Origin of the sequence: Lepagella muris, from assembly GCF_004793975.1 — a bacterium.
Lineage (GTDB): Bacteria > Bacteroidota > Bacteroidia > Bacteroidales > Muribaculaceae > Lepagella > Lepagella muris.
In genome coordinates this window covers 1-57,671 of the sequence record NZ_SRYB01000020.1, presented here as the reverse complement: position 1 = coordinate 57,671, position 57,671 = coordinate 1, and the positions used below count along the sequence as shown (strand labels likewise).

Genomic DNA, 57,671 nt, shown 5'->3' with positions numbered 1-57,671 from the left:
GTTATTGAAAGATTCTAATACGTCTTCGGATAGTTGAAATGATTTTTTTAATTTCTTTTTCTCGTTAATATCTTGTCTTGCTTTTAATGTGAGAGCGTATGTCGTAGCCAAAATTCCATAAATAGAATCATTTTTTTGCCGGTAGCTTAATCCATGGGCATAGCGGTATATCCCATTGGGATCCTCCTCTTTAGGAGCTGAGAATAGAGCATAGATATACTCTCCTCCATAGGTAAGTATGTTCACTGATCTCTGCCCGTCTCCCACAGCTAAACTCCACGGTGAACTTGGTTGACGATCATTCCCACTGAAAAGTCCGAAGCATAAATGTTTGTCTTTGTCAAACGCGCCGACGGCATTCTTTATAATTCCGAATTTATCAGCAGGCATTTTAAATTCATAATAATCCATTTGACTGACTTTTTCCCCGGTGGAGGGATCCATTTCAAGGGAATGATTTTCGGTCACGATAGAATTATCGATGATGGCATCAAATGCCTTTTTGATGTTGGTCTGGGCAGTGGCTGTGCATGTCACGAATGCCATCCACGCGCAGATGAGTTTCAATAAAGGTAGTTTCATATAGGTAGTGTTATAGGTTTGTTATGATATTTATTGCAGAGGATGGAGAGGGGTTTTCCGTAAAATTATCGATATTGTCGGGATTCGCGGAGGTTGGGTTCATCATCATATATTCATTCAGATATATCTCAGCCATGATCATCGCGATTTCATTGTCAATGCGGGCCTGTTGCAATTTGAGATATTCTTCAATCTCAGCATCGGAAACTATCTCCGAAGAAGTATCCGGGTTCTCTTCCTGAGTAGAGGCAGCCTTCCTTTTCTTGGGATTATTCCTCTTTGGCACTTCTGTCGCATCTTGCTTTCTGATGGATTCTGTCGGTATCTCATTCTGAAAAACTGGCACTGCCGTTTCAGAAGATTGTGAGTTGGCTTGGTCATGACTTGGAATGGTTGTCATGGCAATAGTGTCTGTCATTGTCGCATCGCGGGTCAAAAGCCAGTCTATTGAATAACCAACAATCTTGCCTATCAGTACGACAGCGAAAAATACTGCTGCAATCCGTGCTATCCATCCGAACATATTAGGTCTGCGTGCGATACGCGGACGATATAGTTCCCATTCTTTGCGAGGGTCGGTTTCCGGTGGCTTTGCAAGAGAAGTCTTGAGTATCCTTGAAGTCTCATAGATATCCTTGAGCTCCTCATCAGATAGAATGAGCATAAGTTCCTCATCTGTCAGATCGGTCGGACAGTTTATCATCTTCTCAATGAGTATCTCTTTCTGTATATCTGTCATGATTCCCTGTTTTTGAAATGGTTGCGAAGCTTTCGTAAAGCGTTGACTGTATATTTGTTTATGGCGGACACCGATAAGTCGAGACTCTTTGCCGCATCCTTATAGCTCATTCCTTCGGAATAGATCCTGTCGATCACTTGCCGCTCTCTGTCGGTAAGTATTGAAGGGAGCGTCTGATGCACATCGGCATATATCTCGTCGGTGCTTTCATCCTCATCATCCGGTTCGAGCGGGAAGGAATTGACGATTCGTTCCCGTATATCGGTGGCTTTTATACGGTTTAGACATGCGTTTCTTGTCGCGCGTATTATGAAAGCCTGATGAGATGAGACAATGCTATTTGATTCCCAGAGTTTGGTAAACACTTCCTGAACTACGTCGCGGGCATCATCCTCATCATGAAGGAAAGAGAATGCCAGTCTTATGGCCTCCGGGAAATGCCTGATGTAGATATGTTCAAACTCTTTTATGGAATATTGCATTGTTGTCTTAATGTTACGATGACGGAAATGTCATCCTCCGTCATTATATTAGACATACAAAATTACCATTTCATCACCCTACCTCCCAATTTTTTTTTGAAAAAATTTTTGCTATCACCATATCCTGACAAATTTCAACCGCAGAACGCACTGACAAATTTTAACCGCAGAGCGCACGGAGAGCGCGGAGTATTTAAATTTTCTCCGAGCCCTTGGTGGACTCCGTAGTTTTTAACCGTAGGGAGCACAAAAGAAAGACCGTCCTCCGATTTGGTTCGGGGGACGGTCGTAAGGAGTGGAATGAGTCAGTGGGTTATTCCGGTATTACAATTTTGTAGGATTTGTTGCCTTGGCGTTTGATGTATATTCCTGGAGTAAGAGATTTGGGATTCACACGAATTCCGTTCATGTTGTAATATTCTGCCGGAGCATTGTTTTCATCGGAGCCGATGCTGTCTACACCGGCTTCATTTGTGACCGTGATATCAAATCCACCATAGTATTCTCCTCCGTATTCATCAATGAGCATATATTCGCCTATTGCCCGACCTTCGTTTTTGGCGGTTACAACCCCATTATCTTCAATAGTGATCACCTCAGTATTCTCAGGTAGGGTGTCAAAATACCATTCTTTTACTTCAGTAGTCAATCCATGCAAAAATGGGAATTCTGGATTTATTACTATGTCAGGTTCAATTAAGAAGGTTTCTCCAACGTGTAGTTCTTTAGATATGATTTGTGGAATTTCTAATGTTGGTATTCCACGTATTGAGCCGACTCTATAATCCCAGTCGCTATTATCATACTTATCCTCCATTCCGAATGGTACATAGAGTGTCATATTGTCAGAACAACCTTTGAACTCAGGACATGTAGGCACATCAAACGGGAAGGCATAAATCTCCTCCAAGGAGGAGCAGTTGTTGAAAGTACTCAGTCTGATTTCCTTTACATGAGGCGTTAATGTCAACTTTTTGAGATTTTTGCAACCGAAGAATGCATATTCGGAGATCTCAGCAACATGGATCGGCACTTCGTAAGTCTCATTCTTTTTCCCGGCAGGATATTGGATTAGTAATGCTCCATTCAAAAATAAAACACCATCTATGGAAATATATCCCGAACCTTCCACGTTTATTGTCTCAAGAGTGTAACATCCGATGAAAGCCCCATCGAAAATGTCTTTTGGATTTTTCATGGAAATCTCGGTCACGGAAGATCCAGCCAATGCACTCCCACGAAGTGAACTGCCTTCCGGGAAATCTAATTTCTTTAAATTGGTGCATTTGTTAAATGGATCATCATGCATCACTACGGGTCCCTCCATTATAAAATCGGTAAGGGATTCACATGAAGCGAATGCTTCATCATCAATCGTTGCTCCACTCTTCCCAATCCTTACTTCTGTTAGGGATGTGCAATCTTCAAAAGCAGCTTGTAGAATATTGGTGAAATTATCTCCAAAATCAATCTTAGTTAGCGAACTGCATCCGATAAAAGCAGCAACGTCAATAAGATTTAGGTTTTCTCCGAAGTCTATTTCTTTTAGGGAGTTGCAACCACTAAATCCCATCTTCCCTATTGTCTCAACAGAATTAGGGATAGAGATTTTGGTTAAATTTTTACATCCTTCAAAGGCTGAATCCCCTATAAATTCAACAGATTCTCCAATAATTACATTTGTTATTGGTGTGCCTGTGAAAGCCATCTTTCCAATGATTCTGACAGAATAAGGAATTGTCACATCAGTTAATGATGGACAATACATAAAAGCCTGTGAATGGATTTCGACTACAGTGTATTCTTGATCCTGGAAGGTGACTGCTTCCGGGATATTGACGGTTGTGGGTTCTCCGGTGTAACCGGTAACAGATACGGTAGCGGGATTTCCCTCGGAAGTGACGGCATATTTGAGACCGTCAATTTCAAATTCATCGCCTACCGCTGCATGCGTGGGAATGCTTGCGATTAGCATCGTCATGATGAAAAGTAATAGTTTTTTCATGTTGAGTTGTTTTATATAAGCCTCGGTCATCCCCTCGTCGGCAAGTTATTTTATGAAAAAAGCGTAGGAGTCTGTATCGGTTGCCATCCTACCACTTGAGGCTTCTCGCATTGCCTTACCAAAGTCGGACAGCAACGCAGAAGCCCACGCTTATATATGTAATGTATGCCACCGGCATATCTCTCACGAGATGTTTGCCGGAAGCTAAATATTACATACCACGGGCATCTATCGTTGCTATATCCTTGGCTTTGGTAAGAAATTTTGCGAGAATTTCAAGTGGCCGGGATAAGCGTGGATAAACGCTTTCTTAAAATGTCTGTCACATCCCGTCCCTCGTTACCCCGGACCGAGGCTTCTGCGAGGCGGTCTGTGACTGCAAATTTAGAGGTTTTCTTTCAAATCCCAAAGTTTTTCCCAAAAAGATTGCGAAAAATACGATTTTTAAGGTAACGTGATACTCAATGGTAAGGTTCAACCGCAGTGAACACGGAGAACTCCGTATATTTGATTCCTTCCGAGCTCTTTGTGTACTCCGTGATAGTTTTAGATGCTAAATAATCGCATTTTATTTTTTACTAAAGGTCAGTAATATTTTTTTATGCTGAAAACAATTAGTATCTTCGCAACATTAACAGATATTTGCGTTCTTGAAAGCAAAACTTCTTATTTTCAATTAATGTAATTGAAAATAATATGGGACTGCTGTAAGGAGAATGCGAATAATATCCCACAAAAAAATCGTATGAATAGATATATATCAGGAATACATGTTAATAAACTGTATCATCTACAGGACATATCAATTCAGATTGCAGATGAGAATTCCCCACATCTGATTCTGACAGGTAAGAATGGTAGCGGAAAGACCGTGCTTCTTAATGCGATTGCGGAATTTCTGGGAAAAATAAAAAATGATATTGATCTCACTTTCCTTAATTATCATGAATGGATAAAGTCAAAAGAAGATGCTATAAAAGAGAGTGAAAAGGGTAGTCCTGAATATATTCATGCAAAGGCAGCATTGACAGACTATCAGAAGAAGTATGATGGTCTTTATGATAAGGTGAACGTGTCATTTGCCGATGGATATGGCTTTATTAATGATTATCAGGATGGGAATTTTATAATAGCTTTTTATAAAGCAGCCCGTAAAACGGATATTTTGGAACCTAAAAATCCGACTAAACCTGTATTGTCAGCAAATGGGGATATGGGTTTTAATCTTACGTCCCAATTACTTAACTTTCTTTCTGATTTAAAAATACAAGAGGCATTGGCTCGGAATGAAAATATGAATGGCGATGCCGATGATATTAAGAAATGGATTGATAATTTTGAGGATATATTGTGTAAGTTTTTTGAAGATGAGAATCTGAAACTTAAGTTTAATTATAAGGATTATTCATTTAAAATACTTACAAATGGCAAGAGTTTTAAATTCACAGAACTTTCCGATGGCTTTGTCGCGATTCTGGATATAGTTGCAGATCTAATCTTAAGGATGCAGTCTGACGGCAGTTTGTCGATGGAATTCAGTAAACCGGGAATTGTTATGATTGATGAGATAGAGACTCACTTGCATCTGAAACTTCAGAAGATGATTTTGCCAATGTTGACGACTCTTTTCCCTAACATTCAGTTTATAGTGACGTCTCATTCTCCATTTGTGTTGAGTTCATTGCCAAACGCCACTGCTTATGATCTTGAACATCAAGAACCTATAACTAATCTTACGGATTATTCATATCAAGCTCTCACAGAAGGATATTTTGGCGTATCAACAGATTCTGATTATGCCCGTCAGAGATATAGGGAACTGGAAATGCTTCTTAATAAAGAATCTTTGTCAGATATGGAAAGAATGACAGCAAGACAATTGGTGGTTGACTTCAAGAAAATACCGGAGGCAACTTCTCCTGAATTGGTTGGTGCATATCGTCAACTTGAAATCAAGTATAACAGTAAGATAAAGCAGTTGTTCTGAGATATGATAAAGATTTATAAGCATTCAGAAGTGCCGATTTCTTTATCCAAACGTTTGGCTTGGACGGGGGAGGATGTTGTCAGGCAACTTAGGGCAGATCAAAACGGGAAATGCTATTTATGTGAGAGAATCCGTATTACAGATTTTCAGGTAGAGCATCATAAAAGTAGAGATAAGTATCCTGAATTGAAATTTGAATGGTCTAATTTATATTTGAGTTGCAGTTATTGCAATGGGAAGAAATCGTCATTGTTTAATGATTTGGTTACTCCTACGGAGGATAATATTGAGGAGGAGATTCGGCAATATTTGGATTTTCCTAATGCGCAGGCTGTTTTTTCAAGTGAAGGCTTATCGTCAGAGAGTATTGATATGACAATTAGTCTTTTAAAACGGATTTTTAATGGAACAAAACAGATAAGAAACATTAGAGAACAATTATTTTATGAGTATGCTGTTTCAAAAATTACAAATTTTCAGTCAATTGTAATATCTTGGCTTGATAATCCAACAGATGAGAATAAAAATGCGATTATAGAAGAATTGGATTCCAAGGCTGAATTTTTAGGCTTTAAGTATTGGATTATAAAATCTAATGAAACGCTTTATGAAACTTTTGTGGAATATATCAAATGGAATAAATAATCGGTTATTCTCAATAGTCGAGGAGTGCAAATACGGTATATTTATTGTCAATTAGGACGTACATATCAATATTATTCCCCCATAAAAGTGTGGGGATGTCGTGATTATTCCCCCATAAAAGTGTGGGGATGTCGTGATTATTCCCCCATAAAAATGTAGGGATATCTTGGATATTCTCCCATAAAAGTGTGGGGATGCCAGGAATATTCCATTGTTTGCAGTGCATTCATTTATGGGAAATATGGGAGTTTGCAGACCTTAGTAATGGACTAAAAATTGAATATCGGCTTGGTTATCGTTATTGGGTTGTTTTACTTGTCCGATTTTTTGTATAAATTTGCAGTCTGAAAGGAAAATTTAATAAAAATACATGGAATCAAAGAAATTTATTCTTCAAGAGAAAGATATACCGACTGCATGGTATAACGTGCTGGCGGAAATGCCGGAGAAACCGAACCCTTTGCTTAATCCTGCCACAAAGGAGCCTCTTAAAGCGGAGGATCTGTTCCCTGTCTTCACAGAGGAGGCTGCCCGACAGGAACTGAATGATACTGACAAATGGATTGAGATCCCGGAGGAGGTGCGCGATATGTATCGTATATGGCGTCCGACACCACTCGTGCGTGCTCGTGGTCTGGAGAAGGCTCTCGGTACTAAGGCACATATCTATTTCAAGAATGAGAGCGTCAGTCCGGTAGGTTCACATAAACTGAACTCCGCTATACCGCAGGCGTATTATGCCAAGAAACAGGGCATCACTAATATCACGACAGAGACGGGCGCCGGACAGTGGGGCGCGGCTCTTTCGCTTGCCGCTCGTCATTTCGGTCTTGAGCTTGCTGTATATATGGTGAAGGTGAGCTATCATCAGAAACCTTACCGCCGTTCCATCATGGAGACTTACGGTGCGGAGGTGGTGGCATCCCCCAGTATGTCGACAAAAGCCGGACGCAAGATTATCACTGAGCATCCGAATTATCAAGGGTCGCTCGGTACGGCGATCTCCGAGGCTGTGGAACTTGCCACGACTACCCCCAACTGTAAGTATACGCTCGGTTCTGTACTCAACCATGTAGCACTTCATCAGACAGTGATTGGTCTGGAAGCCGAGAAACAGATGGAGATGGCAGGTGAATACCCCGACATCGTGATCGGTTGCTTCGGCGGAGGCAGCAACTTCTCCGGCATAACTTTCCCGTTCTTGCGTCATAATTTCTCCGGAGAACGCAACACCCGTTTCGTGGCTGCTGAGCCGCAGTCTTGCCCGAAACTTACGAAGGGTGTGTTCCAATATGATTTCGGAGATGAGGCAGGCTACACTCCGCTGATACCGATGTATACCCTCGGACATGACTTTGCTCCCGCCAATATCCATGCCGGCGGATTGCGTTACCATGGTGCGGGCGCAGTGGTCAGCAAGTTGCGTTCACAAGGCTTCATAGATGCAGTAGACATACCGCAGACAGAGACGTTTGCCGCCGCACATCTCTTTGCCCGCAGCGAGGGTATCATCCCCGCGCCTGAGAGCAGCCATGCCATAGCCGCTGCCATACGCGAGGCACGTCGTGCCAACGAGGAGGGAACGGCTCCGGTCATCCTGTTCAACCTGTCGGGTCACGGACTCATCGATATGGCTGCCTACGACCAGTATCACAGCGGAGACCTTGCCGATTATGAGGTGCCTGACGCCGAGATAAAGGCAAACACCGATAAGCTGGATAAAATCCTCTGATATCCGACCGAGCTTGTCAATAATGTCAATAATGTCAATAATGTCAATAATGACAGTAATGACGATATTGACAGAATTGACAATAAGGACCGTAAAAACGAAAATGTCGTTGATGACAATATTGTCATCAACGGCATTTTTTTATTTCTTCTATTCCGGCTTATCTGTCAGATTTTCACTGATTTCTTGTTGCCGTCGTAATCCACGGCGACTGGTGTTGCGCCCTTCTCACTGATGCGAACCACATTGAAACGGCGGTTCTTAAGCATGCCGGGGAAATCTCCTTTGCGGTCATCGATTGTCAGGGTGCCGGTCTTGTCGTTCCAGATGAAATCGATGGTGGAATATTTCCCTTTCTCATAATTATAGTTATCAAATTCATCCTCATAGAGGGTAAATTTCCCATCGGCACCGGGATATACATTTATTGTCAGGTTGTCCCACGGCTTTTCTGTAGCGTATTGCACGTCCGGTCCGATCGGAAGAATTGCTCCGGCTTTTATAAATACCGGAAGAGTCTTTATAGTAGCCTCTTTCTCAATATTCATGCCACCTTTATACAATCTGTTGGTCTCGAAATCCCACCATTTCCCTTTGGGGAGGTATACAGAAGTGGTATACGGAGCCATGAAATCAGGGTCGGATGAAGCCGACACGTTGAAACTTTCCTTACGGTCCCAGCCGGTGTTCTCGTCAGTCTTTGCAATCAGTTCGGGAGTATAATTCGCTTTCATGATCGGAGCCACAAGGATATTTTCGCCAAACATATATTCATCCTTACAGTTCCATGTCTTCTTATCTTCGGGATAGAATGCCGAGAGAGGCATCATGAAGCTGCCGTTGTTTTTCGTCACGTTCCATGAGGTGGAATAGATATACGGTAGCATTGCATACCGTAGGCGTATGGCATCCTCTATCGCATCATATACGTTATCCCCCTTTTCTCCGAAATAATATATCTCTCGTTTGATGTCGGCACCATGACTTCTCATCATCGGAAGGAATACGCCAAGTTGCATCCAACGCACGTATAGCTCGCGGAACAACGGATTCTTTACTGCCGAGTTGGGTCCATTGTTGTTATAGGCATTACAGAAGAACCCACCAAGGTCGCAGTTGGAGTTCGGGTTGCCGGTCATGGTGAAATTAAGCAGGGCAGGCACCTGATTACGTAGATTCTGCCAGCTTGTCGACACATCGCCGGTCCATACGTTGCATCCATATCTTTGTTGTCCGGCATATCCGGAGCGGGTGAGGATGAACACGCGTTTGTCGTCGGAAGCCTTTCTCTGATGGTCGTAGACGCCGCCGACAGTGAGAAGGGGATATGCATTCCTCACCTTGCGGAAAGAGCCTTCTGCCGTCTGATGGTTGAAATCCTCCTCCTTATAGTCGAAATGGTCAGGTTCTGTGGAGTCCATCCACCATCCGTCCATGCCGAAATTGTGCAGGCGAGTGAGATTGTTCCAATAAATATCACGTGCCTCAGGGCTATATGCGTCATACACTTTCACTCCTGACGGATAATCCATACGCGGAGGCCACTGTTCGGCTATGCCCGACTGGGGCCATGTCGAAAGATTGAAAAGAAGTCCTTTCTCAGCAAGTTCACGGTATGGTTTTGTCTGCGGACCGAAAGATGACCATATAGAGATTATCGCATGGGCGTTCATGCCGTGTATATCGTCCATCATCTTCTGAGGATTGGAGAAATCAGGATTCATGAATTCCATGGCATTCCATAGGTAATTGTTGCCCCAATATTGCCAGTCTTGTATTATGCCGTCGATAGGTACACCAAGCTCACGGTGTTTCTTCACCACGCCGACTGTCTCATCCTGTGTCTTATATCTCTCGCGGCTTTGCCAGAAACCGTAGGTCCAGAGAGGGAACATCGGCACTTCACCGGTGAGATTACGCATCTCGCTGATGACGCCCTCCATATTATCGGCAGCCATGAAATAATAGTCGATCATGTCGCCCACTTCCGATTCAAAATAGGTTTCGTTGGCATTGTCACCGAAGGTGGTGGGTGAATAATTGTCCCAGAATATACCGTAACCCTTCACCGACACCATGACGGGTATGCCATCCTCAATATTTCCGGGCATAAGACGACGGTTTTGTCCTCGCTGGTTGAGTTCTCCGTTCTCAAGATTACCGAGTCCGTAGATAGCCTCCCCCTTTTCGAGAGAGAATGCCTGTCTGACTGTATAGGCTGGGGTGCCGGCATCATTAAAAGGCTTGAAACTTCCGGAGCCTTTCTCGCTCAGCAGTCTCTTTCCTGCTTTTGAGAAAGAGAGCGAACCGTCGGATTTGCTGACCGCTACAGAAAGGATGTTTGAGGATACAACAGTCGCGCCACCTTTCTCCGTTACTTTGAAGTCAACATTTTCCGGAGTTGCAACCACACTGTAGCTCGTTTTCATCTTCTCAGTCTCACCGGCAGGCGACTTCACGACCCTTACCGTTTTAGGAGTGATGAAGCTGATGCTGATGTTCTCTTGTCCGACGGTGGTCTTTATCCCGTCGGGAGTTTTCTCGTATGCAAAAGATGTTGCGACGCACAACCAGCATAACAAGATAGCAGATTTGAATCTCTTCATGATCTTATAGTTTTACATTTAGGTTTTCTGTCAGTTAGATAATTTTGTCGCAAAATTAGGTGCAAAACGATAAAATACAACAACACTGATGTTGAAAAAAAGGCGAATAATGTTGAAATCCGCAATATTATAAATAAAAATAAGGATGTTATAGTTGTGAATTACAGTGAAAAACATTATTTGTTGAGACTATTCCGCATACGAAGGTCACATAGTGACATATTTGATCATAAATTAAAAAAGTGTAATTTTATGGTATTAATTTTCTGGGAAAAGTGTAATTTTATAATGCCTGTTTTTGGAAAAAGTGTAATTTTATAGTGTTTATTTTTTGTGAAAAGTGTAATTTTATAGTGTTCGTTTTCTGGGAAAAGTGTAATTTTGTAAATGTGAATTTAAATAAAAGAGTAGATCAATTATGCTGTACAGAAAAATATCTTCTGAAATAGAAACTCATCTGACGTCCGGAAATGATAAGATATTGATTATTGAGGGCGCCCGACAAATTGGCAAATCATACATAATACGTGAGATTGGAAAACGACTATATAAGAACTTCGTTGAGATAAATTTTGCGCAAGATGACGAAACAGATGGCTTATTCCGTGATATTAGAGGGTTAGACCAGTTCTATATGACATTAAGTATGGTCGCTGGAGGTAAATTGGGAAATAAGTCGGATACACTTATATTTTTGGATGAAATACAACATTATCCCCAGTATCTCACAATGCTTAAATTTATACGTGAAGAGGGCAAGTTTACTTACATCGCCAGTGGAAGTTTACTTGGTATAGCCTTACAGAATACCGTCTCCATACCAATAGGCAGTATCATTCGCAAGAAAATGTTTCAACTTGATTTTGAAGAATGGCTTATAGCAGAAGGTTGGGGGAAAGAGTCTCTTGACTATATCCGTAATTGTTATATAAACAGATTGTCAGTGACAGAGGCTCAACATGAAAAACTATTAGGGGAGTTTAAGAAATACTTGTTGGTCGGAGGATTGCCTGATGCTGTCAATACTTATCTGGACACCCACAATATAGTCAGGGTGCGAGAAGTGCAAAATGCAATACAAGATCTTTATAAAGAGGATGCTGCAAAATATGAGAAAGAGGCAAGTAAGAAACTTTTAATCCGCAGAATTTATGATATGATAGTGTCACAAATGGAAAATAAGAAGAAACGTATCGTTGCTAAGGATATTCGGGGTAAAAAGGGTGATCGCTTCGATTGGTTTGCCGAAGAGTTTGAATATCTCGTCTCTTCCGGCATAGCATTGGATGTACACGCTATTTCCAACCCCAAATACCCATTATCGGAATCTGTTCATAAGAATCTTTTAAAACTTTATCTCAACGATGTCGGTTTACTCACATGGCGATTGTATGGAAACAACATTGCACCTGTATTGAAAGATGAATTAAGTATCAATCTTGGCGCAGTCTACGAGAATATTGTAGCACAAGAACTGAAAGCCCATGGTCACGATCTTTTCTATTATGACAACAACAAAAATGGGGAAGTTGATTATTTGATCAACGATACTGCAAATATGACAGTGCTGCCAATTGAAGTGAAATCCGGTAAAGATTATACGACTCATAGGGCACTTGACAAATTTCTTGAAAATAAAGACTATAATGTCTCTAATGCAATTGTTTTGGATAATGACAGAGAAGTGTATACAGATGGTAAAATAACATACATGCCGATATATTACATAATGTGTATTGAACAAACTGACATTTCAGAAGAAAATTGTTATTTTTGATAAAAATTTTTTGAAATAATGTAAAGATCTATCCCTTTACATATCCGTGTTGAATGATATGTCGAAGGGAGGAGTTATTTGTTGTGATATTCCGATGGCTTGCAGCCGTAATGCTCCTGGAAGCATTTGCTCATGTAGCTTGTGGAGCTGAAGCCTGTGGCGTCGGCAATCTCCGTGATGCTCATCTTCCCTTCGGAGATAAGGGCAGCCGCCTTTCTCAGACGGATATCGCGTATGAAGATGCTTGGCGATTTGTCGAGGAGCGACGTCAGTTTACGGTAAAGTCCGGTGCGATCCATGCAGAGATCCGCACTGAGACGCGCCACGGAATAACCGGGCGTGTCAAGATTCCGTTCCACCGTCTCAATCGCCCGCGTCACGAAATCACGGTCTTCGTCTGATAGCTCTGACTCGCCTGTGACGGATTGATTGTCTCCGTCACTATCGGTAGGAGAAGCCGGTGCTTCCGACTTATATCTGTCGGTCTCCTCTATAAGCTGCCTTATCCTCTCCAGAAGAAACTTCTCCTTCTGTTCCGCCTCTATGCGCCTTTTTTCACGTGCCACATATATGCGTATCCCGGTGATGACAATAATGATTGCAATAAGTACATATATCGCGAACGCTATGGGCGACGCCCACCACGGATGCCGAATCACCACGTCGATTGATGCCTCAGGAGAATCGGGCAGGTCACTCTTCTTCACCCTGAACCGGTATTTGCCGGGAGCAAGGGCAGTGTAGGTCGTGGTCAGCATACGGTTGCGGATATCGGAGGGAGTTGCATACCGCCAATCCTTATCCGCACCCTCCAGCATGAATACGAACTTTGGATTGGCAGAGGATATGTCGGGATCAGAGACTTCAAATGTGATGAAATTACCGTAATGGGGTAGGGAGATTGCCTCCGAACGTGCCGCAATCTTAGTCGTCACCACTTCGCCGTCATAGCTACGAAGCGGTTCTATCCTCCTCGCATTGACAAGTATTCCTGATATGAACGGAGTCCGGCTATTAGTTATGGAAGCCGAATCATTAGGAACGAAAATAGAAAGGCGGTCGGTCTCATTGAAGAATATTGCCCCGTTTCCCGACACGAAAGAGGCTCCTGACCCATATTCTCCCGACATCGTGATTGGCGTTGAATCGGTATATGCGATTTCTATACCGTATCTGAGGGAATCGGGAAAAGTCACGTTTGCAAATTTCCCGTTGAGGTTTATGTTGACTGATCCGTCGATATTTTCTGAGAATACAGATGATGCAGCAGGGGTGGAGAGCGGGGAGGGTGTGCCTTTCGGGATGGAATGATATCGGTAGAGCAAGGGATTATGATAGAATATGCCCCTGTTGAGCGTGCCGACAAGTATACCGTTATTATTGTCAACAGCAATAGTGCTCAGTTCTGATGCCAGCAGATTGCCGTTTTTAGTGCGCAGATAAGGGATATGCTCAAAAGAGAGGTCAGAAGGATTATAGAGTATAAGACCGTTAGGAGTGCTGATGAAGATGCCGGAATCGGATACGGCAATAGTATTCAGACGTATGTCAGATTCAAGAAGTTTCTCCCAAGATGCGGATTTGACGTTGAAATGGAATAGTGCGCCCACCGCTCCATTCCTGATCTGATAGAATCCGTCGGACGACTCTGCGAGAAGCGATGTGAACTCATATTTGAAGTGTTTACTTTCAGGATAGGCGGCAACGGAGTAGACAATCTTACCGGATTTGATGTCAAGACGGCTTACGATGCCGTTGCGGTAGAACAGATAGGCGGAATCTTCATCGGCAGCCAAGTCTATTAGTCCTCCGTAGTGATTGTCTATACTGAAATTCTTTTTGCATTGCGGGAGCAGAAGGTCATCCCCCGCTACAATCCAAATTCTTCCCAGTTTATCGGCAAAGAAATCATCCGCCGGGGCATCTACTCCAAGTCCATGCAGCACTCCCTTCACATCCGTCGCGAATATCTCGGTGTCGAGATCCACGCATTGGAGAGAATGCATATTTTTAAGCCATAGATATTTACCGCCGTGCGAGAGATAAAGATGATGGTAGCCGTCATATCCACGGAGCGGATATTTATCGGATGTGACATTGAAAAGATGGGAGAATCTTGACCCGTCGAATATGTCGATACCGTCAACAGTGGCAAACGCCGTGCGTCCGTCATCCAATCGTATGATGCTTCTTATCCTCGTGTCGCCGTGGTTATCGATTTTTGAGAAAAGGAAATTACGTGACACGTCATCCGATGCCGCTACTCCGCACTGTATCACGGCATATATGCACACCATAATTATGGATATACAGAATCTCACCGCTTCGTAAGAAACGGTGGATGATACTGATTTGAGACACTGCGGATGTCTCCTCATAGTGGGATTATAGGATGATTATGAGTGATTCGGTATCTGTTATTCAGTGAATACGTAATCGGCAGCCATCTCCTCAATGGCATCCATATCAGGCACCCATTGTCCCGGATTCTCCACGCTCATCTTCACAAGATCCATCATGGGATAATAGTCGCAGTCAGGAAGATCGTTCTCCGGATCAGCAATCTCCATGTCCCAGGTGAGAGTGTTGATCTGTAGCTGCACGTTGTCGGTGTATGCTTCCTCCTCCGCGATATATTCCTTCACGAGATCGGCGGCACGGTTAATGAAAAGTTTTGTATCCATTTTATAGGTTTATGGTTTATGGTTTATAGGTTTATGGTATTATATCATAAACCTGCTGATGTATATTCAGTATATAATGATATCGTAGGCGCGTCAGAAGTCAAACAGGATTGTTGCGGAGATGTTCCAGCAATCCGTTCTCAGAGAGGCGTCGGGATGAGATGGATAGCTGCTGACGGCATTACCGAGACCGAACCGGTAGGCGCCTGCAATCTGGATAAAGTTGACAATATCGAATCCGATCCCCACGTCCCATCCGGTCTGCACTACCTTTGAAGAGAGGGGAGCCTTGTTGTCGTTGCCAACACGGAAAGCAAACGACGGACCGGTATATATCATCGGACCAAACAGCTCATGGAATGATTTCATCCAGAACTTATATTTGAAATGCACCGGCACCTCGATGAAGTTACGCCCGAAACTCACCGGATCTTTCCCTGTTTCGGAAAGACGGGTGTTATAGCGTGTGTAGAGTATCGCGATGTCGGGGGCGAAACCGCATTTCGGCATCTGGTATTCAAATACGAAGCCGCCGCTGAAACCTCCGCCATTACGCAGAGTGGCGTCGCCGGCATTTTTCAGTCGGGCAGAGGCTATGTCGCCTCCGAACCGGAACCCATACCGTAGCTGTGCGGAGACCGATGTAGATGTCATGAATAGAAACATGACTAAGAGTGAGACAATATGCAGGAATCTTTTCATATCATGATAACGCTTATTAGCATCCCATATTACACGGATGGTATTATTTGTTTTCAGGGGAGGGTGGTGCCATTCTCTTTGCAGAAGCGGGAGTCGGCAAGAGGTCGGCGGGGAGGTCGCGGCTCATGTGGGTGAAGAGAAGGGTGATTGCAGAGAGCGATATTATCGCTATGCCAGTGGAATGGACTATATCTCCAAGACCCACGAGAGGACTGACTACTGCCCCGAACAGATAGCCTGCCAACCCGATCAGAGCCGAGGCATCGCCGGCACAGTCCCTGCCTTCATTCATGGCAAGCGTATTCCCTACTGTGAAGAGCATTCCGAGGCACAACAGCATCGGGAGGTTCATAGCCTCATACACCCACACGTTATCAATTAGGAAGAAGCATGCGAATTGCGCAATCGCCACGAGCGTAAGCGTGCGTCCGGCTATTACAGCGGCTCTCTTCAGGGGCTTGAACCGTAGGGCGATCATGGAGCCTGTGGCAACGAACAGGGCGTTGAAACCCATGAAGAAACCGAATTGCATCTGTGAGTAGCCGTAATGGTCCTGTATGATGAATGGGGCTGAGGATATGTATGCGAAGAGGATGCCGAGGGCCGCCCCCTTGAGCATGACGTGTATGACGAAATGACGGTTGCGACAAAGCACTGCATAATTCTTGAATGCCACCCCGAAGTGACCTGTAATCCTTCTTGAGACGGGGAGTGATTCCTTGAATACCGGAGATATGAGAAGCAGGAATGCACAGAATCCGAAGAGTATCCAGAATATCCCTTGCCATCCGATGGAACGAGCCACAAGTCCGCCGATCACCGGCGCACTTGCCGGCGCGAAACCGTTGATTGCCCCGACAAGAGCCATTACTTTTGCCAATGCGCGTCCCTGATAGAGATCGGCGGGAATGGTGCGGGCGAGGAAATAACCGCCGGATGCGCCCAGTCCCTGCACAAGTCGCCACCAGATGAAGACGTGTATGGTTTTTGACCATACGCAGCATACGGCACCTATGCAGAACACTATGAGTGCCCCGATAAGTATCGGCTTCCTTCCGAACCTGTCGCTTAACGGACCGAGTATCATTTCTCCTACTCCGAGTCCGATCATTCCGAATGTCAGACCAAGTTGCACGGTGGACGTGGTGGTATGGAACGACCTTACCATTTCCGGAAGTGTCGGAAGATACATGTCGTTGACAAACGATCCGAACGCGCTCAACATTACCAGATAGAATATGAGGAAGACGTAGTAGCGTCGGGATGATGTGCCGCTTGCAGGGGTAGTGGCGGCAGCCGGTGTTTTAGTGGATGAAGACATAAAAAAGAGCGTTTAGACATAGACTAAACGCTTTAATTCCAGAGATGGTTTATCCCGGTCACTTGATGTTGTTGCGCAGTTTGGTGAGGAATTTCTTCATTGCGGAGCTGTCGTGGTGCTCCACGATTTCCTGAAGTTCTGCGAGCTGGGTGCGTATCTTCTCAAGTTGCTTCGGGGTGTGAGGGTTAAACATGATCTCACTCAATAGATGGTCATCCTCGCTAAGCACGCCACGCGCGATGTCGAAATGGCGTTTGAACGTTGTGCCCGGAGCATCCTGATGCTTCATTATTCCGGCGAATACGAAAGTGGATGCGAACGGTATTCCGAGGGAATAAGCCATAGTCTCGTCGTGCTCGTCGAAAGTGTATTCCACCACGTTTAGTTTCAGTTCATTGTAGATATCCTTGAAGAAAACCCTTCCGAGATGGTCCCCCTCCTTGATAATTACGGCATTCTCATTCCGAAGATTAGAGAGAGATGCGAATGTGGGCCCGAACATAGGATGGGTGCTGACAAAAGGATGTCCGGCCTTCTCATAGAACTCCGGCAATCCGGTCTTTACGGAAGCGATATCGCTGAGTATTGCATTCTGCCGGATATATGGTAGAATAGCCTCAAACGCTTGGATGGTATATTTGACGGTGGCGGCATTCAGCACCATGTCGGGATCAAACTCCTTCACTTCCTCCGGCGAAGAGAACCGCTGCACATTAAACGTGAAACGCAGCCGCTGCGGGTCGGTGTCAAGAATCGCCACATCATGACGGAAAGAGAGAAGGTCGCAGAAAAAGGAGCCCATTTTGCCGGCTCCAAGAATCAATATTTTCATTATTGTATCGTTATTGAAGATTGCAAAGTTAATAATTAATATTGTAAGTAACCAACCATATTAAAACAAGGGAGTTGTCTAAACATGTTCCGAAAGGTTAAATATCCTAAAAGTATGTGAAATAGAAGAGGGATGATGTTCTGAATATCATCCCTCTTCTATTTCAATAGATTATCGGTTACCACCAGGTAAATCCGCACGATTTGCAAGTTTGTTATAATTGAATTCGACAGTTGGAACGGTTATAACCCAGCCGTAGAAATCATCCGGATCAAATCTTTGAGTGAATGAGACGCCTCTGTTTCCGGATTCCATATTCCCGGCTTCCCAACCGACACGGACTATTGGATCGTGCCAACGTTTCATATCAAACCAGTTGAAACCTTCACCCCAAAGTTCAAACGTTCTGTAATCTTTGATTTCCTGAAGAAGAGCTTCACCGGAAGAGGTGCAATCATAATTTGGATCTCGCTTATCCTTATTAATTTCTATGAGAATTTTACGTGCCGTGGCTTCGTCACCGTTGCGGTAAGCTGCCTCAGCTTCGGTATATGCCATTTCAGATGCACGCATAAACGGCCATTGATTCATACCATATACCTGGTTGCCCCAGAATTTGTATTGTGTTCCAAATAATACTTCGGTGCTTTTCCCTTGATATGGAGCAATGGTGCCGCTTAAGAATCCGTTGATTTTATCTTGACGGGCATATTCTTGTTTTCCATATTCAATTATGAAATCTCTCATGGCTGTATTCTGACTGTTGATCTGAATCCTCATACCATTAGTGTAAATTTTGGATGCATCCCAAAAATCTTCAGCTTTAAGACCATACTTATCTGCAAGTTCTTTGTTGAGTTCAAGGAATTCGGGCGTTATATACAACCGCTTTCTGATGTCGGTGATGGGGAATTTTTTATACAGCATATAATCAATTGAGTTAACTGCATAGCCCCACGAACTCTGATAGCGTCCGTTGCATGCATTGTAGGCACCGGTGGCATAGTAATATATAGACTGTGCGGGTGCTTCATACATCGTAGCCCACATATACTCGTCATTTGCAGTCACAAAGCCAGAAGTATATTCATCGGCAGACATTATGGGATATCCTTTCCGAGCTTCCGCTGCCATTTGTTGCGCTTTCTGATAGTCATGTGTGATCATGGCTATGCGGGCATATATTCCACGGGCAACAGAGGCGTCAGGTTCCCAAATGAAGTCTCTTTTCCAGCCGCAATTATCAAAGAGGTTGATGGCTTCGTCAAGGTCAGCATAAATCAGATCTATAGCTTCCTTCATGGTGCTGAATGGTAAATCTTCAGTTGTGCTGTTTTTACGTATGATCAAACATTTGACATCGCCATTGTTTGCATTTTCCCAGTTTGGCGCATAACATTGTACAAGCCGCGTGTACAAATGTGCACGCATTGTCAAGGCAACCGCCTTGATGAAATCCCTCTCTCCGTCGTATGAGTCCAGATTGTCGATGTTTTCGATTATGAGGTTTGCCCAATTAATGAGATTATATGCATAATACCACATCTGTTGTGCTCCCCAATAAGTCTCTTGGCGAAGCTGACTCCAGTTTGCATAAGTGTCGCTTGTCCCATGTCCGCAATATAGATTGCTGAGCATTGAATTACCAAAAACCTCACCATAGTAAATCATCATCCAAGCCTCTCCATTTGTGCCGTTGAGCTTATGTTCTGTGAATTGACGGTACATTCCCTGACACAAACCTGTCTTTGCTGCTCTTGCGCCTTCTATTGTGCCCGAGATATCAGCGGAACTTGTTGATGTGATTGGCTCTTTATCAAGATAATCAGATGAGCAAGAGGTCAATGCCGGAGTTAGCATGGTAGAGACCATGAGAGCGGCAATCCCTTTTGTTATTATATTTTTTTTCATGTCGTTTTTTTCGTTTATAAGATTTAGAAACGAGCTGTCAGTTGGAAAGAAAATACTCTTGAGACAACGAAATAGTTACCTTGTCCGCCTGAATAGTTGTATGCGGGGTTGATGCCTTTCCGTTTTGTAACGGTGAATAGGTTTTCAACATTGAATCCGAGGTTCAAAGCCTGAAGTTTTATAGGATCGGTCACTACCTTCGGGAAATCATAACCTACGGAGAGGTTTTTGAATTGGAGATAGCTTGCATCCGTCAACCAGCGCGAAGATGTGGCGTTGTCGTAGCTGGAGTATTGTGCGTTGATTTGTGGATTTATTTTTTTGCTGATTCGTTGTGAGGGGTCGTCCATGTTTAGACCTGCAGGAGCTTCGGTCCATGAATTCAACACATCCTTGTGGTAACTGTTGGTTTTGCCATCGCCATAAGACATAAGGCTGTTATAGGTGCTGTCAAGGACTTTACCCCCGAGGCTGTAGGTGAACAGTGCTCCCAGGGTTATACCTTTCCATTCGAGTGTTGTTCCAAACGAACCGAATACGGTGGGAAGGGATGAGCCCTGGAATTCTTTTGATGAATATGTCGTTTGTGTGGTGTAGGGCTTACCGTCGATTTCTACATAGGCATTGTTTTTCTTCGCTCCCTCAATGTTGGAATCCCAAGCGGATTGGCTGAATTCCCAATTGCCGGTCTCTTCGTTGAGCTCCATGAATTCATGGCTGTCTTTGTTGATCTCATAAAGAGCCCGACCTGTGGCCATATCCACGCCCGCATAGGTGGGTATGTAGAATTCATAACGGCTTTTCCCTTCGATAAGGGCGATGTTCGAGGTCCACTGGTTGCCGCTTGCCGGCAATTTTGTCAGTTTGTTCTTTATAAATGATGCATCCAGATTCAAACCCCAGCGGAAATCTCTTGTCCTGATGACGTCGCCTTTGAACATAAGTTCCCATCCGACATTTTGCATTGTGCCGATATTTGTAAGAATAGTCCATTGTGCGCCGTCCCATTTTCCACCGGCTGATGCAGGCTGTTTTACGTTATATAAAAGATCCACATTCTTTTTCAAGAAGTATCCGATAGAGAAATTTAATCTGTCGTTGAAAAGAGTGCCTTCAAGGGCAACGTCAAGAGTCCTGACGCTTTCCCATTTCGCTTTGTCGTTGCCCATCTGAGAGGGTGACATTACCAGCTGGCTGTCGACTCTGGCAGCACGTTGTGCGTAAAGAGACCAATATGCATAGGAATTTGCTGCCGCATCCGAACCGGCTGTACCATAAGATGCGCGAAGCTTGAGATAATTTATCCAGTCAATATTGCGGAGGAATTTCTCCTTGGAGATAATCCAGCTTGCGCCGACGCTCCAGAATGTGCCCCAGCGTGAGTCTTTTGCAAAGCGTGATGTGCCGTCTCTGCGAAGTGAGGCCTCTGCGAAATATTGCTGGTTGTAGTTGTATCTGGCTCTTCCAAGATAAGATTCTGTGGTGCGCTGGATATGATATGCCGAATAGCTCTCGTTCTTTGCAAAATTAGTAAGTTCCAAAGCGCCGGCTGTGAATATCATGTCAGAAGCCTGTTGGTAGTTGTAGCCATAATCGTAAGAATAATTTTCATGATCAAGCAGCACATCGACATGATGGTCTCCATATTGATGTTCCCACGTAAGGGTCTGCATGAAATTGTAGGTCTTGGTGTTATAGTTGGTGACTCTCAGACGTCCGAAACCGAGAGCCGATCCGACCCACGGATTGCCAAAACTCTTGTATTCTTGTTTTGATCTGAACATATCCCCTCTCACGGTGAATTCGAATCCATAGGGAAGGATTGCTGTCGCATTTACTGACAGGTCTGCGGTCAGTTTGTTGAAACTATTGCTGTTTGAACGCAATAGATATGCGATGTTGCTCTCATAGGGAGTGTAGCCCGGATTCGTGTTCCATTCTTTCTCTCCATTTTCATCATAAATGATCGCGCCTGTTTTCATATCGTGATTGTAATACGGGAATACCGGGGCACGATAAACGTAGTTGAAAGGATTGGATGTAACCCCAAGATCATCGACATCAAGGTCATCATCCTGCGATTTCTGGTAACTCATGTTGGTGTTCACTCCAAATCTGAAATAATTCACGGGAGTGGCTGAGAGGTTGATACGGTTTGAGAAACGCTCGAAATCAGTGTTGATCATATAGCCCTGCGATTTCAGGTAGCCGGTTGATGCAAATACGTTGAACTTATCTTGTGCCGCAGCAACAGAGACATTATATTCTTGACGATAACCATTCTGCGACATGGCATCCCACCAGTTAAGGTCATCATACGCCGCTAACGGATTAAGCACCACATTTCCGTTTTCATTGAATATATCTTCAGCTTTCTTATCACCATATATATTCCAAACGTGGACATTATCAAAGAAATGTTCTATCTGGTCTTTTCGGATTTGGTCAAGAGTAAGCTCATTATTCTCCAAAGAATTCTGACTGTTGACTATTGAGGTAAGCGTGGTTTCCATCCATTGGTTGGAATTTAAAGTCTCATAGAAAGGAAGCCCTCTCTGATATATGCCTTGATTTATTTTCAAGGTCACATCAACTTTACCTTTGGACTTGGCCTTTCGTGTCGTGATGAGAATCACGCCATTTGCACCCTTCGCACCATAAAGTGCGCATGATGCGGCATCTTTCAACACAGACATTGATTCAACATCCTCCGGATTTATATCAGCAATTGAGCCATTGAATATCACGCCATCGACAACATATATCGGAGCATTCGTGCCATTTACGGTATTGATGCCACGGATAAGAATAGAGGGAGCTCCGCCGGGACCTGCAGTGGTGCTGCTCGATACTTGCACACCCGGTGCGATTCCTTCCAGTGCGGAAGTGACCGTATTGACAGGCCTTTTTTCAATCTCAGCGGAATTTACTACAGCGACTGATCCTGTAAGGGACTCCTTTGTGGCAGTACCATAAGCAACTACCACAACATCATCAAGCTCCGCAGATTCTGATTGAAGAAAAACCTTCATGCCATCTTTTAGTTCTACAGTTGTCGGAGTGTAACCGACATAGGTTATTTTTGCTTTTTTGACACCTTGTGGCACTCGTAGCACGAAATTTCCATCAATGTCAGTAGCGACGCCTTGCCCTCCTCCGATAGGTGCGACTGTTGCCCCTACCAATGGCTCATTATTGGTAGCATCAAAGATTGTGCCTTTAACCGTATGGATCTGGGCAGAAATCTCAAGCGAGCATACCAACATTGCCAACATAAAGAAAAATAGTTTTCTCATCGGATCAATGTAGTTTAGTTAATAATGGTTTTTATTGAAATCATCGGCTCAGTTAAACCGATTGTCTATTTTTTGGTACAATGGATACAAATGCGAACAAATTTGATTGATGTAGTAATTATCAAAACCAAATATGAACCGCTTGCAAATTCTTTTTCGATGGCAAATATATAATAATATTTAATTTAAAATATATGGCAATGTGTTAAAAAAAGTTAATGAATATCTTTTTTAAAACATCTTCCTATTAAGACATATTAGTATTATTAGAATAATTATATTTGTGTCAAGTGGTTGAATGTTAATTAAAGAATTAGTTGTCTTATGAAGGCGCGACATGTATTTTTTTCAATATACATGTCGCGCCTATTGTTAAAATTTGTTTTCTGTGTTATTCGAGGCAAGCGTCGAGTGCTTCGGTGATTGCGTGGCGGTCGAGGTGTTGCCCGATGAAGACTATTTTCTGCATACGGTCGCCATACTTGGGATCCCAGTCACGCATGAGTCCGGGGTCGGTTGCCAGCATACGCTGGAGTTCATCCTCCGGGGCGGTGGCATACCATTGTCCGGCTTCGGTCAGCTTCTTCTGCACGCCAGCCTGTTCGAAGAGATACGACATGTCGGTGTTGTCGGAGAAGTAGCAGATACCTTTTGCGCGTATCACGCTCTTTGGCCAGTGTTTGGCAACGAACCAGTCAAACTTGTTAATGTCGAAAGCCTTCCGGCGGTAGTATACGAAGGTGCCGATACCATATTCCTCTGCCTCACCCTCTCCGTGATGATGGTGATGACAATGGCATACGCCATGCTCGTGATCACAGTGGGAGTGGTCATGATCGTCATGATCGTCATGATCGTCATGATTGTTATGATTGTCAGGATCGTCAATATTGTCAGTATTGTCAATATTGTCAGTATTGTCAGTATTGACATGATGGTGGTGATGATGATGCTCCTCCTCTTCGATCTCATCGAGGGGTTTTTCGATTTCCTGAATCCAGGTGGCGGCTGTGACGGTCTTCTCGAAATTGAAGAGACGGGTGTCGAGGAGTTTGTCAAGATCCACGTCGCAATAGTCGCACTCTATGATTTCGGCTTTTGGCTGCAGGGCGCGTATTACCCCTTTAATATGTTCTGCCTCTTCCTTCGTCACTTCCGAGATTTTATTAAGGAGGATTATATTGCAGAACTCGATCTGCTGAATGACGAGGCTCTCTATATCCTCTTCACCGAGATCCTTTGTGGTAAGGGAGTCGCCGGCATTAAACTCGCTTTTGAGTCGAAGGGCGTCGACCACCGTGACGATACAGTCGAGAATAGGGAGACCCTCCCTGACGAGATTCGGAGCCATGGCAGGCATCGAACAGATGGTCTGAGCGATGGGTTCGGGTTCGCAAATGCCGCTTGCCTCGATCACTATATAGTCAAATCCACCGCTGACGAGATCCGAGAGCTGCTGCATAAGATCCATCTTGAGTGTGCAGCAGATACACCCGTTCTGAAGAGCCACGAGGCTATCGTCGTCACCACCGACCACCCCGCCTTTTGCGATGAGATCGGCATCAATGTTGACTTCACCGATATCATTCACGATAACGGCGAAGCGGATTCCTTTACGATTGTTGAGTATCCTGTTGAGAAGAGTGGTCTTACCGCTTCCGAGGTATCCGGTCAGCAGCAAGACAGGGGTTGTTTTTGATGTCATCAGATATTATTTTTGAAAACTTCATTGCAAAATTAATACATTTCCCTGATATGGAAGTTTACTTCCAAATGAAAACTTTGTCAGAAACTTACTTGTAGGAGTGTCTGTATGCGGTTGTCGTGCGCCTGACGGTTGTCGAAGTCCACACGTCTGCCATATAGATATTCCAGCCCCACCTCCACGATGGAGTTGACTTTCCAGAAGACGTTGCCTACCACGTATTGCGCATACTTATATCCATTCTTCCATGGAGTTGATGAGTCGGCATATTGGTTTGCATAAGTGCGGACGTGGCTATACATGGCTGTGCAGAACACGTTGGGGGAGAAATTGTATTGCAGTGCGCCGTATGCGCCCCAAGCCTCCACGCGGTTGAGTGCACCAGGATTCTCCGGGTCGGGCATAAGATCCATGCCGGTGCCTCCGAGATCCTGTATGTAGCTTGTGACACCTTTACCGTACACTCCTTGATAGTAGGCGGATAATCCTCCGGCTATTGGGGTCTTGCCACTTGCCTTTATTCCCCATCCCACCTTGTCGATATTACGGGAAGCTGAGTTGTCGCGGTAATACAGGTTGCGTATTATTCCTGAGAGCCTTAGCCAGCCGTTGCCGTTAGCCCATGACCGTTGTAGGTAGAAGGGGATATCGGGTACGCGCTGTGTTACTGTTGCAGTCTGTGATGCGTTGGTTGCGGAATAAGAGGGCATATCTATTCCGATTCCGGCTTTCCATTCCTTATTTTTGCCGAATGGGTGCTCGTAATATATGTTGCCGTGTATCATGCAGGCAAAGGCATTTGGACCCTCATAATCAATAGTGGTCGGGACAGCACCCACATCAGTAAATAGGGAATAATTATATCCGGCTGTTATGCCACGATATTTCAGGTAAGCCACCTGTAGTTGCGGGGTATATCCGTTGCCTAGAAAATTAATCGAGATGTATGCGCCGAGCTGATTCTTCGTGCCGGGAAGAGCCACGACGTTCAGATATATGTTGCTTTGCTGCGCACTGAACCGGAACTGGGCACCGTTGCCCGGTTGCTGCTCAATCGGTATGGCGGAAGTGGTGAACATATTGTCGTCGTGTATCGGATGTCCGAAATCAAATAGAGCTACACTCTTTATGTTTGCGCCGAGACCCATATAGAATTTCCCCTCCTTACCGTGAAGCGTGAAGCGAGGCACGTCGGGGGTGCCCTGCAACTTGGGGGCATTCTCATGGAGGGTTATGTAGGTGTCGGTGGAATCGCGATATTCTACTATCTTGATTGATACTGTTTCTTCCGTCGGGTCTTGACCGGCAGACTGTGCGTTGGCGCATATCGGCAATATTGATAGAGCTGAAGCGAGCGACAGGGTAAGGGATGATTTTATTGACATGGATGATATGGTGTTGAAGTTTAATTTTATATAATTAAATAACACCTTATCTTATGAATGGTTGAAAAAAACTCTCTCCGGAAGTCCGGAAAGAGTTCTTTCAGTCTTAGACACTTTCGATATGTCTGTATTCCCTGACCGGGTCAGGGTTATTGTCAATAAGATTCTTCGGGAGTGGGGAAATCGCCGCTTTTGACATCGGAGATGTAGTTCTTTACTGCATCGGTCATTATCGTCGCGAGGTCGGCATATCTGCGGAGGAAGCGAGGGGAGAACCCTTTGTTGATTCCGAGCATATCGTGCATGACGAGCACTTGACCATCAACACCCCCGCCTGCACCGATGCCGATCACCGGGATACTGATCTCTTTTGCCACACGGGTAGCTAGTTCAGCGGGGATCTTTTCGAGCACGAGAGCGAAGCAACCGATCTCTTCAAGGAGTTTGGCATCCTCAATCAGTTTTTTTGCCTCCTCCTCTTCACGGGCACGGACGTTGTAGGTGCCGAATTTGTTGATGCTCTGGGGGGTGAGACCGAGATGCCCCATCACGGGAATTCCGGCGCAAAGGATCCGTTCGATCGACTCTCTGATTTCCGAACCACCCTCCATCTTGACAGCTTCGGCATGGCTCTCTTTCATGATTCTGATGGCAGACGCGAGAGCCTCCTTGGAGTTGCCTTGATAAGAACCGAATGGTAGGTCAACGACAACGAGGGCACGGCGGGTGCCTTTGATTACTGATTTTGCGTGATAGATCATCTGGTCGAGAGTGATCGGGAGGGTTGTGACGTTTCCTGCCATTACGTTTGAAGCGGAGTCACCGACGAGAAGCACGTCAATACCTGCTTCATCAAGGATTTTTGCAGAAGAGAAGTCGTATGCAGTGAGCATAGAGATCTTTTCGCCTCTCTGTTTCATCTCGACAAGGCGTCGGGTAGTCACCTTGCGAGCGTTATCTGTAGTATTTGTCGACATAATAAATGCGCCGTAGCGCGAATTACTGATTAAAGGCGTAAGCCTGTTTAAATTCGCTGCAAAGTTACCCTTTTTTACTGAAAAGACCAACAATCCCAAATAAATTCGCATCTTGTATTAGCAGCATTAGCACTGTTTGTGTCAATTGTTGTGGTGCGATCTTTTTCTCTTTGGGTAGTGTTGATATGTCTCGCCGGGTAGTGTGGTTGTTTGTTCTCTCAAGACGAATGGACTTTTATGCGATTTTTTAGTTATGGCTATTGTTGTGATGCGATTATTTTGCACTGCGGATGGAATTTATTAACTTTGCAGTCAGATAATAATAACGACACAATGGAATACAACCACCGCGAAATAGAACAACGCTGGCAGCAGTATTGGCGCGACAATAAGATATATCGCGCAGAAGAGAAACCGGGTAAGAAGAAGTTTTATGTGCTCGACATGTTCCCGTATCCGTCGGGGGCGGGTCTTCACGTGGGTCATCCCCTCGGATATATAGCGAGCGATATCTACTCCCGTTTCAAGCGTCAGCAAGGATTCAATGTGCTTCATCCGATGGGTTACGATGCCTACGGACTCCCCGCAGAACAGTATGCAATCCAAACCGGTCAGCATCCGGAGAAAACCACAGTGGCAAACATCGCCCGCTATCGCGAGCAGCTTGACAAGATCGGTTTCTCATTTGACTGGAGCCGTGAGATACGCACCTGTGATCCGGAATATTACAAGTGGACACAGTGGGCATTCATCAAGATGTTCAACTCATATTATGATCTTGATGCCGACAAGGCAATGCCGATAGAGAATCTTGTGGCACGCTTCAAGGAGTCGGGCACAGAGGGTATCCATGCCGCATGTTCGAAAGAACTGAAATTCACAGCCGATGAATGGAACGCCTATACAGAGAAGGAGAAGTCTGACGTGTTGATGAACTATCGTATCGCCTATCAGGGGGAGACGATGGTCAACTGGTGTGAGGCTCTCGGCACAGTCCTCGCCAACGATGAGGTGACGGAGGGTGTCAGCGTGCGCGGCGGCTATCCTGTAGAGCAGAAGGTGATGAACCAGTGGTGTCTGCGTGTGTCGGCTTACGCTCCGCGTCTGCTTGACGGTCTCGACACACTTCAGTGGAGCGATTCTCTCAAGGAGACACAGCGCAACTGGATAGGACGCAGCGAGGGTGCAGAGATGCGTTTCCCCGTAGTTGGAAAGGATTTTGACCTTGAGATCTTCACCACACGTGCCGATACAAGTTTCGGAGTCACTTTCATGGTGCTTGCTCCCGAATCAAAATATGTGGAGATGCTTGTCACTCCCGAACAGAAGGATGCCGTTGATGCATATCTCGCAGAGGTGAGCCATAAGACAGAGCGTGAGCGTCAGATCGATAAGAAAGTATCGGGTGTCTTCACAGGCAGCTATGCACTGAATCCTATTTCCGGTAAGGAGATACCTATCTGGGTGAGCGACTATGTGCTTGCCGGCTACGGCACAGGCGCAATCATGGCTGTTCCGGCGCACGACTCCCGTGACTATGCCTTCGCACGTCATTTCAATCTTCCTGTAATCCCGTTGATTGAGGGTGCCGATGTCAGCGAGGAGAGTTTCGATGCCAAGGAGGGTAAGATGATCAATTCCGCCAATGAGAAGCTTGATCTCAACGGTCTTGAAGTGAAAGAGGCTATTGCCAAGACAAAACGATATATAGAGGAGGCAGGAATCGGCAGAGTGAAGGTTAACTATCGTCTGCGCGATGCCATATTCTCACGCCAGCGTTACTGGGGCGAACCGTTCCCGGTGTATTATAAGGATGGCGTGGCTCACGTGATGGATGAGAGCGTGTTGCCCCTCATGCTTCCCGAAGTAGACGCCTATCTGCCCACTTCTACCGGCGAACCGCCGCTCGGACGTGCTAAGAACTGGAAGACTCCGGAGGGTTATCCTATCGAACTCTGCACGATGCCCGGTTTCGCAGGCTCCAGCGCATACTATCTGCGCTATATGGATCCCCACAACTCGGAGGCGCTTGTAGGCAAGGAGGCTGATGAATATTGGCGCAACGTCGATCTCTATGTCGGCGGTGCGGAACATGCTACCGGACACCTGATCTATTCGCGTTTCTGGAACAAGTTCCTCTATGACCTCGGTGTTGTGGTTGAGCCGGAGCCGTTCAAGAAACTTGTCAACCAGGGGATGATCCAGGGCAGAAGTAATTTCGTATATCGCATAAAGGACACCAACACGTTTGTCAGCAAGGGACTTAAAGACCAGTATGATGTGGCTCCGATACGCGTGGATATAAGCATGGTTAGCAACGACGTGCTCGACATAGAGCGGTTCCGCGCATGGCGTCCGGAGTTTGCCGATGCCGAGTTTATCCTTGAAGATGGGAAATACAATTGCGGCTATGCTGTGGAGAAGATGTCGAAGTCGATGTATAACGTGGTGAATCCGGATGATATCGTGGAGCGATATGGTGCGGATACTCTCCGCCTTTACGAGATGTTCCTCGGTCCGGTAGAGCAGTCGAAACCGTGGGATACGAACGGCATCGACGGAGCAAACCGCTTCCTGAAGAAACTTTGGGGTCATTATGGGAAGCTCGACCATTCCTGCACCGCACCGATGACGAAGGAGGAACTGAAGACCATGCACAAGCTCATCAAGAAGGTGACGTCTGATATAGAGAACTTCTCGTTTAACACTTCGGTGTCGGCATTCATGGTTGCATTGAATGAACTCACAGCACAGAAATCGGTCAATCCGGCTGCTATGGAGATCTTCACTCGTCTGATCGCGCCGTTTGCGCCGCATATCGCCGAAGAGTTCTGGCACGGACTCGGCAAGGAGGGTTCGGTGGTGGATGCCGAATGGCCCGAATATGATGAGGCTAATCTGAAGGAGGACAGCGTGAAATATCCTGTCAGCTTCAACGGTAAGACCCGTTTCATGCTCGACGTTCCTGCCGATGCCACAAAAGGAGAGGTGGAGGCAGCCGCACTCGCCGCTCCCGATGCGGAGAAATGGCTCGGTGGCAAGACTCCGAAGCGCGTCATTGTCGTGCCGGGAAAGATTGTCAACATAGTTATATGATGATATTGTTGTCTTACAGGAGAAACAGACCTATGGGTTGGTCTGCAAATGACCGGTAGACGACTCTACAATAAAACGCACCGTCGGTGCGTTTTTTTTTTATGAAACAAGAGATGAAAGAACAAGAGATAAAGGAAATAGTGTTTGCCACCAATAATGCCCACAAGCTTGAGGAGGCACGTGCATTGGCGGACGGAAAGATTAAGATAATGTCGCTGTCGGAGATAGGATGTCATGATGATATTCCGGAAACAGCCGACACCCTTGAAGGGAACGCCCTGATAAAGGCGCGATGGGTAAAGGAGAGATATGGCTATGACTGTTTTGCCGACGACACGGGTCTCATGGTGGATGCTCTCGGAGGTGAGCCCGGGGTCTACAGCGCACGTTTTGCGGGTCCGCAATGCAATGCGGCAGACAATATGGCACTTCTGCTTGAAAAGATGGATGGTGAGACCGACCGTAAGGCCCGTTTCATGACGGTCATAGCCCTTTGTAAAGGTGATGAGCACAGGATATTCACCGGCACAGTGACCGGCACTATAGCCGAGCAACCACACGGCACGGAGGGATTCGGATATGATCCTATATTCGTGGCTGACGAATCGGGGTTGCCTTTTGCCGAGATGTCGCAGGAGGCTAAGAATGCCATATCCCACCGTGGACGTGCGATGAGAAAATTGATAGAATATCTGGCATAGCCACCTCTTTATATTCATAAAATGAAATTAAGACTTACTCTTTCCATCACCGCCGCACTCACTCTATGCAGTATCCAGGCATCGGATTGGAGGATTCACCCCACATTCGACGGAGAGATAAATTACATGGTGGATACGCCTTCGTTTACGTATTTCACAGGGAAGGTGCTTCCCGACAATAATTTCTTTCCGACAAGCCATTCCCTTTTCCGTTATGACAAGGAGGGGGAGGAGCTTCAGTCGTTGTCTACGATCAATCTCCTGTCGGACAATACTGTCAGTCTTATCGGCTATTGTTCCGGGGGTGGTTATCTCGCGGTGGTATATTCCAACTATGATATTGACCTTATCTACGACAATGGGGATGTGGTCAATATCCCGGCTTACCGTCTTGCCTCATTGTCATATTCAAAGATGGTCAACTCAATATCATTCTCCTCAACAGGCGATATGATATATCTTGCTACGGATTTCGGCTATGTTGCGATTAATGCTGTGAAGCATGAGGTGGCGGAGAGCGGCATATATGGAGAGGCATTGACATCAGTTGCTCGCATAGGCGACAGGCTTCTTGCCATAAGGGGCAACAGTCTGCTGGCTGCCGACGCTGCGGGCAACCGATTCTCGATAGATGATTTTGAAGAGGTCGGCGTATTTGACCGTCCGTATTTGCTGCAAACACTCGGCGACTCCAAGGGATTGCTGCTGACGTATGGCGGCTCGCCACAGGCAGTCAGGGTCATAACCGTCACGCCGTCGGGTGTGGAGGTTGGTAATGCCGATAACGCCCGCGTCTACAACGTGAGTGGCAATAAGGATGGGATAATGGTTGCCACGTCTTCATCTTTATGGCAGTATCAGGCTGATGGGAGCCGCACTACGCTGACACTTCCGGACAATTACCGGAATGTAATCGCCTCTTCCTACGATTATTCTGAAATATGGCTTGGCAATGGCAGGAAAGGGGTGAGTAGCATGGAGAGAAACGGGGATGATTTCGTGGTCACGCGTGATTATATGATTCCGGATGCCCCTGCACCGTATATCTCCACTCATATCGCGGAGCATCCGTCGCGAGGGTTACTGGTCATAAATTTCGGATACGATTATAATTTCTGGACAATCAATATCCAATTACCGCTTCTTCTTAGTGGCTATAAGGATGGGGGATGGTCAAACTATTCTCCGATATATACGAATCCGGCACAGGGGAGTGTTATCAAGACTCCGAATGGTATTGCAGTAGATCCCGATAATCCGGATTATGTCTATGTATCCTCTGTATCTAATGGCGTAATACGCATGAATCTGAAGGATAGTTCCGACATAATCCACATGTCGAAACCTTCCGATCCGGGAAAGAATCTTCCGGGGTTCATAGCGATAGTGGCAGATCCGATGGATAAGGATAGGAAATGGGCATGCCGTTTTTCAGAGCCGCATTTTGACACGGCGGGAAATCTGTGGATGTCGTATGCCGACATGGATAATCAGACGGAGCCGACGATTCATCTGATGTGCTGGGAAGCCGAAGACCGTCGGTCTACAACTTCCGTGTCGGATTTCCGTGCCCCTAAGTGGTTGCGCGTGAAAGGTGTGAAGTGTACGAATGTTGATGAGGTGGTGCCGCTGACCTATCGCACCCACCGCAATTGGCTACTTTATTCAAATAAGGTGTATGAGAATGCTTTTGCTGTCATCGACACAAACGGCACCCCGACAGAGCCGTCGGATGATAACGTTGTTATCATAAATACGCTTTATGATCAGGATGGCAATGCGGTGAGTGCGCACAACGTCCGTTGCATGTGGGAAGATCCGTCTACGGGGCGTGTATGGGTAGGGCATGATGAGGGTCTCTTCTATTTCAATCCGGATGATTTCATGGCAGGCGACGGCAAGGTGACGCGTATCAAGGTGGCACGTAATGACGGCACTAATCTTGCGGATTATCTGCTGAATCTGGTGCCGGTCAATCATATCACGTCGGATGGTGCCGGACGGAAATGGTTCTCCACCAAGGGTGGGGGCATGGTGTGTCTCTCTGCCGATGGACGAAGCGTGGAGGAGGAACTGACATCCGGATCAAGTCTGCTCCCCGATGATGTGGTCTATTGCGCTTTCTATATCCCTTCCACAAATTCAATGATGATTTCCACCTCCGGCGGACTCGTGGAATACTATTTATCCCATTCCGCGTCATCATCGGAAGATGCTGTCAAGGCATACCCTAATCCGGTGCGTCCGGATTATACCGGGTTCGTCATCATTGACGGATTGCCGGACGATGCTGTAGTGAAGATTGTGGATGCATCTGGAAATCTTGTCAAGGAATTGCGTGCGGAAGGTGGAGAAGCGAGATGGGACGTGACAAATCATGGCTTCAAGCGCGTCAGCAGCGGGGTCTATTTCGTCATGTCGTCAGGGATTGATTCCGATGAGGCGTTTACCAACGTCACCAAAATACTCGTGGTGAACTGATTTTAGAAAATAAAATTACAGATAATAATACATGGGAAAGAATAAACTAAAGAAATTTGCCGATATGTCTACTTTCAGATGTGCCCTTCAGTATCCGCGAGAGGTGCTTCTGAAAGAGGGCTTTCCCTACGTCGGGAAGTGGCATGAGGACTTCTTCGGCAATGAGGGGGGGATCACTCTTGAACTGGGATGTGGAAAAGGTGAATACACCGTCGCGCTTGCAAAGTCGAACCCCGCACGCAATTATATAGGTGTCGACATAAAGGGTGCACGTATGTGGAGCGGAGCCAAGGAGGTGGAGGAGACAGGCATCGGTAATGCCGCATTCCTGCGTGCCGAGATTGAGAATATCGATAAGTTCTTCGCACCCGGAGAAGTAGATGAGATATGGATCACTTTCCCTGATCCGCAGATGCAGAAGACGCGCAAACGTCTCACGTCGGTAAGGTTTCTACAGATGTATGGAAAGTTCCTGAAACCGGGAGGCGTCATAAACCTAAAGACCGATTCCCCGTTCTTATATGAGTACACTCGCCGTCTTGCCGAGTTGAATGGCTTTGAGATGCTTGTCAACACTGACGACCTTTACGGGAGTGGCATGGCGGATCCGGTAAGTTCGATAAAGACGTATTATGAGAGCCAGTGGTTGTCGCGAGGGAAGAAGATAAAGTTGCTTTCGATGCGTGTGCCTGATTTCAGCAATCTTCAGGAGCCTGATTCATCCGATATAGAGAAGGATGATTATCGGGCGTATCCGCGTCATACCGTTCAACCTCAAAATGTCAGCTCTCCAGACCTCTAAAGGGGGAGTGATAATTACCATCAACCATAAACTATAAACCATCAACCATCAACCATGACATTATATCCCAATCTGATAATTGATGCCCTGAGAAACGTGAAGTATCCGGGCAATGGCAAGAGTCTCGTTGACAACGAGATGATAGAGGATGATATCCGTATCGACGGAAATAAGGTGTCGTTCTCTATAATATTCGACAAACCGACAGATCCGTTTGTCAAAAGTGTTGTGCGCTCTGCCGAGGCAGCAATCAAGGCCTATATCTCACCGGATGTTGACATCAAGGATAATATAGCGGTCAAATTCCGTCGTCCTGTGGTGGAGAAACCTGTCAATCCGCTTCCGGGGGTGAAGAATATAATCGGAATCTCATCCGGGAAGGGTGGGGTAGGTAAATCCACTGTTGCAGCAAATGTGGCGATAGCGTTGGCGGCAAAGGGCTATAAGGTGGGTCTTCTTGATGCCGATATATTTGGTCCGTCTGTCCCGAAGATGTTTGGCGTGGAGGGAGAGCAGCTCTATATGGTCAATAAGGAGGGTCGTGATTGGATAGAACCGGTGGAGAAGTATGGCGTTAAGATGCTGAGCATCGGTTTTGTCGTTGACAAGGACAGCGCGGTGCTTTGGCGCGGCGGTATGGCAAGCAATGCGCTCAAGCAGTTGATTACGGATGCCTGGTGGGGAGATCTGGATTATTTCCTTATCGATATGCCCCCGGGCACGAGCGACATTCATCTTACGCTTGTGCAGACATTACCGATTACCGGCGTTGTAGTTGTGTCAACGCCTCAGCAGGTGGCATTGGCTGATGCCCGTAAAGGTATTGCGATGTTCCGAGGTGACAAGGTAAATGTGCCTATCCTCGGTATTGTTGAGAATATGGCATGGTTCACGCCTGCGCCACATCCGGAAGAGCGTTATTACATCTTCGGCAATGGTGGTGCCGTGAAATTGGCAGAGGAATTGGGTGTCAATCTGCTTGCACAGATACCGTTGGTAGCGGACATCTGCAACGATGCGGATTGCGGTGCGCCGACATCCACGTTGCTCGCTACGTCGGAAGCCGACTCCACTAATCCGGAAGTCAAGGCATTCTCCGGTCTTGCCGATGCCATCGTGGAAGCCATAGAGGTGCGCAATATCACACTCCCTCCCACCCACAAAGTCGAAACGCACTAATTAGATTCCATCGTATATTAGATTCCATCGTATAAAAATACGGTCGCTGTGGAGGTTGCACTAAGCAAACGATTCCAGCGACCGTTATTTTTATGATATGGGGTCTTACTCTATTGATGGATGGGGGGTAGGCGTTTAGTGAGAGCTTTGATGGAGTAGGCTATTTTGTTGAGTATGGGATATTGGGTCAGAGTGAGGTAGAGTCGTGTTTTTTTTGTCGGGGTGAGCGACCATTCTCTTAGCTCTTTTTTTAACTCTTGGAGAAAGCCGTTGTCGTTGGTATCAAAGGCTGTGGCGGAGAGGTAGAGTGTCTTTGCCTCAAACATCTCTTTTAGTCGCGATTGGGGAAGATGATAGTATGCTGAGAGGATGCGTGATGTGCGAAGCGATTTTAGATAGAACCGTGCAGACTTTATAGGATTTGATGAGTTGGATATGGAACCGTCAACAATGTTATATAGAAATCTTACTTCCGGATTGAATACGGCAGACCCACAAGAGGCAAGTGCCGCCATGATCGGCACATCCTCACATCCGAATGAGGGATTGCATATCATGTCGGGGGATTCATTAAGGATTTTTTCCACGCACTCTTTACGGTAGACTGCAGCCGAAAGCACATAGGGGAGTGCGTTTACGTGATTGAGTACATCGGGAAGCAATTCTTCACCTTTTATCTCCGACCTATTCCATCTCAGATATGGTAGGCGAGAATAAGCATTATATCGGATGTTTTTTTCTATATCATTAATTATGAAGTCCGAATATACCACGTTGGCTTCCGGATACTCAGCAAAAAGTCTTGCCGCATCGGAGAGTCTTGAATCCCCTATCCATTCATCATCACCTGCACAATCGGTTATATACTCCCCTCTGCATGCTTTTAGACATCTGAAATAATTCCTTACTAATCCAAGATTGCACTCTTCGGGTAAAAGCGTGATTATATCCGGATATTGTTCGGCATATTGTTCGCATATTTTACGTGTGGAATCGGATGAGGAATCATCACCGATAATTATTTCAAAGAGATGGTCACATTTTTGTCTTAATACAGAGTCAAGAGCTTTCGCGATGGTCAGTTCCTGATTATAGCATATAACGATAACGGAGAATAGAGAAGTAATCTTATCCGGAAGTTTTTCGGAGTGCGTCATATCCGTCTGTTTAAGTGAACGTGAAATTCTTCTTCCGTTGGTTGCGGTAGCGGTATTTGAAGATGAGATTTCCAATAGGATGCCAGAGCAGGAAGAGGGGCAATGCCCACCATAGGCATACTGAACCGAGTGCCCTTGCCGCTTTACGGTATAGAAGGATCTCACACGTGTTGAGTATTGCAAGCAACGAGCACGCCACAATAAGAGGGAGGATATTTGGAAGAGCCAGGACTGCGGCTGCTATGCCGCAAACAGTGGCGGTAATCTGCATGGCAGATCCCAATCCGGCTCTCAGGAAAGGGAGTCGGGGTAGCATCTGTGCTGTGAACTGGTATCTTTCCTTTAGGTCAGACATGATTCTGTTGGCAGCCTCTCCATAGTCGTATGTGAGGATAGCGTCGGGAGCAATCATCACGTCGGTATTGGTGCGCGTGGCTATATCATGGATGAAGAGGTCATCGTCGCCATTCATGAGGTGTAGCGTCTTGGAATAGCCCTTCTGCTCGAAGAAGAGATGACGGCGGTAGGCAAGATTGAAGCCGTCGCCGCGATAGGGGTAATGATTTATAGCCGCACCGAGCCACTGACATGCTGTGAGCGTCGCATCAAATTCCTTATACCATTTGGAAGGTCCACGCAGGTTGGCGAAATTTATATGGGCATATCCGAGCACAACATCCGTGCGGTCGGAGCCGATGAACGGCTGCATCATCAGGCTGAGCCAATGAGGGGATGTGATTATGCAATTTGATGCAGTCGTGACCACTATCTCCCCTTTTGCCGCTTTAAGACCTATGGTCAGAGCGAGCTTACGCCTGCTGACATTGTGAGATTCCGGCGGAATGAAAGTGACGTACAGCCGTTCGGGATATTTCTGTTGCAGCCGTTCGGCGAGAGAGAAGGAAACGTCGTAGCTCCCTTCGTTGATAAGAATTACCTCATAGTTGGGATAGTCTTGATTCATGAGGACATCAAGGTATTCCATCAGGGAGTCTTCGTTGATGAAGCAATATACAATTACTGAAGCCTTAGGCACCTCCTCACCCTCATGAAATTCCACAAGTTCTGCCTCCCCTTTCTGGGCATTGGCAGTGCGTGCGGTCCTGATGATAGGAATGAATCTTGCGAGAATGGCGATTACGGAGCTTACGCATAGAGCAATCAAGCATATCCAGGAAGCGATGTTTATTTCGGAATCAAACATAATAATTAGATTATAAGTATCCTGCCATATTAAAACGCAAGAGACTATACTATATTTTTAAAATTCGGAAAAGAAATGAGGCTTAAACACGATACCGACACGGAGTCTTGAATGGAATTGGTTGTAATCAAGCAGACTTTCCCCATAGCCATTATAATATTGTGCGAAAAGATTCAGGTTGGATTTTTCATGCACTTTCCAGCTGGCTTCGAGTATGGTGTTGAAATTCAAGTTCCATCCGCTTCTCTTCACCATTGTCAGTCCAAAACTGAATTTCTTGTTGGGTGTTGTCACGACGACACCGCTCTGATATATTCCGCAATATTTAAGGATGTCGCGATTATTTTCGCCATCAATTATTGGAATCCAGAATTTGGCGTGTACCATCAGCCAGTCGTCAATTATGGTAGATCCATAGAACGACACCCTGTTCCAGCTTCTGGAGTCCAGACCATCACGTCCGTTGCTCTCATGCTCAACGAGCATGGTAAGTTTGCCCGCGTATCTCCCCTTATTGAAGAATGGCTTGCTCCATCCGATACCCGGGTTGAAATTGAGATCGTGCATGGGCATGGAGTTCTGGAATACATTCCAGAAAGTCTTCTGCGTATAGAATAAGAAGAGGAAAGAGTTCCAAGGGAGTACTGCATTTGTAAGACGAATCGAGAGTGAGATCTGAAACTTCACGTCTGAATTCGTTGATGTCGGTTTCCGGAACGGGGTTGTGCCGACAGTGAAATAATTATCCTTATAAAGACCGAAGTATGGTCCGAACTGAAGGTCATGTTTCAGAGAATCCGTGAATTCCTTTTGTTCGTCTACAGGAATGAGCTGTGCCAGCATGTCATCCGGCAGCAGGGATGTGATTATCGCTATAAAAAAAGCAAGAAGTCCGCGATTCATAGTGGAATAGATGGATATGTTAATAAAAAAAGAGGAGATTACGAATGACGCATCCCGGAATACCCCGGTATAACAGAGGTGGGAATTATTCAGAGTGCAAAATTAATAAAACTTCTTCTAACCTAATAACACATGAATGGTCAATAAGTAGGAATGATTGATAAGAAAATGTTATTGAAATCGTCTAAACTTATTCCGGAAGGTTAAAAGTGTCGTGTTCTTTTGATATGGGGTCTAAGTTCATGTGGTTCCATTATGAGAAGAAAATATATGTGGCGAAAACTTGTGTCGGTGTATAAACGTACTATATATATCCACGTGTGTGAAATGAAAGCGAGGATTTGTGATGATGAGTTTTCCTATTTGGCAGACGGATTAAAATTAGTAACTTTGCATTCCATATCTACCGTGAGATAAATCTTTCCACGAAATGAGTCGTATCCCATTCCAACTATAAATCTTTCGGTGACACACTAAAAATAGGAAATAAAACATGTCAGCAGTCACAACATCCAATTCCGACCGTCTACAAGAATTAGGAAATGCCAAGGTGTGGCGTCTTCTGTTGAAATACAGTCTTCCGGCTGTAGTAGGCACTGTAGTCATGGCGGTATACAATATTATTGATTCCATAGTGATCGGTCATGCCATAGATGATCCCAACGTGGTGAGCGGTATTGCAGTCACATTCCCGGTCATGAACCTTGCCACGGCACTCGGTATGCTGATAGGGGCGGGAGCCTCCACTCGTATCAGTATCGTCATGGGTCAGGATAACAAGAGGATGGCTGAGGTGATACTCGGGAACTCGGTGCAGCTAACTGTAATCATTGGCATAACCTACATGACATTGTTTGCGTTATTTCTGACTCCAATCCTGAAAATGTTCGGTGCGTCGGAAAATTCGTTGCCATACGCAAGGGAATTTCTAATGTGGGTTTTGCCAGGAATGGTTCTTATGAATCTGACATTCTCCTATAATAACGTCATGCGAGCCACTGGCTATCCGGAGAAGGCAATGTATACCAATCTGATAGGTGCTGGATTAAATGCGATACTCGCTCCGTTATTTCTTTTTGGATTTCATTGGGGAATTAAAGGAGCTGCGATAGCCACCGATATATCAATGATCGTGACCTCCTTCTTTGTTATGTCGCATTTCTTTCAGAAAAAGAGTGTGCTGCATTTCAAGCGGGGCACGTTTGCCCTTAATTGGCATGTGATAAAGTCAATCCTATATATCGGTATGGCTCCATTTATGATTAACGTTGCCGGGTCTGCCATAAATGCCATAGTCAACAATTCATTGTTGCAATATGGTGGCGACAATGCGATTGCTTCGGTCGTGGTGTTCAACAGGTTTGTCACGATATTTGTCATGATAGTCATCGGTATATGCCAGGGCATGCAGCCGATTTTAGGCTATAACTATGGATCGGGACGCATAGACCGTCTGTTCCGCACATTATGGCTTGCGGCAGGCTCCGGCCTATGCATAACGACGATAGGAAGTCTGCTTGGAGCATTCAATCCGCAGGCAATAGCATCAATGTTCATGCAAGATAGCGAACAGATAGAGTGTGCGGTGAATTGCCTGAGGATAACTACGATAGGCTTCTGGATGGTAGGATTCCAGATAGTCGGCACCAATTTCTTCCAGTCGCTTGGAATGGCTGGTAAGGCAGTTTTCCTATCGTTGACGCGTCAGATAATATTCATGATACCGATGCTGCTGATACTTCCTCCGCATTTCGGACTTGACGGAGTGTGGGGGTGTTATCCGGTGTGTGACATGGTTGCCACTACGGTGACGTGCATCATGCTTGCTGTCCAATTGAAGAAGATAAAAAAAGAGAAACTGAATCCATCTGTATGAGAATAGATTTCACGCCACTTGTAAGAGGCAGTTTTATAAAACTTGCCGAACGCACTGACTCCTGGGCGACTGAATCGTCGCGTATGCAGATAGAGGTATTGCGTGGCCTTTTGTCGCGAGGGGGAGGGTGTGAGTATCTCCGTAAATATGTGGTCACAGACTTGAAAAGGGCATCTGACTCGTTGTATGAGCGTTTCGTCGCACGCGTCCCCTTGGTTGAGTATGAGACAATCCGTCCATACGTAATGCGTATGATAAAAGGCGATAAGGACGTGTTGTGGCGCGGTGTGTGCCACGATTACGCGCAGTCGTCGGGCACGTCGGGAGGCAGATCAAAATTTATCCCAGTCACATCCGACTCATTGAAAGGAAATCATTATCGTGGAGGAGCCGATGTCGTTGCGCATTATCTGAGGCTCGTGCCAGAAAGTAAGATATTTGCCGGAAAGGGATTTATCTTGGGAGGGTCATTTGCCAACACACTTGGCATCAACGACAGTAAGGTGCGTATAGGTGATCTCAGTGCCACTCTGATTAATAAGATCAATCCGCTGGCAAACTTGGTGAGAGTGCCGGATAAAAAGACAGCATTGCTGGCAGACTGGGAGGAGAAACTTCCGGCACTTGTGGCAAAGGCATCCGTGGCAGATGTCACCAATATATCCGGAGTCCCATCGTGGTTTATGACGGTTATACGTCGGATTATGGAGGATAGGGGAGTAGACTCAATTTCTGAGGTGTGGCCCAATCTTGAGGTGTTTTTCCATGGCGGCATATCCTTTGAACCTTATAGGGAGGAATATATGCGGATAACCGACCCTGTGAAGATGCATTTCCAGGAGACGTATAATGCATCGGAGGGATTTTTTGCGGTGCAGAATGATTTTTCCGATAAGTCGATGCTGCTTCTGATTGACAGTGATGTGTTTTATGAATTTATACCGATAGATGAGCCGGACACTACGCCACGTCCTATATGGGGGGTGGAGGCAGGTAAGGTGTATGAACTTGTCATAACATCATCCAACGGATTATGGCGTTACCGTCTTGGGGATACGGTGCGAGTGGTGTCAACATCCCCGGTTAAGATAAGGATAGCCGGACGCACGCATGGTTTCATCAATGCTTTCGGAGAGGAGTTGATGGAGGATAATGCGGAGCGAGCCATAGCATCGGCGTGTGCTATCTGTGGAGCCTCGATAATGAATTACACTGCGGCACCATTGTTTGCCACAGAGGGGAGACGCGGACGTCATCAGTGGCTTATAGAGTGGGAGAGGGTTCCGGCTGACATGTCACTCTTTTCCCGCACTCTTGATGAGGAGCTGCGTAAATTGAACTCAGATTATGATGCAAAACGTAGCCACACCATATTTCTGGATGCGCCGGAAGTGATAAGTGCGCCGTCGGGATTGTTTGACCGTTGGTTGAAGGAGGCGGGTTCGCATAAGCTTGGAGGACAAAGAAAAGTGGCGCGCCTGAATAATAACCGCGACATGATAGTGCGTTTGCTGGAGATGGTGCGCTTCGCGCAAGGTAACAAGTGACAAGTGACAAGTAATATGTGGCATGTGACGGGCAACATGTGGAGGGTAATAATAAAGGATAAAATGGGTGATGTGTAGGGGGTTTTATTTGTTTTTTGGAGGGAAAATAGTTGTGAAAGAGGGAAAATTGGCAATGTTAACAAAAATTAACATTATTTCTATTGAAAAATATATAAGTAATTGTAAATTTGACCAGAATTTATAATATAGAGATACAGATTTTGTCATAATGCCCATATCTTGCATACTGCAGATTGACACTTATAAGGAATTATCACAAAAAGAAGTATTACGAAAAAAGGAAGTTTAACCAATTTAACCTAACGGAAAATGAAGAAATTATTTACCTTACTCCTGGCGTTCGTTCTGTTTTTGCCGGCATACGCCGATGACGTTCAGAAATCAATAGACAAAGCTCTTGCTAAGGCTCAGAAGAAAGAGATGAAGCAGAAGATGAAAGACTATAAGAAGGGTGGTTATGAGATACTCGGCAGCCGTACGATGGAAGTTGCGTTGCTGAAGCATTATAGCAAACTCACAGAGCTTGGTGACAATGGCACAGTGTTTGAAGGATATGCCTCCAACACGAAATCAAAAAACGTGGCAGAACAGATGGCACTCAATAACGCTACGGTAAAATATGCCCAGAAGGCAGGAAGCACTGTCAAGGGTAGGGTTGTCAGCGATATATATGCTAACGGCACAGGTGATGATACCGAATTTGAGAAGTTTTACGCTGCCTATGAGCGTCTTGTGGAGCAGAAGGTGAAGAACGTTCTGACCCCGAGCTACAGCGTCATCAAGCAGAATCCTGATGGCACTTACGAGGTGCAGGCATTCTTCATCGTGGATGAGTCCAAGGCCCGCAACGTGAGAAAGGCAGCGATAGAGAATGCAATCGAAGAGAGCAAACTGGGGCAGAAATATGCCGACACGGTTAAGTCGTTTGTCGACGATAAGGTTGAGGAGTAATCCGACGACTGTAATGCCAATTCTGTTATTTTTATAAATCTGACTAATGGATATCAAGACGATAGCCGCACTCCTTGTATTGCCCTCTTTATTCTGCGCACATAAGGTGTCTGCACAGGAAAGCAGTGGCGCCGAGCCGCAGAAAAAGATTGACTACGTATTTAAACTCAAGGATACGCCGGTGCAGCTTTCCCCTTATAATACTGTGGTCTACTCCAGGTCGCCTCAGCATGTCATGACAATGAGGGGACATAGACTTTACGACACGAAGAAGAATCTGGTGACATTATGCGTCAACCCTTCCGGAGTGAATTTCGGTATAATAGAGGCGGATAAGAAAGGGAAGAAATCAGCAGGATTTTATTCCACTTATAAGCAGAATGACAAGACCGGGGATTTTGACGTTAAGAAATACGGACAGCCCTCGGCAATAGTGTATACTCCAGATGCCCGCAAGGTGCTGGTGGCAACTGATAAGGGGCTTTTCATCTTCGAGCCGCGCAAGATGAAACTCATTGACCAGATGGAACTTGACTTTGTGCCCGATGCGATGTGCATCAGCGACAACTCTTATTATCTCACACTCTCCGGAGGCGATCGTGTGGTGGTCTATAATTTTGAGAAGAAGACCGTACGCCGCGACTGGACATTTGGCGTCAAAGTGACCGACATGACGTTCTCCAACGGAAGTGGGGAGTTTGCCGTGCTGACGGATGATGGCATACTTAGCGTGTATGATACCCGCACGTTCAACATAAAGAATACAATCGAAGATCTCGGGTCGGGCATAGCCTGTGCGTTTAATGCCGATGGCAAGTATATTGTCGTCGCCACCTCTCCGGAGACTCTCGAGGTGATCAACCTTGTGCGTCCTACAGACCGCAACACACTGCCTGTGGAGAATGGAGGGGTCAACGATATCTGCTTCATCAAGGATGCCGATGGCAACTCGGTGTTAGCATATACCGGCGACCTGATGCTTCATGCGAAACGAATGCAGAATCTGGAACCGCATTTTGCCAAACTTATCTCGGATGAGGTTGACCAGATGATGGCTGAATGGGAAAAGATGATGCCGGGCGAGAGCATGGAAGATTATCGTCTTCGTGTGAACGACGAGACACGCTCACGCCAACGTCGCCTCTTTGAGGATGAGATTTCAACTCAGCTTGCCGGCGACCTTCTTGCGGATGCTACTATGTCGCTCGGAAATTATGACCGCACCAATCAGGTGCTTGCCATAGATTTCTCGACGATGCCTACGATTTATCTCCCTGTGCCGGAGTCGGACGTCACCTCTTTCCATAGTGCGGGCGACCTTGTGCTGACCGACGTGCAGTATGGTGTGCTTCCCGATGATACTTTCGAGATCGTCTATGCCAAGGTCTTCAATAAGGTAGACGGCAAGACGTATGAATACAATAACCATGATCGTGTCGCAATGGATTTCATGGGTGGCGATGCCAACGTGGTTTCGCTTGAAATCCTTCAGCAGCAGCAGATGGAGGTGCTTAAGCTTCAGGAACTCCGTGAGAAGGTGGTGGAGGAGGCCCGCAACCGGAGCCTGATTTCCAATCATACGAATATCACTGTAGATTCCAAGGTGGTGCCTGATTATGATGCTAATGGAGAGAAAATACTCAACTATCAGGTCAATTTCACGTATCAGGTGGATCCGGAGTTCTCCGCAGCCGAAGATTTCCCTCCGGGTAAATATCTTGTGGATGAATCGGGAGCAGCCAGTTCAATGCTCAAGATCGTGAAGGAGGCATTTGAAGGGGATTTCGCTCAGTATGTCAAGGACGGCAAAAAGTTGAAGGTGGTGATATCCGGCACAGCCGATGCCACCCCGATTATCCGGACCATACCCTACAACGGTGTGTATGGCGATTTCGTCGATGAGCCTATCTATGAGAACGGCGACCTTACAGCCATCACTGTTACTCAGGCAGACGGCGTTAAGGAGAATCGTCAGCTTGCGTTCCTGAGGGCTGAGGGCGTGAAGGATTATCTCAAGACCAATGTCGGCAATCTTGACAAGATGGATGCCGATTACACAATCCGCGTAGACGTGACAGAGGGTAAAGGTAGCGAGTTCCGTCGTATCACGGCTAACTTCATCTTTGTCGACGTATTCTGAAACCAAGAAATCAAGCCGGGGCATAAGTTCGGTTTTTATAGGCTCCGGCAAGTCATCCATCTTTTCAGTAAGCCGGGAATATGGATGACTTCTCTTGCATTCTCCCCCTGTTATGACGGGGGAGAATGCTAACCGAATAAAAACTACTGACATTACAACTATGGTCGAGATCTGACCACATTCTTATGATTGAAAATAGACCTACAGTAAAATTGTTTAAGAGAGGCGGAAGACGCTATATATATTCAGCCTTGTCAATTGCCATGCTTGCCGGCATGGGTTCGTTTACAGTCTTGTCTGACGAGCCGCAGAATCCGGAGACGATTGAACAGCCTGCCGGTCCGACTGCGGAATCGGCTGCCGAGCTTTACAAGCATGTGAAAGATCTTCAGTTCGAGGGAGCGGATGATGCCACTTATTACCCTGCCGTCTTGGCGGCTTTCAACGAGGCATTCACGGTGATAAATATCGACACAATCTCTGATGCCACCCTTGACCAGTGCAAAGGTATTCTCATGGATCTGAACGGCACGTTGGCACGTGGTGCGGTGCATTATTCCATGAACAGCAATCAGGAGGAGATGACGAAATTTGCCAAGGCGTATGTCGACACCCAGTTGCTTCCGCAGATGATGGGCGTGGAGTTCAACCGCGACAAGGAGCTTTATCCCGCCATGGTGTATTGTGCTGCATCGGGCAGTTATAATGCCGGTGATGTTGACGGTGCCATAAAATATTTCGAGGAATATCTCTCCACCGGAGAGACGAAACAGAGGGAGGCGGTAAGCCTTTTCTACGGACAGGCTTTGCTGAATAAGAAACTGTATTCCCGTGGTGTGGACGCAGTGGTGAAGGCTTCGGAGGAATATCCGTCAAACTTCAAGTTGCTTACAATCGCTATGCAGCTTTGTATTGATGGCAATCGCCGCGACATGCTCGCCCCGCTGCTTGAGCGTGCGCTTGAGGTGAAGCCGGATGATGAGCGTCTGCTTAATCTTCAGGCTTCCGTATATGAGGATCAGCACAATTATCGCGGTGCACTTGATATCTACATGAAGCTTGAGGAGCTTCATCCCAACAGCAAGAACGTCAATGAATGTGTGGCGAGATGCTATTATAATCTCGGCACCGGATACTATAACCAGTCGATTTCCGAACTTGATGAGAAGGAGGCTGCGAAATATCGCCGTCAGAGCAATGCCTATTTCGGAAGTGCGGCGGAGAAATATGAAGAGCTATCCGCCAATGACCCCAATGACGTGAAGTATCTTAAGGCGATGGCTACATCATACGCCTGTCTGGGCAACAAATCGAAGGTGGAGAGCATCAATGTGCGTCTGACCGCACTCGGTCAGCCCACTACTGCGATGAACACAATGCCGGTGATGATGGGCAACGGGTCAAAGCAGTCAGGCACTGCCGCACCCCGTTCGATTCCGTCATATCAGGAATATGCAAGGGCTTACGTCAAGGACCAGCTTAAGGATTGGATGAAGCAGGGTGAGTTTGAGAAGACTGAGGATTATGAGCGTCGTGTCTCTAAGGAGAATATCCGTAAGGAGCAGGAGCGTCTTAGCGATGTGATTGCCGACAAATATCTTACCACCTACGCCAACCAGCTTGCAATATCGGAATTGAAACTCATGCAGTATGACGTCGACAATGAGACGTATGCCGTGAAGTCGGACTTCGGTACAGTCGTGGTCAACGTGCCTCTCAAAAATCATGAGGCGGAGATATTCAAGAGCAATTGGGATGAGGTGAAGATAAGAAACCCGAAATTCTTCATCAAGAACAATAATATTGCGATTGAATCGATAATGTTTGTCACTCCCGACGGTAAGGAGTATGCCTACAACGCAATGGATGCCGGCAACTATAGGGGAGACCGGGTTGTGGAACTTGACGTGACAGATCTCTTTGGTTCGCCGTCAGGACCGGCTGCGAAGAAGGATGAGCCGAAGGGGCAGGGCACGACTCTCGTCGCTACTGTCAAGAGTGATGTCGACAAGAATATACCCCGCACTGACGTGGTTAATGACCGTGCGATAGCCCTTATCATAGCTAATGAGAACTATGGCAAGGTGGTTAACGTGGCGTCTGCCAACCATGATGGTGATGTGTTTGCTCAGTATTGTCGTGAGACTTTGGGCATTCCGGAGAATCAGGTGCTTGTATATAAGGATGCCACTTACGGAGAAACCCTGTCGGCGATGAATAAGCTTTCCAATGCAGTGAAGGCACTTGGTGATGGTGTCGACGTGATTGTGTATTATGCCGGTCACGGTGTGCCCGATGAGCATACAAGTGATGCTTATATGATGCCTGTGGATGCAGATCCGCTCGTGATGGCAACAGCTTATTCTCTGAAGGATTTCTATAAGAAACTCAATGAACTTGGTGCGGCAAACGTCATGGTGTTCATGGATGCATGTTTCAGCGGTGCCAACCGTGGTGAGGGTATGCTTACAGAGGCGCGTGGCGTGGTGCTTGTGCCGAAGCATGCGGCTCCGGAGGGTAATATGTTTGTGCTGAGTGCAGCCGACGGCAAGGAGACGGCTCTTCCCTACAAGGAGAAGAACCACGGTCTCTTCACTTATTACCTTCTAAAGAAACTTCAGGAGAGTAAGGGCAACGCATCGTTGAAGGATCTAAGTGATTACGTCACTGCCGAGGTGCGCAAGACTTCAAGTCTCACGCTCAATAAGCCCCAGAATCCGAAGATGACCGTTTCCGGCACGTTGGCTACTGAGTTGTCGAAAAAGAGACTGCATCCCTGATACGATATGAAGTAGATACAATCAGCTGAAATTCTTATCGGCTGAAAAGATAAACATTATGAAAGGACTAAAGATTATAGTGACAGCCGTCGTTGCCATATTTATGGCGACAACGGCTGTCGCTGCATCCCCGGTTAAGACTGTGAAGGGGGAATATACTTACTATGGCGATAAAGCCACCTCTCCGGCTGAGTGCAAGCGACTTGCGCTTGAAGGGGCGCGTCTCGACGCATTGGCAAAGGAGTATGGCACCATAGTGACGCAAGATGTGCTTCAGGCAGACAGGATAGACTCGAAGGGAGAGGCGAATAAATTTCTGTCGCTCTCCTCGACCGAGGTGAAAGGGGAGTGGATTGCTGACGATGGAGAACCTGAATTTGAAATCACTCTTGACAAGGATGATAATTTAGTGGTGCGCTGCAAGGTGAAGGGTAAGGCACGTGAGATTTCAAATGAATCCACTGAATTTGACGCCCGGGTGCTTCGTAATGGCACCAAGCCCGGCAATGCCTCAACAGATTTTTATGACGGTGATGACCTATATCTCTATTTCACGGCTCCAGTCGATGGATATGTGTCGGTATTTCTGTCGCTGGAGGATGGTAATGTCTATCAGATGCTCCCGTATCTGAGCGATACGAAAGGCGAGGCAAAGGTAAAGAGAAATTACGATTATGTGTTTTTTGACCCGACAAAGGCAGAGGGCACATTCGGCACTCCAGACCAGTTCCGCATCGCTACGGCCGGCGTGATTGAGTTTAACAAGATATATGTGGTGTTTTCACCGTCATATTTCGCAAAACCGGTGATGCGTGCCCGCAACAGTATGGAGGAGTTACCCTCCATGTCGGAAGATGACTTTTCAAAATGGCTTGTTAAATCGCGCCGCAACGATTCGAAGATGGGAGTGCGGCAGATGAATCTGAAAATTTACCCTAAGTGACCGATCTTTTCCGGTCGCTCAAAAAATCATGCGCTATGGATATAAAGAAAATTTGTCTGGCAGGGGCATTGTTAGGGTTTGTGCCAGTGTCGGCACAGGAGTCCCAAAGCTTTCAGGAGTTCCGTCAGAAGATACTTGATGACTATCAAGAATTTCGTAAGACGATACTTGCCCACTATGCTGATTTCCTGAATGGAACTTGGCATGAATACGAACCTATGATGCCTCTGGAGAAGACACAGACTCCCAAGCCCATGAGAGTGCCGGATGTTAAGGTGTCGAAGCCGGTGACAGTCCCGACGAATCTTCCGAAGCCGGTGTTGGCAACGTTGCCCCCGTCGCAGATTCCTCCGGATGCACAGATAGAGGAGCCTCAGCCTCCCTCGGAAGAGTCGCCCGCTGATGATAAGCCGGTGAGTCTGTTTGACGTGCCAAAGCCAATAGTCCTTCCCGAGGCGAAGGATGTGGTTCCCCCCGGCATAAAGGTTAAGCCTGATCTCGGTGGTACGCCGCTTCTTGCCGCGTTGCCCGACATACCGCGCCCTGTCATAGCCGATGAGCCGGAGGATGATGCCCCGGCAGTGGATGAGACGGAGATTAAGCCTGCCGAGGCTCCGGAGGAATCGAGAGTGGGTAAGGAACCGATGAAATTCTATGGAATGGAGATATGGGTGCCGGAAGTGGATTTCAAGATAATGTATTCACTTGGAAAGGTATCTGATTTCGCACGTCATTGGAAACTCCTTGATGAGCAGGATGTGGCGGATGTCGCACTCTCTTCACTGCGCCCTAAGATGAATGAGCTCGGTCTCAACGACTATCTGGCATACGAGTTTCTCTGCGCATATATGGATTTCAAGTTTCCGGAAGCGTCATCCGCGCCAAAGATGTCGGCGGTGCACTATCTTCTCACTCACATGGGCTATGATGCCCGTATCGCGCTCGCGACCAAGACTGGTGATCCGTTGCTGCTGATACCTGCCGATCAGATGATTTACGGTAAGGTGTATCTTACTTTAGGTGGAGAGAAATTCTATGTACTGACCGCGCCCGGAGTCAATCCTATGGGGAGTCCGATAGCCACGTGCGACCTACCCAAGGTGGCGAATCAGGGTAAGAGATTTGATATGCGTATCAACGGGCTTAATTTCCCGATGAAGGAGCATAAGTTTAACGTGGATTATGGCAAGCTTCATCTCTCTGGAGTTGTAAACGAGAATCTGATGCCGGTGGTCTACCGTTATCCTCAGATGGACACGGCGGATTTCGCCGAGAGCGTGCTTGATAAAAAATTGCGTGAGAATCTTGTGACCCAGGTGAAGGAACAGCTTTCCGGTATGGATAAGGTGGATGCCACCAATGAGCTTCTTCAATTCGTGCAGTCGGGCTTCTCCTACGCCACGGATGATGCTTTCCATGGGTTTGAGAAACCCTACTTCCTGGAGGAGAATCTATTCTATCCCAAGAATGACTGTGAGGATCGTGCGATATTCTACACTTATTTGCTTTGGAACGCATTAGGTGTGGAGAACCAGCTTCTCTGTTTCCCCGGACATGAGAGTGCATCGGTGGCCTTACCCGGCGACATAAAGGGGGTGAGCTACGACCATGAAGGGAAGAGATACTATATCTCCGACCCTACATATATCGGTTCACGCACCGGACAATGTATGCCCCAATACGTCACCACCGCTCCCAAGATTGACCTTACTCTCCCGAAATAATTCTATTGTTTTTGAAAATTTGAATAAGAAAAGATGAATAGGATTATAGTGATGTTGGCGATGGTGATGGCGGTAGCATTCGGTATTGAGGCAAAGAGGATTGTAGGGTATGTGACGTCGTGGAGCAATGTCATGCCTGACCCAAAATTGCTTACCAATATTAATTATGCCTTCGGACATGTCAACGATACTTTTGACGGCGTGCGTATTGATAATCCGGATCGTCTCAAGAGAATTGTGGAGTTGAAAAAACGCAACCGTAAGCTGGAGGTGCAGCTGTCTATCGGTGGTTGGGGTAGCGGTCGTTTCAGTGAGATGGCTGCAAGGTGGTTGATAAGTATGGACTTGACGGTATAGATATTGACTGGGAGTATCCGGGCAGTTCTGTGGCGGGAATCTCAAGCTCCTCATGCGATAAGGATAACTACATACTCTTGATGCGTGATCTCAGGGAGGCGATCGGACCGGATAAACTGTTGACAATGGCATCTCCCGCCACGGTCAGTTTCTATGAGTTCAAACCGATAATGCCATATATGGATTTTATCAATATAATGGCGTATGACCTTAACCGACCTCCGTATCATCATTCCGCATTATTCCGCTCAGAATTGAGCGGCGACATGACGGCTGACGAGGGGGTGAGAGCCCATATAGAATCGGGAGTGCCCGCAGATAAGATTGTGCTTGGAGTCCCCTTCTATGGTCATGGAAAGAAGGGGGAATATCCCGATTTCATCAATTACCGCAACATTGATGAGTATGACGGATTGAAGATGGTCTACGATGAGAAGGCTTGCGTGCCCTACATGGTGAATGAAGATGGCGAATACGTTATCACTTTTGAGAGTCCGCAAAGTCTACGGATCAAATGTGATTATATAAATGCCAACGGTCTTGGAGGGATAATGTTCTGGGATTATTCCGGCGACACTGATAAATCCGACCTTCTAAAGGTATTGAAGAAGCATATCAAATGACGATCGTCATTTGATAGCTTCCTCTCCACCTTCCTCTTCAAGTTGCTTGCGGCTCTTGCTGCGGGTGACGAGAAAGACACCGGTGAAGACGAGTATGATGGCTATGCCGTTTGCAAGGGTAAACCGTCCGATACCAGCCCACACTGCTACGAGGGTGGCTACGATAGGTTGCACATAGTTATACATTGCTGTGACTGTCGGACGCAGATTCTTCTGTCCGAGCGGCAGAAGAAGGTAGCTTAGGAATGTAGGTCCGACGACAAAGGCGACGGCTCCCCACAGCACATCCGGAGCGGCGTTCTGCCAGTCCATTGCGATCCATTCACCGTATGTGAACGGTATCACGCAGATGCTTGCGTATGTAAACATCCATTTCATAAGTGTCACGGGCGAATACTTTCCGATAAGCTTCTTGAAAAACACCAGATAGCATGTGAAACTGAGTTGGGCGCAGATGACGAGTGCATCACCGGTGGATGCACCTCCGGTGTTGCCGGTGGAGCTGCCGATTATAAGAATCAGTGCACCGATGGCTCCTAAGAACACACCACCTACTTTCAGTTTAGTTACAGGCTCATGGAGCACTATTGCTGCCATGACCATAGTCAGAATTGGTAGGGAAGTGGTGATGATTGAGGCATTTACCGGAGAGGTGAGACTCAGCCCCCACACGAAGCAGCATTGATTGATGACAATGCCGAATAATGATGCGAAAAACATGTTGAGCAGATCCTTTGGCTCAACTTGCTCATTCTTCATGAAGAACGATAATATCCAGAAGAGTATCGCACCACCGATCATGCGGCAATCTGTCAGAAGCAGCGGGGTCATTCCTCCGGTCAAAATGATTTTACCGAGTGGGGCACTCACGCCCCACAAAAATTCGGCGCCAATCATGGCGCCGTGTCCTTTTAATTTTGAAGTGTCCATAATGGTTATTTTTCAGCAAGTAGAGATAGTATCTCCTCCTTGGTGAGGCGTGCCGACATGTCGGTGCCCTCCAGAAGAGCGTCGGCGAGAGATTTCTTCTTTGAATGAAGACGCAGAATCTTCTCCTCAATTGTGTCGGCGGATATCAGACGATATACAGTGACAGGATTCTGTTGCCCGATGCGGTGCGATCGGTCGGATGCCTGATCCTCGATAGCCGGATTCCACCATGGGTCAAGATGAATCACGTAGTCGGCAGCTGTAAGGTTAAGACCAAGCCCACCCGCTTTCAGCGAAATCAGGAATAGGGGTACGTCTGTATTCTGGAATTGTGCTACAAGGCGTGCGCGTTGTGCAGCCGGTGTTGATCCGTCAAGATAAAGATACTCGATACCTGCCTTGTCAAGAGCCTCGCGGATAAGGGCAAGATGCGATGTGAATTGGCTGAAGACAAGTGCACGATGGTTATTCCCCATAAGAGAGGCTACAAGCTCCATGAATACGTGTGTCTTGGAGGATTCAAGTTCCAGTTTGGGGTCTACCAGACGAGGGTTGCAGGCGGCTTGGCGTAGCTTGGTGATTTCGGCAAGAGCCTGTATCGCGGAATTTTCTCCCATCTCGACGGCGATTTCCGCTTCACGGCGAAGATTCTCATACAGGGCTTTCTCGCGTTCGGAAAGCTCGACACGCACCGTTATCTCCGTTTTCTCAGGCAATTCCTGAAGCACTTCCGTCTTGGAACGACGTAGCAGGAATGGGGAGAGTATTCGCTTCAGCAGACGCTGACGGCGGCGGTCGGAATCATGCTCGATAGGATTTATGAAATTGTCGGTGAAGGATTGGAACGATCCGAGAAGTCCGGGATTCAGGAAACGGAATATGTTCCATATCTCTGCGAGACGGTTCTGGAGGGGTGTGCCGGTGAGAGCAAGTCTCATGTCGGCTTTAAGGGTCATTGCCGCCTGCGACATTTTCGTCTCACGGTTCTTTATCGTGTGCGCCTCATCGAGAGCCACAATATTCCATGAGCGGTCGGCAAGGGATTCCTGTTCATTGGTCATAAGCCCGTAGGATATCACCACCACGTCAGATTTCCCGGCATTACTGATGATTTCCCGACGTTTCCCGGAATCGGAATAATTATTGATTACCTCCACGTTTAACGCAGGCGCGAAACGGATGATCTCATCGCGCCAGTTCAGAAGCAGACTTGTAGGGGCAACCACGAGTGATGCCCCCTTATTCCTGTTGGCATGTAGCAGACATATAGCCTGTAATGTCTTTCCGAGACCCATGTCATCCGCCAGGCAAGCACCCGCACCCCATAGATGCAGACGTTGTAGCCATCTGTAGCCATCCTTCTGATAGTCGCGCAGCTCAGCATTAATTCCAGTAGGGATATTGACCTTTTCCGTCTCGGATTTCTCAATACGCTTAAGTAGTGAACGGTAGTTCTTATCAGCCTTGAAATCCACGCCACATTTCTCAAGATCGTCCATAAACTCTACGTTAAGCGCAGACATTCCGGCTTTATCACCGTCAATCTCCGCAATCTGGCTTATGGCACGTAGGGTGTCGGCAAGATGCTTTGATAGGGCGATGTAGTCGTTGCCCTTCAGTTGTATGAATCGGGAATTATTATTGTCTCTCAGCTTACGCAGGAGCTCGGCTACGGAGATGACAGTATTCTCATCAATTCTCACGTTGCCCTCTATCTCAAACCAATTATTTGTGTTCTTGACGTCAAAAGAGAATGCCGAGGCATTCAGTGTGGGACGGCTCACAGTCATTCGTGCCCCTTCGGGCCATTCCACACAGGCTATGTCGCCGTTTGCAGCTATTGAGGCAAGCAGCGATAGAGTGTTCTCAATGTCAAGTTCCCACGAATATTCTCCGGTCATGGAGTTGTCAAGACCCTTCAGCATCCCCTTTACGGCTTCAAGGTTTTCTGTCTCCGCCTTGAAATCTCTTCGTGCCTGCACAGCCTTATTATTGAAATTACCGTTGACAAACTCCGGACCCTTACCGGGAGTGAGGTAGGGGGGATTGTTTTTAAGTGGTTTTGCGTAGAGAGTCACGTTTATCATCTCATTATCGGGCACAAGCTGAGCCACAATCACCGGCCATCCCTTCATGCGCTTCACATCCGCGTTTTTCTTCACCACGAGATCCGACATGACAGTCATCTGCGAAGAGAGAGCGGATAGTGTTTCTGCGAGTTTAGGTTTCGCCTCTTTCGGGAGAGTCTTTATTTTCAGAAGGGTGTTGAGCAGGGTTATCTGATTTTTTGATAATTTGATTACTATGATGCTCAGTGGATTATCCGAATTGATATATATGCCGTCATCGCTTACAAAATAAGGGTACTTCAGATTGGTTGAGAGCTTGAAGTCGCCTTTGGAAGTGGTCGTGACCGATAGCTCCACGTCCTGACGGGTAATCTCAATCTTCAACTGCTTGCTGTCATCAGTGAATAGAAAAGGATGTCCGGCAAGCTGAAATATTGCAGAATAATAGTCAATTGTGGAATAGTCGCCCCATCCCTGTTCAAGACGGATGCAGGGGATTATTCCCTTATCTTGCTCAGTCATCCCCTCCACGCTGCCGGCATAGAAAGTCTTGAGGGCAATGTTTCGCCCCTTGCTCCAAGTGGTGCCGTTCTTTGACGTCTGCAACACCGGCTGTATCCGGTGTGTCTGGGTGGAGATAAGATAAGCCACGCGTGAGTTGGAAGAGGTTGATGCAGTTTTCTTTCCCCCTCTTGAGAGTGAGTTAAGCTGGAGAGATAGAATGTCGAGCGACTTCTCCCATTCAGCCCGTTTTACCATGGAGCTGAACATACAGGGCATCCTGGTCTCATTCTCCAATTTCTTTAAGGTGTCATCATTCTTTCCCTCGGCTCCACAATAAAGGAGTTTCAGGTAGTTGAAATCAGATTCATTGACATACTTCTGGGAATAGTACAGCATCGTTTGGAGATCGGGAGATACGTTCCCCATGTTGAACTGTTTCACGAAATATCCCGAAAGCATCTTTGTGGATGGATTGCATACGGTCTCTGATAATCTTTTTGCGCGAGTGGCACCGATATTCCCTTTCAGAACCCAGTCAAGTATCGCTCTTATGATCGGCACATCTTCCTTGTCAAACCCTTTTATAAGTTTCTGGTAGAAGGTTACAATAGAAGGGTTTCTGTCGGCAAGGAGTGCGAGCATCGGGAAGAATGCAATCTGTGGGATATTCAGTATATAGCTGCCGGAGATCTCTATTAGTCGGGAAGTGACGGCGTGAATCGGTTCGGTATTATTCTCATGAAGCGACTTTATCGCCTTCAGATATTTCACGTGTATTCGGGAATCATCGTTATCATCACTCTCATTGCCGGAGGAGTATCGTTCTATCAATCGGTCCACCTGTCCGTATCTCATAAGTTCGGTGATTATTACGAACAATACAGCAAGGTAGGGTTCCTCACTGTGGCGTATCCTGCCATTAAGTTCGAAGAATAAGTCACGGGAAAGATCCGGATTATGAGAATGACTCATTTGTATGAGATTCTTGATATACAGATCAAGAAATTTTTCATTGATATTTTGGCTGCAACTAAGGATATAGCCGTGCATCTCTTTCGACTCCACCATGCTGTTCATGATGGAAGCGATATATGAATTGGGATTGTTGTATCCTGCGTTGAAAAAGGGGAAACAATCGTTTATTTTCTCCTTGGAGTTCACCTCACCGTGAAGATAATGCCATAGGGAATAAACAAAATCAAACCGTTTCTCTTTAGATACATCATCCTTGATTAAGTAGTCGGAAGATATTTTGTCGGCAATACCGATCGATTTCTTTAGCTCCTCCATGCTCATACTTGCGATTGCTTTGAATATCATCTCCGGATTGAGGATATGGAAAGAGGCATAATAGTAGGAGTAGGAATTTCTGTAATATGAGAGAAACCCGTTAGAGATAAGATATTTTATGTCGGAAGTGCGGTCAGTGACTCGAATGTCGAGAAACTGATAAAGTTCGCGCAATCCGTAATCGCTTATCGGACAGACAAGGCAGGCGAGTGCACGGATAATATTGTTTTTCGGTAACTCGTTCAGTTTGAGTTTCTGCAAAGAACTGTCGCTCTTAATGATTTTCGCCATATTATTTTAAATTTTTCCCATATTCATGAATCAGGGATGCCACACGATTGAAAAAATCCTTGTCAAGACGTTGGCGCACGTAAGTGAAGAGCGAAGGATTGAACACTCTTGTATATGTGAATCGCGGCATTCCGAGGAAATATTGCATGAATGGATTTTCAGATATAGCCTCAATAGTACGTTCGTCGCTCAGTTTCTCGATATGCTTGATTATTAGTGCGCCGACAATTATTCTTGCAGGCTTGCCGCTTGCACCGGAACGATCATTGGAAAGGTATCGGTTATATTCCTTCTCAATATCCGCCCAAGGTAGGGAATGGGCAAGAGTTACCCATCTGTTGCCTGTATCTTTCAGACACTCAAGAGAATCCTGCGTATCCCAAAGATCGAGCGATGGTTGTTGGCAATGATACTTCTTCATCAGTCGTTCGGGTTATATAATATCATAGCAATCCTGCATCATAATAATAACAATCCTGAATCGGAATATTATTAAGTTTAGACAACTTTTCTGCAAAATTACTCAAAAACATTGAATAAATCCGAACCGCCTCTCCCCAAAAAAGGAAATCATCCCTATTCTTTTCAAAAATTATTGACTTATTTTTGTGGATCGATTGAATTAGGCTAATTTTGTGTCGAAGTTTAGACAACTTCATCAATAATTTGAATATTATTTTAACTGAAGTTTCGCAAGCTGCACTTCAGTGGTTTAAAGTTTATAGTTTAAGGTT

General features: G+C 46.2%; 37 protein-coding genes and 1 pseudogene (1 of these 38 running past the window's edge). 17 read left to right on the top strand and 21 right to left on the bottom strand.

The window, feature by feature from the left end:
• The 4 genes from E5331_RS13155 to E5331_RS13140 form a co-directional block, all read right to left on the bottom strand.
• Positions 1-582 carry the 5' portion of a hypothetical protein gene (locus E5331_RS13155; RefSeq protein WP_135985336.1) on the bottom strand. The gene continues 276 nt to the left of window position 1, outside the view, so only the first 582 of its 858 coding nucleotides appear in the window; the start codon lies at positions 580-582; the stop codon falls past the left edge of the window.
• A gap of 10 nt (positions 583-592) precedes the next feature.
• A complete protein-coding gene (locus E5331_RS13150) occupies positions 593-1,321 on the bottom strand; it encodes a hypothetical protein (protein WP_123483376.1) in 729 nt (242 codons plus the stop codon).
• Positions 1,318-1,803, bottom strand: a complete 486-nt coding sequence (locus E5331_RS13145; protein WP_123483375.1) for an RNA polymerase sigma factor — start codon at positions 1,801-1,803, stop codon at positions 1,318-1,320. The genes E5331_RS13150 and E5331_RS13145 overlap by 4 nt, the downstream gene beginning before the upstream one ends.
• Positions 1,804-2,116: 313 nt before the next feature.
• Entirely contained in the window at positions 2,117-3,808 is a 1,692-nt protein-coding gene (locus tag E5331_RS13140; protein WP_168355231.1) for a leucine-rich repeat domain-containing protein, read from the bottom strand.
• 745 nt (positions 3,809-4,553) lie between these two features.
• Between E5331_RS13140 and E5331_RS13135 the strand changes: the two genes are divergently transcribed.
• From E5331_RS13135 to E5331_RS13125, 3 genes are all read left to right on the top strand, one after another.
• Entirely contained in the window at positions 4,554-5,795 is a 1,242-nt protein-coding gene (locus E5331_RS13135; protein WP_123483404.1) for an AAA family ATPase, read from the top strand.
• 3 nt (positions 5,796-5,798) lie between these two features.
• On the top strand, positions 5,799-6,440 hold the full coding sequence (locus tag E5331_RS13130; RefSeq protein ID WP_123483373.1) for an HNH endonuclease: 642 nt from the start codon (positions 5,799-5,801) through the stop codon (positions 6,438-6,440).
• 370 nt (positions 6,441-6,810) lie between these two features.
• Positions 6,811-8,172: a TrpB-like pyridoxal phosphate-dependent enzyme gene (locus tag E5331_RS13125; RefSeq protein ID WP_123483371.1), complete on the top strand. Its 1,362-nt coding sequence runs from the start codon at positions 6,811-6,813 to the stop codon at positions 8,170-8,172.
• 167 nt (positions 8,173-8,339) lie between these two features.
• Here the strand turns inward: E5331_RS13125 and E5331_RS13120 are convergent, their stop codons facing one another.
• Positions 8,340-10,778 (bottom strand): glycoside hydrolase family 31 protein, encoded by a 2,439-nt coding sequence (locus E5331_RS13120; protein WP_123483370.1) that lies wholly within the window; start codon positions 10,776-10,778, stop codon positions 8,340-8,342.
• Between the two features lie 418 nt (positions 10,779-11,196).
• On the opposite strand from E5331_RS13120, the gene E5331_RS13115 reads away from it, so the two are divergent.
• On the top strand, positions 11,197-12,555 hold the full coding sequence (locus tag E5331_RS13115) for an ATP-binding protein (protein WP_123483369.1): 1,359 nt from the start codon (positions 11,197-11,199) through the stop codon (positions 12,553-12,555).
• Between the two features lie 74 nt (positions 12,556-12,629).
• On the opposite strand, the gene E5331_RS13110 is transcribed toward E5331_RS13115, so the two are convergent.
• The 10 genes from E5331_RS13110 to panB form a co-directional block, all read right to left on the bottom strand.
• Positions 12,630-14,933 carry a helix-turn-helix domain-containing protein gene (locus tag E5331_RS13110; protein WP_123483368.1) on the bottom strand — a complete coding sequence of 768 codons (2,304 nt, stop codon included), beginning with the start codon at positions 14,931-14,933 and terminating at the stop codon, positions 12,630-12,632.
• 39 nt (positions 14,934-14,972) lie between these two features.
• Positions 14,973-15,239 (bottom strand): hypothetical protein, encoded by a 267-nt coding sequence (locus E5331_RS13105; RefSeq protein WP_123483367.1) that lies wholly within the window; start codon positions 15,237-15,239, stop codon positions 14,973-14,975.
• Positions 15,240-15,332: 93 nt separating this feature from the next.
• Positions 15,333-15,941, bottom strand: coding sequence for an outer membrane beta-barrel protein (locus tag E5331_RS13100; protein WP_123483366.1), 609 nt, complete (start codon positions 15,939-15,941; stop codon positions 15,333-15,335).
• Positions 15,942-15,984: 43 nt separating this feature from the next.
• A complete protein-coding gene (locus tag E5331_RS13095) occupies positions 15,985-17,262 on the bottom strand; it encodes a multidrug effflux MFS transporter (protein WP_123483365.1) in 1,278 nt (425 codons plus the stop codon).
• Between the two features lie 58 nt (positions 17,263-17,320).
• Positions 17,321-18,094 (bottom strand): prephenate dehydrogenase/arogenate dehydrogenase family protein, encoded by a 774-nt coding sequence (locus E5331_RS13090; RefSeq protein WP_123483364.1) that lies wholly within the window; start codon positions 18,092-18,094, stop codon positions 17,321-17,323.
• Positions 18,095-18,265: 171 nt separating this feature from the next.
• Positions 18,266-20,005: a RagB/SusD family nutrient uptake outer membrane protein gene (locus tag E5331_RS13085; RefSeq protein WP_123483363.1), complete on the bottom strand. Its 1,740-nt coding sequence runs from the start codon at positions 20,003-20,005 to the stop codon at positions 18,266-18,268.
• Positions 20,006-20,028: 23 nt separating this feature from the next.
• Positions 20,029-23,301: a SusC/RagA family TonB-linked outer membrane protein gene (locus E5331_RS13080; protein WP_123483362.1), complete on the bottom strand. Its 3,273-nt coding sequence runs from the start codon at positions 23,299-23,301 to the stop codon at positions 20,029-20,031.
• Between the two features lie 391 nt (positions 23,302-23,692).
• On the bottom strand, positions 23,693-25,006 hold the full coding sequence (locus E5331_RS13075) for a GTP-binding protein (RefSeq protein ID WP_135985334.1): 1,314 nt from the start codon (positions 25,004-25,006) through the stop codon (positions 23,693-23,695).
• 80 nt (positions 25,007-25,086) lie between these two features.
• Positions 25,087-26,391: a porin gene (locus E5331_RS13070; RefSeq protein ID WP_123483360.1), complete on the bottom strand. Its 1,305-nt coding sequence runs from the start codon at positions 26,389-26,391 to the stop codon at positions 25,087-25,089.
• 155 nt (positions 26,392-26,546) lie between these two features.
• Positions 26,547-27,368: a 3-methyl-2-oxobutanoate hydroxymethyltransferase gene (panB, locus tag E5331_RS13065; protein WP_123483359.1), complete on the bottom strand. Its 822-nt coding sequence runs from the start codon at positions 27,366-27,368 to the stop codon at positions 26,547-26,549.
• A 333-nt stretch (positions 27,369-27,701) separates the two neighbouring features.
• Between panB and leuS the strand changes: the two genes are divergently transcribed.
• The 5 genes from leuS to E5331_RS13040 all read left to right on the top strand — a co-directional run bounded on the left by leuS (position 27,702) and on the right by E5331_RS13040 (position 35,627).
• Positions 27,702-30,464, top strand: coding sequence for a leucine--tRNA ligase (leuS, locus tag E5331_RS13060; protein WP_123483358.1), 2,763 nt, complete (start codon positions 27,702-27,704; stop codon positions 30,462-30,464).
• Positions 30,465-30,577: 113 nt separating this feature from the next.
• A complete protein-coding gene (locus E5331_RS13055; protein ID WP_123483403.1) occupies positions 30,578-31,165 on the top strand; it encodes a non-canonical purine NTP diphosphatase in 588 nt (195 codons plus the stop codon).
• Positions 31,166-31,186: 21 nt separating this feature from the next.
• Complete coding sequence (gene porZ / locus E5331_RS13050; protein ID WP_135985332.1) at positions 31,187-33,646, top strand: type IX secretion system anionic LPS delivery protein PorZ; 2,460 nt, start codon at positions 31,187-31,189, stop codon at positions 33,644-33,646.
• Positions 33,647-33,677: 31 nt separating this feature from the next.
• Complete coding sequence (trmB, locus tag E5331_RS13045; protein ID WP_123483356.1) at positions 33,678-34,448, top strand: tRNA (guanosine(46)-N7)-methyltransferase TrmB; 771 nt, start codon at positions 33,678-33,680, stop codon at positions 34,446-34,448.
• 54 nt (positions 34,449-34,502) lie between these two features.
• The gene (locus E5331_RS13040) at positions 34,503-35,627 is read left to right on the top strand and encodes an Mrp/NBP35 family ATP-binding protein (RefSeq protein WP_123483355.1); all 1,125 of its coding nucleotides are present in this window, start codon (positions 34,503-34,505) and stop codon (positions 35,625-35,627) included.
• 110 nt (positions 35,628-35,737) lie between these two features.
• On the opposite strand, the gene E5331_RS13035 is transcribed toward E5331_RS13040, so the two are convergent.
• From E5331_RS13035 to E5331_RS13025, 3 genes are read right to left on the bottom strand one after another with little or no spacing between them, the layout of a single operon-like run.
• Positions 35,738-36,784 carry a glycosyltransferase family 2 protein gene (locus E5331_RS13035; RefSeq protein ID WP_123483354.1) on the bottom strand — a complete coding sequence of 349 codons (1,047 nt, stop codon included), beginning with the start codon at positions 36,782-36,784 and terminating at the stop codon, positions 35,738-35,740.
• A gap of 10 nt (positions 36,785-36,794) precedes the next feature.
• On the bottom strand, positions 36,795-37,988 hold the full coding sequence (locus E5331_RS13030) for a glycosyltransferase (RefSeq protein WP_123483353.1): 1,194 nt from the start codon (positions 37,986-37,988) through the stop codon (positions 36,795-36,797).
• A 57-nt stretch (positions 37,989-38,045) separates the two neighbouring features.
• Positions 38,046-38,891, bottom strand: a complete 846-nt coding sequence (locus E5331_RS13025) for a phospholipase A (protein ID WP_123483352.1) — start codon at positions 38,889-38,891, stop codon at positions 38,046-38,048.
• Positions 38,892-39,384: 493 nt separating this feature from the next.
• On the opposite strand from E5331_RS13025, the gene E5331_RS13020 reads away from it, so the two are divergent.
• The 8 genes and pseudogenes from E5331_RS13020 to E5331_RS12985 all read left to right on the top strand — a co-directional run bounded on the left by E5331_RS13020 (position 39,385) and on the right by E5331_RS12985 (position 51,853).
• Positions 39,385-40,767, top strand: coding sequence for an MATE family efflux transporter (locus tag E5331_RS13020; RefSeq protein WP_123483351.1), 1,383 nt, complete (start codon positions 39,385-39,387; stop codon positions 40,765-40,767).
• A 2-nt stretch (positions 40,768-40,769) separates the two neighbouring features.
• Positions 40,770-42,314, top strand: a complete 1,545-nt coding sequence (locus tag E5331_RS13015; protein ID WP_476703347.1) for a GH3 auxin-responsive promoter family protein — start codon at positions 40,770-40,772, stop codon at positions 42,312-42,314.
• Between the two features lie 330 nt (positions 42,315-42,644).
• A complete protein-coding gene (locus E5331_RS13010) occupies positions 42,645-43,286 on the top strand; it encodes a hypothetical protein (protein ID WP_123483349.1) in 642 nt (213 codons plus the stop codon).
• A 46-nt stretch (positions 43,287-43,332) separates the two neighbouring features.
• Complete coding sequence (locus E5331_RS13005) at positions 43,333-45,426, top strand: YncE family protein (protein ID WP_123483348.1); 2,094 nt, start codon at positions 43,333-43,335, stop codon at positions 45,424-45,426.
• Positions 45,427-45,611: 185 nt separating this feature from the next.
• A complete protein-coding gene (locus E5331_RS13000; RefSeq protein ID WP_123483347.1) occupies positions 45,612-48,206 on the top strand; it encodes a caspase family protein in 2,595 nt (864 codons plus the stop codon).
• 58 nt (positions 48,207-48,264) lie between these two features.
• Positions 48,265-49,149 (top strand): DUF4384 domain-containing protein, encoded by an 885-nt coding sequence (locus E5331_RS12995; RefSeq protein ID WP_123483346.1) that lies wholly within the window; start codon positions 48,265-48,267, stop codon positions 49,147-49,149.
• 35 nt (positions 49,150-49,184) lie between these two features.
• Complete coding sequence (locus E5331_RS12990) at positions 49,185-50,873, top strand: hypothetical protein (protein WP_135985328.1); 1,689 nt, start codon at positions 49,185-49,187, stop codon at positions 50,871-50,873.
• 33 nt (positions 50,874-50,906) lie between these two features.
• A pseudogene (locus E5331_RS12985) lies at positions 50,907-51,853 on the top strand (glycoside hydrolase family 18 protein).
• A 6-nt stretch (positions 51,854-51,859) separates the two neighbouring features.
• On the opposite strand, the gene E5331_RS12980 reads toward E5331_RS12985, so the two are convergent.
• From E5331_RS12980 to E5331_RS12970, 3 genes are read right to left on the bottom strand one after another with little or no spacing between them, the layout of a single operon-like run.
• On the bottom strand, positions 51,860-52,783 hold the full coding sequence (locus E5331_RS12980) for a DMT family transporter (RefSeq protein ID WP_135985327.1): 924 nt from the start codon (positions 52,781-52,783) through the stop codon (positions 51,860-51,862).
• Positions 52,784-52,788: 5 nt separating this feature from the next.
• A complete protein-coding gene (locus E5331_RS12975; protein WP_123483343.1) occupies positions 52,789-56,937 on the bottom strand; it encodes a DEAD/DEAH box helicase in 4,149 nt (1,382 codons plus the stop codon).
• 1 nt (position 56,938) lies between these two features.
• Entirely contained in the window at positions 56,939-57,358 is a 420-nt protein-coding gene (locus E5331_RS12970; protein ID WP_123483342.1) for a transposase, read from the bottom strand.
• Positions 57,359-57,671: the final 313 nt, after the last annotated feature.

Coding starts and splice junctions, on each gene's coding strand:
- E5331_RS13150 (WP_123483376.1), bottom strand. CDS start 1,321: ATGACAGATATACAGAAAGAGATACTCATTGAGAAGATGATAAACTGT.
- E5331_RS13145 (WP_123483375.1), bottom strand. CDS start 1,803: ATGCAATATTCCATAAAAGAGTTTGAACATATCTACATCAGGCATTTC.
- E5331_RS13140 (WP_168355231.1), bottom strand. CDS start 3,808: ATGAAAAAACTATTACTTTTCATCATGACGATGCTAATCGCAAGCATT.
- E5331_RS13135 (WP_123483404.1), top strand. CDS start 4,554: ATGAATAGATATATATCAGGAATACATGTTAATAAACTGTATCATCTA.
- E5331_RS13130 (WP_123483373.1), top strand. CDS start 5,799: ATGATAAAGATTTATAAGCATTCAGAAGTGCCGATTTCTTTATCCAAA.
- E5331_RS13125 (WP_123483371.1), top strand. CDS start 6,811: ATGGAATCAAAGAAATTTATTCTTCAAGAGAAAGATATACCGACTGCA.
- E5331_RS13120 (WP_123483370.1), bottom strand. CDS start 10,778: ATGAAGAGATTCAAATCTGCTATCTTGTTATGCTGGTTGTGCGTCGCA.
- E5331_RS13115 (WP_123483369.1), top strand. CDS start 11,197: ATGCTGTACAGAAAAATATCTTCTGAAATAGAAACTCATCTGACGTCC.
- E5331_RS13110 (WP_123483368.1), bottom strand. CDS start 14,933: ATGAGGAGACATCCGCAGTGTCTCAAATCAGTATCATCCACCGTTTCT.
- E5331_RS13105 (WP_123483367.1), bottom strand. CDS start 15,239: ATGGATACAAAACTTTTCATTAACCGTGCCGCCGATCTCGTGAAGGAA.
- E5331_RS13100 (WP_123483366.1), bottom strand. CDS start 15,941: ATGAAAAGATTCCTGCATATTGTCTCACTCTTAGTCATGTTTCTATTC.
- E5331_RS13095 (WP_123483365.1), bottom strand. CDS start 17,262: ATGTCTTCATCCACTAAAACACCGGCTGCCGCCACTACCCCTGCAAGC.
- E5331_RS13090 (WP_123483364.1), bottom strand. CDS start 18,094: ATGAAAATATTGATTCTTGGAGCCGGCAAAATGGGCTCCTTTTTCTGC.
- E5331_RS13085 (WP_123483363.1), bottom strand. CDS start 20,005: ATGAAAAAAAATATAATAACAAAAGGGATTGCCGCTCTCATGGTCTCT.
- E5331_RS13080 (WP_123483362.1), bottom strand. CDS start 23,301: ATGAGAAAACTATTTTTCTTTATGTTGGCAATGTTGGTATGCTCGCTT.
- E5331_RS13075 (WP_135985334.1), bottom strand. CDS start 25,006: ATGACATCAAAAACAACCCCTGTCTTGCTGCTGACCGGATACCTCGGA.
- E5331_RS13070 (WP_123483360.1), bottom strand. CDS start 26,391: ATGTCAATAAAATCATCCCTTACCCTGTCGCTCGCTTCAGCTCTATCA.
- panB (WP_123483359.1), bottom strand. CDS start 27,368: ATGTCGACAAATACTACAGATAACGCTCGCAAGGTGACTACCCGACGC.
- leuS (WP_123483358.1), top strand. CDS start 27,702: ATGGAATACAACCACCGCGAAATAGAACAACGCTGGCAGCAGTATTGG.
- E5331_RS13055 (WP_123483403.1), top strand. CDS start 30,578: ATGAAAGAACAAGAGATAAAGGAAATAGTGTTTGCCACCAATAATGCC.
- porZ (WP_135985332.1), top strand. CDS start 31,187: ATGAAATTAAGACTTACTCTTTCCATCACCGCCGCACTCACTCTATGC.
- trmB (WP_123483356.1), top strand. CDS start 33,678: ATGGGAAAGAATAAACTAAAGAAATTTGCCGATATGTCTACTTTCAGA.
- E5331_RS13040 (WP_123483355.1), top strand. CDS start 34,503: ATGACATTATATCCCAATCTGATAATTGATGCCCTGAGAAACGTGAAG.
- E5331_RS13035 (WP_123483354.1), bottom strand. CDS start 36,784: ATGACGCACTCCGAAAAACTTCCGGATAAGATTACTTCTCTATTCTCC.
- E5331_RS13030 (WP_123483353.1), bottom strand. CDS start 37,988: ATGTTTGATTCCGAAATAAACATCGCTTCCTGGATATGCTTGATTGCT.
- E5331_RS13025 (WP_123483352.1), bottom strand. CDS start 38,891: ATGAATCGCGGACTTCTTGCTTTTTTTATAGCGATAATCACATCCCTG.
- E5331_RS13020 (WP_123483351.1), top strand. CDS start 39,385: ATGTCAGCAGTCACAACATCCAATTCCGACCGTCTACAAGAATTAGGA.
- E5331_RS13010 (WP_123483349.1), top strand. CDS start 42,645: ATGAAGAAATTATTTACCTTACTCCTGGCGTTCGTTCTGTTTTTGCCG.
- E5331_RS13005 (WP_123483348.1), top strand. CDS start 43,333: ATGGATATCAAGACGATAGCCGCACTCCTTGTATTGCCCTCTTTATTC.
- E5331_RS13000 (WP_123483347.1), top strand. CDS start 45,612: ATGATTGAAAATAGACCTACAGTAAAATTGTTTAAGAGAGGCGGAAGA.
- E5331_RS12995 (WP_123483346.1), top strand. CDS start 48,265: ATGAAAGGACTAAAGATTATAGTGACAGCCGTCGTTGCCATATTTATG.
- E5331_RS12990 (WP_135985328.1), top strand. CDS start 49,185: ATGGATATAAAGAAAATTTGTCTGGCAGGGGCATTGTTAGGGTTTGTG.
- E5331_RS12980 (WP_135985327.1), bottom strand. CDS start 52,783: ATGGACACTTCAAAATTAAAAGGACACGGCGCCATGATTGGCGCCGAA.
- E5331_RS12975 (WP_123483343.1), bottom strand. CDS start 56,937: ATGGCGAAAATCATTAAGAGCGACAGTTCTTTGCAGAAACTCAAACTG.
- E5331_RS12970 (WP_123483342.1), bottom strand. CDS start 57,358: ATGAAGAAGTATCATTGCCAACAACCATCGCTCGATCTTTGGGATACG.